The organism is Leifsonia sp. Soil_N53 (assembly GCF_057655165.1).
Genome location: NZ_JBDGMM010000057.1, coordinates 57518 through 101888 on the forward strand (window position 1 = coordinate 57518; position 44371 = coordinate 101888).

43 protein-coding genes and 1 riboswitch (1 of these 44 only partly in view) are annotated in these 44371 nt (G+C 69.4%); of the genes, 24 read left to right on the forward strand and 19 right to left on the reverse strand.

What is annotated here, in order from left to right; translation table 11 throughout:
• Positions 1-665, forward strand: the final stretch of a protein-coding gene (locus AC3A3H_RS08560; RefSeq protein ID WP_487614175.1) for a phosphoenolpyruvate carboxykinase (GTP). The gene continues 1237 nt to the left of window position 1, outside the view; 665 of the gene's 1902 nt are visible here — the last part of the coding sequence; the start codon falls outside the window, past its left edge; the stop codon is at positions 663-665.
• 76 nt (positions 666-741) lie between these two features.
• On the opposite strand, the gene AC3A3H_RS08565 is transcribed toward AC3A3H_RS08560, so the two are convergent.
• Positions 742-2721: an ABC transporter ATP-binding protein gene (locus AC3A3H_RS08565; protein ID WP_487614134.1), complete on the reverse strand. Its 1980-nt coding sequence runs from the start codon at positions 2719-2721 to the stop codon at positions 742-744.
• A 112-nt stretch (positions 2722-2833) separates the two neighbouring features.
• On the opposite strand from AC3A3H_RS08565, the gene AC3A3H_RS08570 reads away from it, so the two are divergent.
• The 3 genes from AC3A3H_RS08570 to AC3A3H_RS08580 are packed head-to-tail and all read left to right on the forward strand — an operon-like array spanning position 2834 to position 5426.
• Entirely contained in the window at positions 2834-3760 is a 927-nt protein-coding gene (locus tag AC3A3H_RS08570; RefSeq protein WP_487614135.1) for an ABC transporter ATP-binding protein, read from the forward strand.
• Positions 3757-4599: an ABC transporter permease gene (locus AC3A3H_RS08575; protein ID WP_487614136.1), complete on the forward strand. Its 843-nt coding sequence runs from the start codon at positions 3757-3759 to the stop codon at positions 4597-4599. The genes AC3A3H_RS08570 and AC3A3H_RS08575 overlap by 4 nt, the downstream gene beginning before the upstream one ends.
• Entirely contained in the window at positions 4596-5426 is an 831-nt protein-coding gene (locus AC3A3H_RS08580; protein ID WP_487614137.1) for an ABC transporter permease, read from the forward strand. Before AC3A3H_RS08575 ends, AC3A3H_RS08580 begins: the two co-directional genes overlap by 4 nt.
• Positions 5427-5509: 83 nt before the next feature.
• On the opposite strand, the gene AC3A3H_RS08585 is transcribed toward AC3A3H_RS08580, so the two are convergent.
• On the reverse strand, positions 5510-6904 hold the full coding sequence (locus AC3A3H_RS08585; RefSeq protein ID WP_487614138.1) for an MFS transporter: 1395 nt from the start codon (positions 6902-6904) through the stop codon (positions 5510-5512).
• A gap of 160 nt (positions 6905-7064) precedes the next feature.
• Here AC3A3H_RS08585 and AC3A3H_RS08590 point away from each other — a divergent pair, with 160 nt between their 5' ends.
• The gene (locus AC3A3H_RS08590) at positions 7065-7493 is read left to right on the forward strand and encodes a DUF2269 family protein (RefSeq protein WP_487614139.1); all 429 of its coding nucleotides are present in this window, start codon (positions 7065-7067) and stop codon (positions 7491-7493) included.
• Between the two features lie 7 nt (positions 7494-7500).
• On the opposite strand, the gene ribH is transcribed toward AC3A3H_RS08590, so the two are convergent.
• The 5 genes from ribH to AC3A3H_RS08615 all read right to left on the reverse strand — a co-directional run bounded on the left by ribH (position 7501) and on the right by AC3A3H_RS08615 (position 12322).
• A complete protein-coding gene (gene ribH / locus AC3A3H_RS08595; RefSeq protein WP_487614140.1) occupies positions 7501-7995 on the reverse strand; it encodes a 6,7-dimethyl-8-ribityllumazine synthase in 495 nt (164 codons plus the stop codon).
• On the reverse strand, positions 7992-9278 hold the full coding sequence (gene ribA / locus AC3A3H_RS08600; RefSeq protein WP_487614141.1) for a GTP cyclohydrolase II: 1287 nt from the start codon (positions 9276-9278) through the stop codon (positions 7992-7994). Before ribA ends, ribH begins: the two co-directional genes overlap by 4 nt.
• Entirely contained in the window at positions 9275-9964 is a 690-nt protein-coding gene (locus AC3A3H_RS08605; protein WP_487614142.1) for a riboflavin synthase, read from the reverse strand. Before AC3A3H_RS08605 ends, ribA begins: the two co-directional genes overlap by 4 nt.
• Positions 9965-9966: 2 nt before the next feature.
• Positions 9967-10974 (reverse strand): bifunctional diaminohydroxyphosphoribosylaminopyrimidine deaminase/5-amino-6-(5-phosphoribosylamino)uracil reductase RibD, encoded by a 1008-nt coding sequence (gene ribD, locus AC3A3H_RS08610; protein WP_487614143.1) that lies wholly within the window; start codon positions 10972-10974, stop codon positions 9967-9969.
• A 124-nt stretch (positions 10975-11098) separates the two neighbouring features.
• A riboswitch (FMN riboswitch) is annotated at positions 11099-11252 on the reverse strand.
• Between the two features lie 62 nt (positions 11253-11314).
• Entirely contained in the window at positions 11315-12322 is a 1008-nt protein-coding gene (locus AC3A3H_RS08615; protein WP_487614144.1) for a sugar-binding transcriptional regulator, read from the reverse strand.
• Positions 12323-12480: 158 nt separating this feature from the next.
• Between AC3A3H_RS08615 and AC3A3H_RS08620 the strand changes: the two genes are divergently transcribed.
• From AC3A3H_RS08620 to AC3A3H_RS08635, 4 genes are all read left to right on the forward strand, one after another.
• Positions 12481-14220, forward strand: coding sequence for a glycerol-3-phosphate dehydrogenase/oxidase (locus AC3A3H_RS08620; RefSeq protein WP_487614145.1), 1740 nt, complete (start codon positions 12481-12483; stop codon positions 14218-14220).
• A gap of 131 nt (positions 14221-14351) precedes the next feature.
• Entirely contained in the window at positions 14352-15131 is a 780-nt protein-coding gene (locus AC3A3H_RS08625) for an MIP/aquaporin family protein (RefSeq protein WP_487614146.1), read from the forward strand.
• A 72-nt stretch (positions 15132-15203) separates the two neighbouring features.
• Entirely contained in the window at positions 15204-16718 is a 1515-nt protein-coding gene (gene glpK, locus AC3A3H_RS08630) for a glycerol kinase GlpK (protein ID WP_487614147.1), read from the forward strand.
• A gap of 125 nt (positions 16719-16843) precedes the next feature.
• Entirely contained in the window at positions 16844-18112 is a 1269-nt protein-coding gene (locus tag AC3A3H_RS08635) for an LCP family protein (RefSeq protein ID WP_487614148.1), read from the forward strand.
• Here AC3A3H_RS08635 and AC3A3H_RS08640 read toward each other — a convergent pair.
• Genes AC3A3H_RS08640 through AC3A3H_RS08660 form a run of 5 tightly spaced genes read right to left on the reverse strand, consistent with a single transcriptional unit; the run spans position 18109 to position 21364 of the window.
• Complete coding sequence (locus AC3A3H_RS08640; RefSeq protein ID WP_487614176.1) at positions 18109-18495, reverse strand: HAD family hydrolase; 387 nt, start codon at positions 18493-18495, stop codon at positions 18109-18111. The genes AC3A3H_RS08635 and AC3A3H_RS08640 overlap by 4 nt on opposite strands.
• Positions 18384-18848 (reverse strand): HAD family hydrolase, encoded by a 465-nt coding sequence (locus AC3A3H_RS08645; RefSeq protein WP_487614149.1) that lies wholly within the window; start codon positions 18846-18848, stop codon positions 18384-18386. Before AC3A3H_RS08645 ends, AC3A3H_RS08640 begins: the two co-directional genes overlap by 112 nt.
• On the reverse strand, positions 18845-19444 hold the full coding sequence (locus AC3A3H_RS08650) for a GNAT family N-acetyltransferase (protein WP_487614150.1): 600 nt from the start codon (positions 19442-19444) through the stop codon (positions 18845-18847). Before AC3A3H_RS08650 ends, AC3A3H_RS08645 begins: the two co-directional genes overlap by 4 nt.
• Before the next feature lie 33 nt (positions 19445-19477).
• On the reverse strand, positions 19478-20488 hold the full coding sequence (gene trpS, locus AC3A3H_RS08655) for a tryptophan--tRNA ligase (RefSeq protein ID WP_487614151.1): 1011 nt from the start codon (positions 20486-20488) through the stop codon (positions 19478-19480).
• Between the two features lie 36 nt (positions 20489-20524).
• Positions 20525-21364: an exodeoxyribonuclease III gene (locus AC3A3H_RS08660; RefSeq protein WP_487614152.1), complete on the reverse strand. Its 840-nt coding sequence runs from the start codon at positions 21362-21364 to the stop codon at positions 20525-20527.
• Between the two features lie 149 nt (positions 21365-21513).
• On the opposite strand from AC3A3H_RS08660, the gene AC3A3H_RS08665 reads away from it, so the two are divergent.
• Complete coding sequence (locus tag AC3A3H_RS08665) at positions 21514-23121, forward strand: RCC1 domain-containing protein (RefSeq protein ID WP_487614153.1); 1608 nt, start codon at positions 21514-21516, stop codon at positions 23119-23121.
• Positions 23122-23158: 37 nt separating this feature from the next.
• On the opposite strand, the gene AC3A3H_RS08670 is transcribed toward AC3A3H_RS08665, so the two are convergent.
• On the reverse strand, positions 23159-24403 hold the full coding sequence (locus tag AC3A3H_RS08670; RefSeq protein ID WP_487614154.1) for a YihY/virulence factor BrkB family protein: 1245 nt from the start codon (positions 24401-24403) through the stop codon (positions 23159-23161).
• Between the two features lie 152 nt (positions 24404-24555).
• Here AC3A3H_RS08670 and AC3A3H_RS08675 point away from each other — a divergent pair, with 152 nt between their 5' ends.
• Together AC3A3H_RS08675 and AC3A3H_RS08680 are read left to right on the forward strand one after the other, a co-directional pair.
• Positions 24556-25881, forward strand: coding sequence for a hypothetical protein (locus tag AC3A3H_RS08675; protein ID WP_487614155.1), 1326 nt, complete (start codon positions 24556-24558; stop codon positions 25879-25881).
• A gap of 131 nt (positions 25882-26012) precedes the next feature.
• Positions 26013-27044 carry a hypothetical protein gene (locus tag AC3A3H_RS08680; protein WP_487614156.1) on the forward strand — a complete coding sequence of 344 codons (1032 nt, stop codon included), beginning with the start codon at positions 26013-26015 and terminating at the stop codon, positions 27042-27044.
• A gap of 61 nt (positions 27045-27105) precedes the next feature.
• Here AC3A3H_RS08680 and AC3A3H_RS08685 read toward each other — a convergent pair whose 3' ends face one another.
• The 5 genes from AC3A3H_RS08685 to AC3A3H_RS08705 all read right to left on the reverse strand — a co-directional run bounded on the left by AC3A3H_RS08685 (position 27106) and on the right by AC3A3H_RS08705 (position 31816).
• Positions 27106-27867, reverse strand: coding sequence for a succinate dehydrogenase iron-sulfur subunit (locus AC3A3H_RS08685; protein WP_487614157.1), 762 nt, complete (start codon positions 27865-27867; stop codon positions 27106-27108).
• Positions 27867-29669, reverse strand: a complete 1803-nt coding sequence (gene sdhA / locus AC3A3H_RS08690; protein WP_487614158.1) for a succinate dehydrogenase flavoprotein subunit — start codon at positions 29667-29669, stop codon at positions 27867-27869. The genes AC3A3H_RS08685 and sdhA overlap by 1 nt, the downstream gene beginning before the upstream one ends.
• A gap of 23 nt (positions 29670-29692) precedes the next feature.
• The gene (locus AC3A3H_RS08695) at positions 29693-30136 is read right to left on the reverse strand and encodes a succinate dehydrogenase hydrophobic membrane anchor subunit (protein WP_487614159.1); all 444 of its coding nucleotides are present in this window, start codon (positions 30134-30136) and stop codon (positions 29693-29695) included.
• A 1-nt stretch (position 30137) separates the two neighbouring features.
• Positions 30138-30554 carry a succinate dehydrogenase, cytochrome b556 subunit gene (sdhC, locus tag AC3A3H_RS08700; protein WP_487614160.1) on the reverse strand — a complete coding sequence of 139 codons (417 nt, stop codon included), beginning with the start codon at positions 30552-30554 and terminating at the stop codon, positions 30138-30140.
• A gap of 140 nt (positions 30555-30694) precedes the next feature.
• On the reverse strand, positions 30695-31816 hold the full coding sequence (locus AC3A3H_RS08705; RefSeq protein ID WP_487614161.1) for a mannose-1-phosphate guanylyltransferase: 1122 nt from the start codon (positions 31814-31816) through the stop codon (positions 30695-30697).
• A 74-nt stretch (positions 31817-31890) separates the two neighbouring features.
• Here AC3A3H_RS08705 and AC3A3H_RS08710 point away from each other — a divergent pair, with 74 nt between their 5' ends.
• From AC3A3H_RS08710 to AC3A3H_RS08760, 11 genes are all read left to right on the forward strand, one after another.
• Positions 31891-33060 (forward strand): glycosyltransferase family 4 protein, encoded by a 1170-nt coding sequence (locus AC3A3H_RS08710; protein ID WP_487614162.1) that lies wholly within the window; start codon positions 31891-31893, stop codon positions 33058-33060.
• A 71-nt stretch (positions 33061-33131) separates the two neighbouring features.
• Positions 33132-34265, forward strand: coding sequence for a magnesium and cobalt transport protein CorA (locus tag AC3A3H_RS08715; protein ID WP_487614163.1), 1134 nt, complete (start codon positions 33132-33134; stop codon positions 34263-34265).
• A gap of 207 nt (positions 34266-34472) precedes the next feature.
• Positions 34473-35555 (forward strand): BMP family lipoprotein, encoded by a 1083-nt coding sequence (locus AC3A3H_RS08720; RefSeq protein WP_487614164.1) that lies wholly within the window; start codon positions 34473-34475, stop codon positions 35553-35555.
• Positions 35556-35785: 230 nt separating this feature from the next.
• Entirely contained in the window at positions 35786-37306 is a 1521-nt protein-coding gene (locus tag AC3A3H_RS08725) for an ABC transporter ATP-binding protein (RefSeq protein ID WP_487614165.1), read from the forward strand.
• The gene (locus tag AC3A3H_RS08730) at positions 37303-38592 is read left to right on the forward strand and encodes an ABC transporter permease (protein WP_487614166.1); all 1290 of its coding nucleotides are present in this window, start codon (positions 37303-37305) and stop codon (positions 38590-38592) included. Before AC3A3H_RS08725 ends, AC3A3H_RS08730 begins: the two co-directional genes overlap by 4 nt.
• Positions 38589-39878, forward strand: coding sequence for an ABC transporter permease (locus tag AC3A3H_RS08735; RefSeq protein ID WP_487614167.1), 1290 nt, complete (start codon positions 38589-38591; stop codon positions 39876-39878). The genes AC3A3H_RS08730 and AC3A3H_RS08735 overlap by 4 nt, the downstream gene beginning before the upstream one ends.
• Positions 39875-40333 carry a cytidine deaminase gene (locus tag AC3A3H_RS08740; RefSeq protein ID WP_487614168.1) on the forward strand — a complete coding sequence of 153 codons (459 nt, stop codon included), beginning with the start codon at positions 39875-39877 and terminating at the stop codon, positions 40331-40333. Before AC3A3H_RS08735 ends, AC3A3H_RS08740 begins: the two co-directional genes overlap by 4 nt.
• A 37-nt stretch (positions 40334-40370) precedes the next feature.
• Complete coding sequence (locus AC3A3H_RS08745; protein ID WP_487614169.1) at positions 40371-41675, forward strand: thymidine phosphorylase; 1305 nt, start codon at positions 40371-40373, stop codon at positions 41673-41675.
• A gap of 14 nt (positions 41676-41689) precedes the next feature.
• Positions 41690-42811 carry an adenosine deaminase gene (locus tag AC3A3H_RS08750; protein ID WP_487614170.1) on the forward strand — a complete coding sequence of 374 codons (1122 nt, stop codon included), beginning with the start codon at positions 41690-41692 and terminating at the stop codon, positions 42809-42811.
• A gap of 24 nt (positions 42812-42835) precedes the next feature.
• Positions 42836-43297, forward strand: a complete 462-nt coding sequence (locus tag AC3A3H_RS08755) for a PTS sugar transporter subunit IIA (protein WP_487614171.1) — start codon at positions 42836-42838, stop codon at positions 43295-43297.
• A 13-nt stretch (positions 43298-43310) separates the two neighbouring features.
• Positions 43311-43583: a PTS sugar transporter subunit IIB gene (locus AC3A3H_RS08760; RefSeq protein ID WP_382463607.1), complete on the forward strand. Its 273-nt coding sequence runs from the start codon at positions 43311-43313 to the stop codon at positions 43581-43583.
• 24 nt (positions 43584-43607) lie between these two features.
• On the opposite strand, the gene AC3A3H_RS08765 is transcribed toward AC3A3H_RS08760, so the two are convergent.
• Complete coding sequence (locus AC3A3H_RS08765; RefSeq protein WP_487614172.1) at positions 43608-43919, reverse strand: ArsR/SmtB family transcription factor; 312 nt, start codon at positions 43917-43919, stop codon at positions 43608-43610.
• 51 nt (positions 43920-43970) lie between these two features.
• Here AC3A3H_RS08765 and AC3A3H_RS08770 point away from each other — a divergent pair.
• A partial coding sequence (locus AC3A3H_RS08770) for an MFS transporter (protein ID WP_487614173.1) occupies positions 43971-44371 on the forward strand: 401 nt, incomplete at its 3' end.

The following is a 44371-nucleotide window of genomic DNA, read 5'->3' on the forward strand; positions in this document are numbered from 1 at the left end:
CGAACTCGCGGTTCACGGTGGCGGCGGCGCAGTGCCCGACCATCGCGGACGACTGGGACGCGTTCGACGGCGTGCCGATCGACGCCATCCTCTTCGGCGGCCGCCGGGCGACCAACGTGCCGCTCGTGGCGCAGGCGCGCGACTGGAAGCACGGCGTGTTCATCGGCGCGACCATCTCGTCCGAGAAGACCGCGGCGGCCGAGGGCACGGTCGGCGAGCTGCGCCGGGACCCGTTCGCGATGCTGCCGTTCTGCGGCTACAACATGGCCGACTACTGGAGCCACTGGCTCGAGGTCGGCGAACAGCTCGGCGCGAACGCCCCGGCGGTGTTCCAGGTGAACTGGTTCCGCAAGGGCGACGACGGACGGTTCCTGTGGCCCGGCTTCGGCGAGAACTCGCGCGTGATCGAGTGGATCGCCCGCCGCGTGGAGGGCACCGCCGGCGCCGCGTCGACGCCGATCGGCCGCCTCCCGCTGATCGAGGAGCTCGACCTCGACGGCCTCGACCTCTCCGCCCAGGACGTCGCAGACCTCTTCGAGGTCGACCCTGCGAGCTGGCTCGCCGAATGCGACCTCACCGAACAGTTCTTCGCCCAGTTCGGCCCCCGAGTCCCCGCCGCCCTCCGCGCCGAACTAGCCTCCCTCCGCTACCAACTCCGCGCGTAGCCCGACAATCTCTTCCGGACTTGTGTACGCCCGCGACCGGCGTGTCGCGTACATAAGTCCGGAAGCGATTGTCGGGCTAGACGAGGAGTTGGTGTTTGGCCAGGTCGCGGTAGAGGGGAGTACTCGCGACTAGGTCGGAGTGGGTTCCCACTCCGACGACGCGGCCGTGGTCTAGGACGACGATCTGGTCGCTGTCTACGACGGTCGAGAGGCGGTGGGCGATCACGAGGAGGGTGCGGTCCTCGGCTACGGCGTCGATGGCCTCCCGCATCAGCTGCTCGTTGCGGCCGTCCAGGCTGGAGGTCGACTCGTCCAGCAGCAGGACCGGCGGCGCCGCGAGCAGGGCGCGGGCGATCGCGAGGCGCTGGCGCTCGCCGCCGGACAGCATGATGCCGTCCTCGCCGACCGGAGCGTCCAGGCCCAGGTCGCTGCGCTCCAGAACCTCGGTCAGGTTGACGGCGTGGAGGACGTCGACGCACTGCTCGTCGCTCGCGTCCGGCGTGGCGAGCCGCAGGTTGTCGCGCAGCGAGCCCGCCAGCACCGGCGCGTCCTGTTCCACGTAGCCGATGTTGGATCGCAGCGCGACGCGGTCGAGCGTGCGGACGTCGATCCCGCCGAAGCGCACCTGGCCGGCCTCCGGGTCGTAGAACCGCTCGATCAGCGCGAGGATGGTCGACTTGCCCGCGCCCGATGGGCCGACCAGCGCCGTGCGCTTGCCGCGCGGCACGGTGAAGCTGACGCCGTGCAGCACGCCGCCGTGCGTCGCGGGCGGCGCGTCGACGCCGAGGCCGGCCGCGGCCTCCGCCTCGGCCACAATGTCCACGCCGCCGAGGGCGCCGAGCGCGATGCCCTCCGCGTCGGCGGGCGCCGCCGCGACGACCGAGGGCTCGTCCCGCTCGGGCGAGGAGGGGTAGGCGAACGCCACGTCCACGAACTCGATCGCCGGCGCGTTCGGCGCGAGACCCTCGTTGGCCGCGCCGACGGTCATCGCGAGCGGCGCGATCTCGCGGTCGTGCTGGTCCTCGGTCGGGAGGTCGAGGATCTCCTGGATCCGGCCGAGCGCGCCGAGCGCCGAGTTCACCGCGGTGATCGCGCCGAACGCCTGGCCGAGCGGCAGGATCATCATGAACAGGAACAGGATGAACGCGACCAGGTTCGCCACGGTGATCGCCCCGCTGGCGACCCGGAAGCCGCCGACGCCGAGCACGACCAGGAACGACACCTGCATCGCGATGCCGGCGACGGGAACCACGAGCGCCGAGATCTTGGCGACCTGGATGCCCATCTTCCACGCCCCGGTCGCGTCGGCGTCCACCGCCGCGATCTCCCGTTCGGTCGCGTTGGACGCGCGGATCGTCCGCACCGAGCTGATCGCGCGTTCGACCGCAGCCGCGAGGTCGCCGACCTTGGTCTGCGCCTTCTGGCTGGCGACGCGGATGCGGCCGGACAGCAGCGTGACCACGACGATGGAGACCGCCACCACCAGCACGGTCAGCCCGAGCAGCACCGGGTCGATGATCAGCATGGCGATGAGCGCGCCGATGAAGGTCAGCGCTCCGCCGACGGCCTCCACGAGCCCCTGGGTGAGCACCGCGCGCAGCAGCGTGGTGTCCGAGCCGACCCGCGACACCAGGTCGCCCGTGCGCCGGGTGTCGAACTCGCTGATCGGAAGCCGCAGCATCCGGCCGACCAGCTTGCGCCGCGACGACAGCACGACGCCCTCGCCCGTGCGCTGCAGCAGGTAGTGCTGGTAGCCCGAGATCAGCGCGGAGACGACGACGAGCGCGACGAGCCCCCAGACGATCCCGTTCAGCGGCTCGCCCTTGCCGACGATCGTGATGACCTGGCTGACGAGCAGCGGCTGGGCGAGGCTCGCCGCGGCGCCGAGCACGCTCAGCACGACGACGAACGAGAGCACGCCGCGGTGCTCCAGCAGGTACGGGAGGAGCTGGCTGAACCGCGCGCGCGGCCCGCTGTCCGGCTCACGCCGCGCGAAGGGCGAACGGCGCCGCGGAGCGGCGGTGGTGTCGGTGCTCGCGGGGGTCTCGGTGCTCATGGGGGTTCCTTCGACAGGAGATTCGGGATGCTGATTCGACCGTACTTCCTGCGTGCTGCCGGTTTGCTGACACCGGCGGAAATGTCCGCAGTCCGGGCTACAGTGCTGAACTATGCCGACGTCCGTCATCACCGCCGCCGACCTGGTCAAGAAGTACAAGGACTTCCCCGCCGTCGACGGCATCAGCTTCGAGGTCGAGGCGGGGGAGTCCTTCGGGCTCCTCGGCCCCAACGGCGCAGGCAAGTCGACGACCATGCGGATGATCGGCGCGGTCTCCACCCGCACGGCGGGCGAGCTGAGCATCCTCGGGCTCGACCCCGACCGGTACGGCCCGGAGATCCGTTCGCAGCTCGGGGTGGTGCCGCAGTCGGACAACCTCGACACCGAGCTGCGGGTGCGCGACAACCTCATCGTCTACGGGCGCTACTTCGGCCTCCCGTCGGCGCGGGTGCGGCAGCGGGCCGACGAGCTGCTGGCGTTCGCGCAGCTGGAGGACAAGGCCAAGGCGAAGGTCGACGACCTCTCCGGCGGCATGAAGCGGCGGCTGACGATCGCGCGTGCGCTGATCAACGACCCGCGCATCCTGCTGCTCGACGAGCCGACCACCGGGCTCGACCCGCAGGCCAGGCACATCCTCTGGGACCGCCTGTTCCGGCTCAAGGAACAGGGCACGACGCTCGTGCTCACGACCCACTACATGGACGAGGCCGAGCAGCTCTGCGACCGGCTCGTGGTGGTCGACAAGGGAACGATCATGGCCGAGGGCACGCCGGCCGCCCTCATCCGCCAGTACTCCACCCGCGAGGTGCTGGAGGTCCGCTTCGGCTCCGACCGCAACGCCGAGGTCGCATCGCGGCTCGACGGCATCGGCGACCGCGTGGAGGTGCTGCCCGACCGCATCCTGGTCTACAGCGACGACGGGGAGGCCGAGCTCGCCCGGCTGACCGAGCGCGGCCTCCACCCGCTCACCAGCCTCGTGCGCCGTTCGAGCCTCGAGGACGTCTTCCTGCGGCTCACCGGACGGAGCCTGATCGAATGAGCACGGCGTCGACGGACGCGGGCGCCCGGGCCGCCCTCGCGGCCTCCGGTCGGCCGCGCCGGTTCGGGGCGTGGTACGTCGCCGAGCACCGCTTCCGGGTGATGCGCTCGTACCTGCAGACCCTGCTGGTCACCGGCTTCGGCAACCCGTTCCTCTACCTCTTCGCGATGGGCGTCGGGCTCGGGAGCCTGGTCAGCGCCAACCTCGGGCCGAGCGCGGTGAACGGCGTCAGCTACCTGGCGTTCGTCGCACCGGCGCTCCTCTGCACGGCCGCGGTCACGGTCGCGAGCGAGGAGTTCACATACCCGATCATGCTCGGGTTCAAGTGGAATCCCACCTTCATCGGGATCAGCGCGTCGCCCATCGCTCCCGGCCAGATCATCGACGGCGTCGTCATCGCGGTGGTGGCGCGGCTGTTCGGCACGAGCGTCGTCTACTACGCCTTCATGCTGCTGTTCGGGGCGGTGCCGAGCCCGTGGGGCTGGGTAGCCATCCTGGTCGCGACGCTCGGCGGCCTGGCGTTCGGCGCTCCGGTCATGGCGTACGTCGCGACGCTCGAGCAGGACACGGGTCAGATCGCGATGTTGATGCGGTTCGTCCTGCTGCCGATGACGTTGTTCTCCGGCACGTTCTTCCCGCTCGCCTCGATGCCGGTCTACCTGCAGTGGATCGGCTGGATCTCGCCGCTCTGGCACTCCACCGAGCTGGCGCGCGTCTTCGCCTATGGCTACGCGGAGCCGCTCTGGCTCACCCTCGTGCATGTCGTCTACCTCGTCGCGCTGTTCGTCGTGTTCTGGATGTGGGCGCGCCGGATCGCCGGGCGGAGGCTGAACAAGTGACCACCACGCGCGATCCCCTCGTCGACGCCGCGTCGCGGTCGCGGCCGCTGCGCGCGCTCTACGCCGGCAACGCCCGGTCGGTGATGCAGCGCGGCTGGTCGGCCACCCGCAGCACGAACTGGCTGGTCATCGTCTCCGGCTTCTTCGAGCCGATCTTCTACCTGCTCTCGCTCGGCATCGGGTTCGGCCGGCTGGTCGGCGACGTCACCACCGCCGGGGGCGAGCAGGTGCCGTACGCCGCCTTCATCGCGCCGGCGCTGCTGGCGACGGCGGCGATGAACGGTGCGGTGTACGACTCCACCTGGAACGTGTTCTTCAAGATGCACTTCGCCAAGCTGTACGAGGGGATGCTGTCGACCTCCCTCGGTCCGCTCGACGTCGCGCTCGGGGAGATCCTGCTCGCGCTGCTGCGCGGGGCCCTCTACGCGGTCGGCTTCATGATCGTGATGCAGGTGCTCGGCCTCAACCTGTCCTGGTGGGCGCTGCTCGCCCTCCCCGCCGTGCTGCTGATCGCGTTCGGCTTCGCCAGCTTCGGGATGGGCGTCACGAGCTACATGAAGACATTCCAGCAGATGGACTGGGTCAACTTCATCCTGCTGCCGATGTTCCTGCTGTCGGCGACGTTCTACCCGATCACGGTCTACCCGGGCTGGATCCAGTCGATCATCATGGCTCTCCCGCTGTGGCACGGCGTGGAGCTGGTCCGCGGGCTCACGACGGGCGCCGTCGACCCGGGGATGCTGTGGCACGTGCTGTACTTCGCCGTGATGATCGCGCTCGGCCTGATCCTCACCACCCGCCGCCTCCGCGCCCTCTTCCTCGACTGACGACGCGCGAGGGGACACGTCGTTGTCACACTTTCGCGGGCGAGAAGTGACGACAACGTGCCCCTCGATGGACCTGGGGAGGGTCAGCTCACGTTGTCGGTGAAGTCGATGTCGCGCGTCTCCTTGGAGAGCAGCAGCGCGATGAGCGTCAGCACGCCCGCCCCGGAGAGGTAGACCCCCACCCAGACCGTGCTGCCGCCGCCGATCGTCCACAGCCACACCGCGATGGTGGGCGCGACCGCGGCGCCCAGCACGCTGGACAGGTTGTACGCGATGGCGGAGCCGGTGTACCGGACGTTCGTCGGGAACAGCTCGGGCAGCTCCGCGCCCATCGGGCCGAAGGTCAGCCCCATGAGCGTGAAGCCCACGATCAGCAGGGCCATCGTTCCGATGGTGCCGCCCGCGAACAGCGGCACGAACAGCAGGCCGAAGAGGATGATCCCGATGGTCACCCAGATCAGCGTCTTGCGGCGGCCGAAGCGCTCGGCAAGGGGGCCGGCGACGAGCGTGAAGACACCGAAGAACACCACGCCGATGATCAGCATGACCAGGAAGTCGTTGCGGGCGTAGCCGAGCCCCGGCACGAACCCGGCGGCCGAGAAGGTCTTGCCGGCCTTCTCGGCGGCGGCCTGGGCGGCCTGCGGCGTCGCGGCGGTCGTCCCGTACGTCAGCGTGAAGGCCGTCATCAGATAGAACAGCACGTAGGTGGCCAGCATGATGAACGTGCCGAGCACGATCTGCCGCCAGCTCGTCCGGAACACCCGCGCGAGCGGGAGCTTCGCCACCTCGCCGGTGTCGACGACCTTCTGGAACGCCGGCGTCTCGACCAGCTTCAGTCGCACGTACAGCCCGACGATGACGAGCACCGCGCTCAGCAGGAACGGGACGCGCCAGCCCCACGCGGCGAACTGCTCGGCGTCGATGCTGAGGCTGAGCACCAGGAACAGCAGGTTCGCGACGATGAAGCCGATCGGCGCGCCGAGCTGGGGGAACGTCCCGTAGATGGCGCGCTTGCCCGCCGGCGCGTTCTCGGTGGCGAGCAGCGCGGCGCCGCTCCACTCGCCGCCCAGTCCGAGGCCCTGGCAGAACCGCATCACGACGAGCAGGAAGGGCGCCCAGAACTCCCAGCCGGGCGCCTGCGCGGTGGGCAGGCAGCCGATCAGGACGGTGGCGATGCCCATGGTCAGCAGCGAGCCGACGAGCGTGCCCTTGCGGCCGATCCGGTCGCCGAAGTGGCCGAACAGGATGGAGCCGACGGGCCGGGCGATGAACGCGACGCCGAACACCGCGAACGACGACAGCAGCGCGGCCGTCGGGTCCTCGCTGGTGAAGAACAGCGAGGGGAAGACGAGCACCGCCGCGGTCGCGTAGACGTAGAAGTCGTAGAACTCGATGGAGGTGCCGATGAGGCTGGCAAGGATGACGCGACCGCGTGTGTTGGCGGTGGCGGGAGGGGTGACGGAGGCCGTCGTGGACATGCGTGCAGTACTTCCGGTGACGTGACGAACAGCCGCGAAGCGTGGGCGTCGGTCGGGCGTCGCGCGGGCGGTGAGGGATGGACGGGCGCTTGTGGCGCCCTTTTCACCCTATGCCGCTCGAGCGGCCCGGCCGAATCGGGGCGCTCGCTAGGCTGATCCCATGGAAACCCTCTTCGCCGTCCTGCATGTCGTGTCCGCCGTCTTCATCGTGGGGCCGATGGCCATCCTGCCGATGACCGCGATGCGTGCCGTGCGTGTGGGCAACGCGGGCCAGGTGGAGGTGCTCGCCAAGTCGACGAACCTCATCTCGCTGCTGTCGCTGCTCGTGGTCTTCTTCGGCTTCGGCGTGATGGGGCTCGCCGACAAGAAGTACGACCTGAGCATCCTGACGCCGTGGATCCTCTGGTCGATCATCCTCTACGTGATCGCCCTCGGGCTGACCCTGTTCCTCGTCGTTCCGACCATGCGCCGTGCGGGGGAGGCGATCCGCGCAGGGGAGGCCTCGAAGTACCCGGCGATCGCAGCGGGCTCCGGCGTGGCCAGCCTGCTGCTCGTCGCCGTGGTCGTGCTGATGGTCTGGAAGCCGTAGCCGGCGCCTAGCCGCGCAGCTCCTGCTGCTCGCGCAGCTCCCGCAGCGCGATCGCGGTCACGAGGGCGGCGTGGGCCGCCTCCTCGCCCTTGTCCTCCTTCGAACCGGGGAGGCCCGCGCGGTCGATGCCCTGCGCCTCGTCGTCGAGCGTGAGCACGCCGAATCCGACCGGCTTGCCGGTGTCGAGGGCGACGCGGGTGAGACCGTCGGTGGCCGCAGACGAGACGTACTCGAAGTGCGGGGTCCCGCCGCGGATGATCACGCCCAGCGCCACCACGGCGTCCGCGCCGGACTCCAGCGCCGCCTTGCTGACGACGGGGAGCTCGAAGCTGCCCGGGACGCGCACGAGCGAGTAGTCCGCGCCTGAGGCCTCCAGGGTCCTGGTCGCGCCCGCGATGAGCCCGTCGGTGATCTGCTCGTGCCAGGTGCCCGCGACGATGACGACCTTCAGGCCGCTCCCGTCGATGGCCTCGGTCGCGTTCGGCGCTCCGGCTCCGCTCATCGTGCTGTCCTCTCCGCCGCGACGGCGGCTTCTTCATCGGATTCGATCTCGTCGATCACGTGACCCATGCGGTCGCGCTTGGTCTCCAGGTAGCCCTCGTTGAACACGCCGACGCCGACGACGAGCGGCACCCGCTCCGCGACGTCGATGCCGTGCTCCTCGAGCTGACGCACCTTCTCCGGGTTGTTGGTCAGCAGGCGCACCGACTCGATGCCGAGGTCCTGCAGGATCGCCGTCGCCGCGCCGTAGTCGCGGGCGTCGATCGGCAGGCCCAGGGCGAGGTTGGCGTCGAGCGTGTCCAGGCCGTCCTCCTGCAGCTTGTAGGCGCGCAGCTTGTTGATGAGGCCGATGCCGCGGCCCTCGTGGCCGCGCAGGTAGACGACCACCCCGCCCTCCCGCTGGATGGTCGCGAGCGCCGCGTCGAGCTGCGGGCCGCACTCGCACTTGAGCGAGCCGAACGCTTCGCCGGTCAGGCACTCCGAGTGCACCCGGACGAGGGTGCCGTCGGCCGCGGGCGTGCCGGAGACGATCGCGACGTGGTCCGCGCCGGTCATCCGGTCGCGGTAGGCGCGCATCCGGAACGTGCCGTTGGTGGTGGGCACCGTCGTCTCGACCTCGAAGATCACGCGCGACGACTCGGGGATCGGCGTCGGGGAGGTGAGCTTCTGGTCGCAGTGGAACTCCTGCAGGTAGGCGATGAGCGCCTCGATCGTGACCACGACGACGCCTTCGCGCTCGCCGAGCTCCAGCAGGCCGGGGAGCCGCATCATCTCGCCGTCGTCCGCGACGATCTCCGAGATCGCGGCGACCGGGGTCAGGCCGGCGAGCTGCAGGAGGTCGACCGACGCCTCGGTGTGGCCGTCGCGCTCGCGCACGCCGCCGTCCACCGCGCGCAGCGGCATGATGTGGCCGGGCCGGTGCAGGCTCGAGGGCGTGGACTCGGCGTCCGCGAGCACCCGCAGCGTGTGCGCGCGGTCGGCGGCGCTGATCCCGGTGGAGAGCCGGTTGGCGGCGTCGACGCTCACCGTGTAGTTGGTGCCGCGCGGGTCCTCGTTGTTGACGACCATCACCGGCAGCTCCAGGCGGTCGGCGATCTCGTTCGTCATCGGCGCGCAGATGAAGCCGGAGGAGTGCTTGACCGTCCAGGCGATCCACTCCTGGCTGGCCAGCTCGGCGGCGATCACGACGTCGCCCTCGTTCTCGCGGCTCTCGTTGTCGACCACGATGACGGGTCGGCCGGCGCGCAGCTCGGTGAGGGCCTCGGGGATGGTGGCGAGTGTCATGACGCACTCCGTTCTGTCAGCGTCGCTGAGTCGGTCTCGGTGTCGGTGTCGGTGTCGGTGGCTTCGAATCGGGTGGCGAGGCCGGGCTCCAGCGCGAGCATGCGCTCGACGTGCCGGGCGAGGATGTCGGTCTCGATGTTCACGCGGTCGCCGGGGCGGCGGTCGCCGAGCGTGGTGGCGGCGAGGGTCTCGGGGATGAGCGAGACCTCGAACCAGCCGTCCGCACGGCCGCCGCCGACATCGCTCACCGTGAGGGAGACGCCGTCGATGGCGATGGAGCCCTTGCGGGCCACGAGCGGCGCGTGCGCGGGGTCGAGGCTGAGCCGGACGACGCGCCAGGCGCTGCCGTCCTCGACAGAGAGCACGGTGGCGGTGCCGTCGATGTGGCCCTGGACGATGTGGCCGCCGAGGCGGTCGCCGACCTGCGCGGCCCGCTCCAGGTTCACCCTCCGGCCCGGGGCGACATCGTCGAGCGTGCTCATCGCGAGCGTCTCCGCCATGACGTCGGCCGTGAACGTCTCGGCGTCCTGGCCGATCACGGTCAGGCAGACGCCGCTGACCGAGATCGAGTCGCCGTGCCGTGCGTCGCTGACGGCGAGCGGGCCGCGGACGGTGAGCCGCAGGGCGTCGGCGGCGCGCTCGACGGCCGTGACCTCGCCCAGCTCTTCGATGATTCCGGTGAACACGCTCAGGCCTCCTGGGGGCTGGTCGGGACGGGCACGGCCCGCAGGTAGAGGTCGACGCCGAGTCGTTCGACGTCGAGGATGCGCAGCTTGCGCCGATCGGCGATGGTCTCGACTCCGATGTCGCCGAGAGCGAGCTTCGCGCCGCCGAGGAGCGACGGCGCGAGGTAGATGGCGTACTCGTCCACGAGCCCCGCGGCGACGAACGCGCTCGCGAGGGTCGGGCCGCCCTCCACGTAGACCCGGCGGAAGCCGCGCTGGTGCAGGTCGGCGACGACCTCGTGCAGGTCGTGGGTGCCCTCGAAGATCACCGGGTTCGGGTGACGGAACACGGCGGCGTCGTTGGGCACGGCGCGCGTGCCGATCACGACCGGAGTCGGCTGGCGCGAGAGGAGCTCGCCGGCGTCTCCGCGCGCGGTCAGGCTCGGGTCGTCGGCCAGGACGGTGCCGGTGCCGACGACGATCGCGTCGGAGGCCTCCCGCTGCTCGTGCACGCGCTGCCGGGCCGCGGCGCCGGTGATCCACCGGCTGGTTCCGTCCGCGGCGGCGGTGCGGCCGTCGAGGGTGCTGGCCCACTTGACCGTGATGTGCGGACGGCCGAGGCGCGCGGCCGTCAGCCAGTCGCCGAGGAAGTTCTCCGCGTCGTCGGCGAGCACGCCGCCGACGACCTCGACGCCGGCCTCCCGGAGGCGCTCGGCGCCGCCCCTGGAGTGCCGGCCCGGATCGCCGACCGCGTAGACCACGCGCGCGACGCCGGCGGCGATCAGCGCCTCCGAGCACGGCCCGGTGAGGCCCCAGTGGTTGCAGGGCTCGAGCGTCACGACCGCCGTCGCACCGCGGGCGCCGCCCTCGGGGAGGCTGCTCAGTGCGTCGACCTCGGCGTGCGCCGTTCCGGCGCCGCGGTGGAAGCCCTCCGCGATGGTGCGTCCTTCGTCATCGACGATCACGCAGCCGACCCGCGGGTTCACGCCGGTGGCCGGGCCGCCTTCGGCGAGCCGCAGCGCGGTGTGCATCGCCGCTTCCCAATCTCCAGTCCGGGTCATCCGGGCGTCGTCCTGTCTCTCGTTGCCGTCGAGACGTGGTGCCGGGGTCGCTGGAGCGGAAAGCTCGCGTGTGCGGCGGTCGTCACCGACCGCCGACGTGCGCCTCCCATCCGGACTGAGCGCCCAGGCTGTCGCCTGCACGCATTACCGTCGGTGCCGGAATTCCACCGGCTCGGCAGGGGGCTGTGGGCCTCCCGCTCGCGGACTGTCACCGCCGGTTCGGACTTTCACCGACCCCGGAGCACGTTCTTCTGCTGTCGAGTCTAGATCAACGCCCCCGCGGCGGGACTATTCCCGCCGCAGTGTGACGTCAGGCTGCGACGTGCTCGACGTCCCCGGTCGGCTCCGACAGATCCGCCAGCGCCCGCGCCGTCCCCTCGTCCACGATCAGGTCGGTGATCAGGCCGGCGGCCAGGGCGCCGCGGAGGCTGTGCGCCTTCGACGGCCCCGAGACGATGCACACGCGCCGCGGCACGCGCTTGATGAGGTCGATGTCCGGCCCGCTGGCCCGTTCGTTCAGCGGGATGCCGTGGTGGCTGCCGTCCTCGCGGAAGAACACGGTCGCGACATCGCCGACGACCCCGGAGGCGTCCAGCGACGCGTAGTCGTCCGCGTCGAGGTAGCCGCCGGCGTAGACGTGCGAGCGCACCTCGGAGAACGGGGAGCCCAGGCCGAACAGCGCGACGTCCATGCGCTCCTGGATGTCGAGGATGCGCCGGGTGCTGCGCTCCCGCCACATCGCCTGCTTGGTCTGCGGGTCGTCGAACAGCGCGGGCACCGGGAACTCCTGGATCGTCCCGGAGTAGGTGTCGCCGAACCGGCGCAGGATCTCCGAGGCGTAGAGCACGCCCGTCGTGTAGGTGTTGCCCGCGCCGTTCAGCTGCACGAATTCCACATTGTGCAGATCCTTCGGGATGAGGTGCCTGCTCAGCGCGCTCATCGTCGACCCCCACGCGACCCCGACGGTGGTGTTGGAGTCGATGAAGCGGTCGAGAATCCGTGCAGCGGAGATGGCGACGCGCTCCAGGCGGTCCACGTCGCTGATGGCGCTCGGCATCGGGACGATGTGCGCTCCGATGCCGTACCGGGAGTGCAGCTCCTGCTGGACGCGGGTGGCGGCCTCGTGCGGCTGGGCGATCTGGATCGTGACGAGTCCGGACGCGCGCGCATAGGAGAGGAGCCGGGAGACGCTGGACCGCGAGGTGTGCATCTCGTGCGCGATGGCTTCCATCGTGAGGTCCTGCATGTAGTAGAGATGCCCCGCCTTGAGGGCGTCGCGGACCTTCTCGGGGAGGTTCTGGGTCTCGGGTGCGGACATTCGGGGACCGCCTTCTGGTTCGGGTGGGTGCAGCCTGTCGTGCTGTCGGGTCGGGATGGCGCTGCACGTATGTGCATCAGCCTTGATCGAAGTTGTGCCGACACCGAAGACTATAGCCGCACCCATTGCAGATCAGTAGAAGCACCCAGGAGTCAGACGTGACGACCAATCCGAATGCCCGCCCCGAGATCCAGCAGCTCCGCGACCGCCCGCACGCGCAGGTCGTCATCGTCGGCGGCGGTATCAACGGACTCGGCACCTTCCGCGACCTCGCCCTGCAGGGCGTCGACGTCGTGCTCGTGGAGCGCAACGACTTCGTGTCCGGCGCCTCCGCGGCCTCCAGTCACATGATCCACGGCGGCATCCGCTACCTGGAGAACGGCGAGTTCCGGCTCGTGAAGGAGTCGGTGACCGAGCGCAACGGCCTGCTGAAGATCGCGCCGCACTACGTCAAGCCGCTGCAGACGACCATCCCGATCTACTCCACCTTCTCCGGCATCCTCGCCGCGCCGCTGCGGTTCCTCACCCACAAGCAGGGCAAGCCGAAGGAGCGCGGCGCCTTCCTGATCAAGACCGGCCTGACGATCTATGACACGTTCTCGCGCGAGGGCGGCAGCGTGCCGCGGCACAGCTTCCACGGCCGGCGCGCGTCGCTCGCGGCCCTCCCGAAGCTCAACCCGGGCCTCAAGTACACTGCCACCTACTTCGACGCCTCGGTGCACGACCCCGAGCGGCTCGCCCTCGACGTCCTCGCCGACGGGCTCGCGGCCGGCCCGAACGCCCGTGCGGCGAACTACCTGGAGGCCGTCGGCGCCCGCGACGGCGGCGTCCTCGTGCGCGACCGGGAGACCGGCGAGGAGTTCGCGATCAGCGCGGACGTCGTCGTCAACGCCTCCGGGCCATGGACGGATCTCACCAATGCGGCCCTCGGCCGGGCCACGGAGTTCATGGGCGGCACCAAGGGCTCGCACATCGTCCTCGACAACCCGGAGCTGCTCGCGGCGTGCGACGGCCGCGAGATCTTCTTCGAGAACAACGACGGCCGCATCGTCCTCATCTACCCGCTGAAGGGCAAGGTCATGGTCGGCACGACCGACCTCGAGGCCGACATGTCCGTCCCCGCGGTGTGCACCGAGGAGGAGATCGACTACTTCATCGAGCTGGTCTCGCACGTTTTCCCAACGATCCCGGTGACCCGCGAACAGATCGTCTACAGCTTCTCGGGGGTGCGCCCGCTGCCGCACCACGACGACACCGCGCCCGGCTTCGTCTCCCGCGACTACCGGATCGTGCCCGGCACGATCGCCGGCCTCGGCGACACCACCGTGCTGAGCCTCGTCGGCGGCAAGTGGACGACCTTCAGGGCGCTCAGCGAGCACCTCGCGAACGAGACCCTGGCGGCGCTGGGCATGACCCGCACGGTCAGCACGCTCGGCCTCCCGATCGGCGGCGGCGCGGGATTCCCGACGACCCCGCAGGCGGAGCGCGACTGGATCGCCCGCTACGGCGCCGACGTGGGAGCCGCCCGGGCGAGCGTGCTGCTGCACCGCTACGGCACCAAGGCGGCGGCGGTCATCGATGCGATCACCGGCTGGGAGGGCGACGACGCACCGCTCGCCGTCGCGCCCGACTACTCCCGCGCCGAGCTCGACCACGTCGTCCGCACCGAGCGCGTCGCGCACCTCTCCGACGTGTTCCTGCGGCGCACGAGCCTCGCGTTCACCGGCTCGATCTCCCTCCCACTGGTGAACGAGGTCGGCGAAATCGTCGCAAACGCCCTCGGATGGTCGCCAAATCGTCGTCTGGAGGAGGAAGATGCGTTCCAAGCGGAACTGGCAGCCGCCCACCGGGTGAACCTGGCGTCGGGGGACGGGAGCGAAGCCGCAGCGCTCCGATAATGCACGAACGTGCATAGAACGGTCCTTGCCCGGGCGGACCAGACCGCAATAGCGTTCAGAGACCCGCCCTGGTGAGAGCCACACCATCGCACGACAGGGTGCGGGTCAACTGAACAAACTGGAAGGTCAACGTGGACAATATCGGTATTGATTTCCTGTCAGAGTTGTGCGGAACGGCAATGCTGGTGCTTCTCGGTACCGGTGTCGTCGCGAACGTCGCCCTCATCAAGAACAAGGGCTTCAACGGCGGGTTCCTGATGGTGAACTTCGGCTGGGGCATCGCGGTCTTCTCGGGTGTCGTCGTCGCCTACAACTCGGGCGCGCACCTGAACCCCGCGGTGACGCTCGGTCTGGTCGCCAACGGCGCCAAGGCGTTCGGAAGCGCAGCTGCACATACGCTCGTGCCGGTCAACTTCGTGACGGTGCTGTTGTACATCGTGGCTCAGCTCATCGGCGCCTTCATCGGCGCCGTGCTGACGTTCCTGGCGTACAAGAAGCACTTCGACGAGGAGCCGGACCCGGGCAACAAGCTCGGCGTGTTCTCCACCGGCCCGGCGATCCGCAGCTACGGCTGGAACCTGGTCACCGAGATCATCGGCACCTTCGTCCTGGTGTTCGTCGTGATCGCCTTCGGCCACCAGCCCGGTCAAGCGGCCGGCCTCGCCGCCCTCGGCGCACTGCCCGTCGCCCTCCTGGTGGTCGGCATCGGCGCCAGCCTCGGTGGTCCGACCGGTTACGCGATCAACCCGGCACGTGACCTCGGGCCGCGCATCGCGCACGCCGTCCTGCCCATCAAGGGCAAGGGATCCAGCGACTGGTCCTACTCGTGGGTCCCGATCGTCGGACCGATCATCGGTGGTCTGATCGCCGGCTGGCTCGCACTGCTGCTGCTCCCGATCCTCACCAAGTAACACCCGGGGGCCGGCCGGGGGAGACCCCGACCGGCCCTCTTCAGTCCCACCCCCAAAACAAAGGAGTTACCTATGGCCGACTACGTCGTCGCTATCGACCAGGGCACGACCAGCACTCGGGCGATCATCTTCGACAAGTCCGGGTCGATCGTGTCGAGCGGACAGCTGGAGCACGAGCAGATCTTCCCGAAGGCGGGTTGGGTCGAGCACAACCCGGTCGAGATCTGGAACAACACCCGCGAGGTGATCGGCCAGGCCCTGTCGAAGGCAGACCTGACCCGTCACGACATCGCGGCGGTGGGCATCACGAACCAGCGCGAGACCGCGGTGGTGTGGGACAAGAACACCGGAGAGCCGGTCTACAACGCGATCGTCTGGCAGGACACCCGCACCCAGCCGATCGTCGACCGCCTCGCGGCCGACGGCGGTGTCGAGCGGTTCAAGCAGATCGTCGGCCTCCCGCTGGCCACCTACTTCTCTGGCACGAAGATCGCCTGGATCCTGGAGAACGTCGAGGGGGCGCGCGAGCGCGCCGAGCGCGGCGACCTGCTGTTCGGCAACACCGACGCCTGGGTGCTCTGGAACCTGACCGGCGGCCCGGACGGCGGTGTGCACGCCACCGACGTGACCAACGCCTCCCGCACCATGTTCATGGACCTGGAGACCCTGACCTGGCGCGACGACATCCTCGAGGTGTTCGGCGTGCCGAAGTCCATGCTCCCGGCGATCAAGTCCTCCTCCGAGGTCTACGGCGCCGTGGAGTCGTCCAGCCTGCTGCGCGAAGTGCCCGTCGCGGGCATCCTCGGCGACCAGCAGGCGGCCACGTTCGGCCAGGCGGCGTTCGATCCGGGCGAGTCCAAGAACACCTACGGCACCGGCAACTTCCTCATCTTCAACACGGGTGAGGAGATCGTCCACTCCAAGAACGGCCTCCTGACGACGCTCGGCTACAAGCTGGGCGACGACAAGCCGCACTACGCCCTGGAGGGCTCGATCGCGGTCACCGGCTCCCTGGTGCAGTGGCTGCGCGACAACCTCGGCATCATCTCCAGCGCCCCCGAGATCGAGGACCTGGCGAAGACCGTGGAGGACAACGGAGGCGCCTACTTCGTGCCGGCGTTCTCCGGCCTGTTCGCGCCGTACTGGCGTTCGGACGCACGCGGCGCCCTCGTCGGGCTCACCCGGTACGTCAACAAGGGCCACATCGCCCGCGCCGTCCTGGAGGCCACCGCCTTCCAGACCCGCGAGGTGCTCGACGCGGTCAACGCCGACTCCGGCGTCGACCTGCAAGAGCTGAAGGTGGACGGCGGCATGATCGCCAATAACACCCTCATGCAGTTCCAGGCCGACATCCTCGGCGTGCCGGTGGTGCGCCCCGTCGTCGCGGAGACCACCGCCCTCGGCGCCGCGTACGCCGCCGGCCTCGCCGTCGGCTTCTGGAGCGACCTCGACGACCTGCGCAAGAACTGGCAGGAGGACAGCCGCTGGGAGCCGAAGATGGAGGCCGCGGAGCGCGACCGCCAGCTCCGCCTGTGGAAGAAGGCCGTCACGAAGACGTTCGACTGGGTCGACGACGACGTGAAGTAGGTCTCGAACCGCACCACCGAGCGCCGTCCGGCTCCCGCCGGGCGGCGCTCGCGCGCGTGTGGATCCTTGCAGGTTCTTCATCCGCGGGAAAGGTTTCCCGCAGTTTGCTCCCCTAGCGTCGAAGGATGAGGCATTCCGCGGTCGGGCGACCGCTCCCGGTACGGCACGGCCGTCTCCCGGTGCGCCGCGCCCGAGGACCCGTCGCGCGCCTGCTCGCCGCCATCGTCGCCGTGGCGGTCGTCTCGGCCGGGGCGGTCGCCGCCTACGCCGTGCAGGACACCGTCCGCTCCCTGAAGCCGGCCATCCACCTGGTCTCCGCCGCGGGCAAGCCGGTGAGCGTGCCCACCGTCGGCGCGGAGTCGGGCGAGGTCAACATCCTGCTCGCCGGCACCGACACCCGCACCGGCCAGGGCGGCCAGTTCTCCACCGCGCAGGAGCTGGCGGGGAGCTCGGGCGCCGGCAACAACGACGTGACGATGATCCTGCACCTGTCGGCGGACCACCAGCACGCGACGGTGATCAGCATCCCGCGCGACCTGATGGTGCCGATCCCGTCCTGCCCGACGTCGGGCGGCGGATCGACGTACGCGCAGTCGAACGCCCAGTTCAACACCACGCTGTCGACCGGCGGCCTGTCGTGCGTCGTCCTGACGGCGGAGGCGCTCACCGGGCTGACCATCCCGTACGCCGCCGAGATCAGCTTCGACGGCGTCTCGGCGATGTCCGACGCCGTCGGCGGCGTCACCGTCTGTCTGGCGACCCCGCTCACGGATCCGTACGTCGGCCTGGACCTGCCGGCGGGCCAGCAGACCCTGGTCGGCGCCCAGGCCCTGGCGTTCGTCCGCAGCCGTCACGGCGTCGGCGACGGCAGCGACCTCGGCCGGATCAGCAACCAGCAGCTCTTCCTCTCGGCGCTGCTGCGCAAGGTCTCGAGTGCGGGAGTCCTGAGCAATCCGCTCACGCTGTTCACGCTGGCGAAGGCCGCGACCTCCAACCTCACCCTCTCGGACACGCTGGCCTCGCCGACGACCCTGGTCTCGATCGCTCTCGCGCTCAAGAGCGTGTCGCTGAGCGACTTCGTCTTCCTCCAGTACCCGTCGATGACGGACCCGGAGAACATCAACCGCGTCGTGCCGGAGCCCACGGGGGTCGACGCGCTGAAGCAGGCGCTGTCGACCGACACCCCGGTGCAGCTCACCGGCACGACCGGGAACGGGACGGAGGCCGCGACCCCGACGCCGTCGCCGGCGCCCACCACGGCGGCGACGCCGGCGCCCGGCGCGACGTCGAGTGCGGCCGGAAGCACTCCGGCCCCGACCTCGTCGGCCGTCAGCCTCCCGTCGAACGTCACGGGCCAGACTGCCGCGCAGCAGACCTGCACGAAGGGCAACTAGGTACGGGGCGCCAGTGCTCGCGGCAGAGCGCCAAGCGAGCTCAGCTCGATGACGCCGACCTCGGCCGCCTCGGCCGCGTCCTCCGCCGTCGGCACGTCCCCGCGCCGGTTCAGCCACACCCCGGTCAGTCCGGCCCGCGCCGCGCCGATCGCGTCGGTCCGCAGGCGGTCGCCGACGTAGGCGGCGTGCGACGGCCGCACCCCGAACACCTCGCACGCGTGCCCGAAGATGCGCGCGTCGGGCTTCGCGACCCCGACCTCGCCGGATGCGATCAGGTGCTCCATCCGCGTGTCGAGGCCCACGGCCTCCACCTTGCGGCGCTGGAACGCCAGGTCGCCGTTGGTGATGAGGCCGAACCGCACGCCGGGGATGGCGGCGTCCAGCGCGTCGAGGCAGGGGAGGGCGTCGTCGTGCAGCGACCAGGCGGCGCGTAGTGCTCGAAGTAGTCCGCGAACCAGGCGCTGGCCTCGGCGTCGTTCAGCTCGACGCCGTGCCGGCCCGCGAAGTCGCGCGCCCGCGCCTGGCGCTGTCCCTCGAAGTCGAGCCGGCCGGCGAGGTAGGAGTGGTAGTGCTCCTCCTCCAGGTCGTGCCAGAGCGCGTTCAGGTCGACGGCGTCGATAGCACCGTAGGGCTCGCCGAGCTGGTCGGCGTAGCGCTGGATGCCCACCGACACCGCGGCCCGGTGCGCGAACAGGGTGTCGTCCAGGTCGAAGAGCACCACGCGGGGAGCGGTCACTCCGCCCCCTGCACGAAGGTGAAGGCCGGCCAATCGGCCACGGGCGAGCGCGGGTCGTCCGCCAGGAGCGCTGCCTGCCAGTCGTCGCGCCGCACGCCCCGGTGTGGTGCGCCGAGCCGGGCGACGCCCTCCCAGCGGAAGCCGGCCCGGCGGGCGACGGCCGCGCTCGCCGCATTGCCGGCGTACGCGTGCCACACCACCCGCTGCAGACCGAGCCCTGTCGCGCCGTCGAACGCGTAGTCGAGCACCAGGCCGACGGCGGTCGCCATCCAGCCGCGGCCGCGTGCGCCGGCGGACAGCCAGAAGCCGATCTCGCCCTCGCCGTCGTGGATGTGGTGCAGCCCGATGACTCCGTGCAGCAGGCCCGTGGTCGCGTCGCGGACGGCCCAGACGCACTCGTGCCCGCCGGCCCAGCCGTCCGGAACGGTACCGGTCACGAACCGCACCGCGTCCGCGTGCCCGTAGGGCGACGGCACGGTGGTCCACGCGGCGACCTCCGGATCGCGGCAGAACTCCGCGATCCGGTCGACGTCCGCCGCCACGGGCGCCGAGAGCACCACAGGGCCGCCGGCCAGCTCCACCGGGGCCGGCGCCATCAGTGCGCCCGTCCCATCAGTGCGCCCGTCGCATCAGAGCGCCCGTCGCAGCAGGCCGATCGCGTTGAAGGCCTTGGCCAGCGTGCGCTCGGCGACCTCGCTTGCGCGCTGCGCGTTGCCCGCGAGGATGCGGTCGAGCTCGGCCGGGTCGGAGAGCAGGTCGAGTGCGCGTTCGCGGATCGGGCCGAACGTCTCCACGACGACCTCCACGAGCCCCTTCTTGAAGTCGCCGTAGCCCTTGCCGTCGTACTCCAGCTCGATGTCCGCGACGGCCCGGCCGGTGAGCGCCGAGTAGATCGTCAGGAGGTTGGAGATGCCCGGCTTGCCCGCACGGTCGAATGACACGACGCCGTCGGTGTCGGTCACCGCGCGCATGATCTTCTTGCGGGTCACGTCCGGCTCGTCGAGCATCCACACGATGCCGGCGCCCGACTCCGCGGACTTCGACATCTTCGACTCCGGGTTCTGGAGGTCATAGATGCGCGCGCCGTCCTTGAGGATCATCGCCTGCGGAACGACGAACGTCTCACCGAACCGGCTGTTGAACCGCTCCGCGAGGTCGCGGGTCAGCTCCACGTGCTGGCGCTGGTCGTCGCCGACCGGCACCACCTCGGCGTCGAACAGCAGGATGTCGGCGGCCATCAGCACCGGGTAGGCGAACAGCCCGACCGAGGTCGCGTCCGTGCCCTGCTTGGCCGACTTGTCCTTGAACTGGGTCATCCGGGAGGCCTCCCCGAACCCGGTGATCGTGTTCAGCAGCCAGGCGAGCTGCGCGTGGGCCGGCACGTGCGACTGCACGTACAGCGTCGAGGCCGACGGGTCGATGCCGGCGGCGATGTACTGCGCGGCCGTGCGGCGGGTCTTCTCGCGGAGCTCGGCCGGGTCCTGCGCGACGGTGATCGCGTGGAGGTCGACGACGGAGAAGAACGCGTCGTGGTTGCTCTGCAGCTCCTTCCACTGCAGGAGGGCGCCGACGTAATTGCCGAGGTGGAGGGAGTCCGCCGACGGCTGCATGCCGGAGTAGAGGCGGGGGAGTGTGCTCATGTCACTGCTTTCGAAGTAGAGGAAACGGTGCGGATGCTAGATGGCGTAGTCGACGACCACAGGACTGTGGTCCGACCATCGCTCGTCGTAGGCGGCCGCACGGTCCACCGCGTAGTTCTTCACCGTCGCCGCCAGAGCGGGGGAGGCGAGCTGGTAGTCGATGCGCCAGCCGGTGTCGTTGTCGAAGGCCTGCCCGCGCCACGACCACCAGGTGTACGGGCCGTCGACCTCGCCCGCCGCCTTGCGGCCGACGTCGACCCAGCCGAGGCCCGCGCCGTCGTTGTAGCGCTCGTCGCCCTCCGCGCCCAGGATGCGGTCGAAGTAGGCGCGCTCCTCCGGGAGGAAGCCCGCCTTCTTGACGTTGCCCTTCCAGTTGCGGATGTCGAGCGTGCGGTGGCCGACGTTGAGGTCGCCCATGACGACCGCGTACTCGCTGTGCTTCACGAGCTTCGGGAGGCGGGCCTCCATCGCGTCGAGGAAGGCGTACTTGGCGTCCTGCTTCTCGGTGCCGGCCTCGCCGGAGTGCACGTAGGCGCTCACGACCGTGATCACGGTCGAGCCGACCTCGTAGTCGGCCTCCAGCCAGCGCCCGGCGCTGTCGAAGTCGGGCGCGCCGAGCTCGACGCGGTGGATCTCCGCGCGCGGATGCCTACTGGCGATCGCGACCCCCGCGCGCCCCTTGGCGGTCGCCGGGTCGTGCACGATGTCCCACTCATCGCCGAGGAGTCCCTGAAGGTCTTCGGAGGAGGCCCGCACCTCTTGCAGCGCGAGGATGTCGACCTCCCGGCTGTCGAGCCAGGCGCCCATGCCCTTGCGGAAGGCGGCTCGGACGCCGTTGACGTTCACCGTCGCGATGCGCAGGGGTTTCGAGGGCATGCGTCAAGCCTAGCGGGGCGCGCCGACAGTGCGACGGAGCAAGGACGTCGAATCTTCAATGGTTTGATTAATATGTAAGAACTGATACGTTACTAGGGCGCCAAAGCACTTGGTGGCGCGACACTCCCCACGAATCGAAGGTGATCCCCATGACCGAACCCCAGAACTCCCGAGCCACCCCCTCTCGTCGCACGATCGTCAAGGGCGCCGCGTGGGCGACGCCCGCTGTGGTGGCGTCGCTCGCTTCCCCTGCTTTCGCCACTTCCCTCCCCGTCTCCACCCTGACGGTCGAGTTCACCCAGCCCTTCTACACCACGACTTCGGGCGGCCGGTTCACCACCCCCTTCGTCGAGGCGAAGGTGTGGGACGCCGGCGGACCCGTGGCGAACGCCGACGTCACGTTCACGATCGCGGCGGTCGACCACACCGAAGGATCGGAGAGCGAAGGCGACGACGCTGAGGATGGCGCCCACGTCATCGCGGCGTTCGGGCGTCTCGACGGCCCCGCCGCGACGACGGTCGATTCGACGGCGACGGGGCTGGCCACTCCCGAGGTCATCCATGCCGGGGAGGTCGCCGGTGTGCTCCGCGTCACGGCGCAGGCTCTGGTGACGCGCGACGGCGTCACGGAGACGGCGACCGCCGAGGCCTTCATCGGGATCTTCGGGTACGCGACCACGATCGTGCCCTTCTCCGCCGGCTACAAGGGCACGTCCGCGCTCGGCACGGGCAGCAACTCCAACAACCCGGTTCCCGCCGCCGTCGCGATGCCGGCGACTGCGGCGAGTGTCACGCTGCTCGGCGCCGGGCTCTACCGTGCGGGATTCGCACTCGACGCGGCCGGGACCGTGTGGAGCTGGGGCTCCGACTACTACCACACCCAGGCGAGGCGCAAGACGCAGCCGACCCCCGTGCCGTTCACGAGCATGCCGAAGGACATCGTGCAGCTCGAAGGCACCTACTACGCGATGTTCGCGCTGACGAGCAGCGGTGAGGTCTGGGGCTGGGGCTACAACCTGGAGGGTCAGTTCGCGGACGGGACGACCAACGGCACGTACCGGGAGACTCCGGTCCGCATCCCGAATCTCGGCCCGGTGAAGAAACTGGCCGGCGGTCATTACAACATGCACGCCCTCCTCGAAGACGGGACCCTCTGGAACTGGGGCTACGGCGCCTACGGCAGCCTCGCGGACGGCATCACCACCGTCCACCGCGCCACCACTCCGACGCGGGTGACGGGATTTCCGGCCGATCGCATCGTGGCCGACGTCGCGGGCCGGAAGAACGGCGCGTCGGCCGTCCTCGACGACGGCACTGTCTGGTCCTGGGGGCACAACGGTGAAGGGCAGATCGGCGACGGCACGGTCACGAGCCGCTATGTCCCGACTCAGGTCACCTCGCTCGCCGGCGCGAAGCGTGTCTACGCCAACTACTGGAATGTCGGCGTCGTCCTCGCCGACGGCACCTGCCGGCTGTGGGGCAACGCCGGCTACTACAACCTCGGCAACTCGTCGACCACGGATCCCCGGTCTCCGATCGATCCCGGCCTGACGAACGTGGACACGCTCTCCTGGGGGCTTGAGACCGGCCACGCGCTCCTGACCGATGGAAGCGTCTACGGCTGGGGCTACAACGGCAACTACGAGACGGGAACGGGCGTGAAAGGGAACATCAAGACGCCGCTCCGCGTCCCGAACATCGGCCCGGTGAAGCAGATCGCCCAGTCGCAGTACTCGACGTACTTCCTGCCCGCCTAGCAGCCCGGGACATTCCCTCGACAGCGGCGTCGGTGCGCTAGTGCCGTGCGCCGACGCCGCTGTCGTCCAGGAGGTCGTTGAGCCGGTGCTCGGCCCGCTCGACCCTGCGCTGGGCGCCGAGCCGGGCGAGGAACCGCGACTGCGCCAGTTCGTCCCTCGCGGTCTCGAGCTCGGCCTTGGCGACCAGCACCCGCGCCTCGTACTCGGCGGCGGCGCGCTCGGCGGCGGCCTGCTCCGGCGTGATCATCCGCGGCGAGATCCCGCGGTCGAACATCCCGACCGCGATCCAGGAGGCCGACAGCAGGATGACGCGCGAGACCAGGTTGAACCAGACCAGCAGACCGACGAACACCGCGAAGGTGGCCAGGAGCGGATTCTTCGAGGCGCCCGTCAGCAGCAGGCCGCCCAGGGCGCTCAGCCCGGCGAGCACGCACGAGCCGAGCAGGACGCCGAAGAACAGGTTGCGCCAGGGGATGGCGACCCTCGCCATCACGCGGAACATCGCGCCCAGGGTGAAGATGTTCAGGATCACCGAGATGACCAGGCCCGAGAAGCGCGTGAGCGCATCCGACCATGCGGTGTCGGAGCTGAGGCCGATCAGCTGGAAGAAGAAGGTCAGCGCCTGCGTGCTGACGATCGAGATCAGCGCGGAGAACACCAGCACCACCCCGAACCCGAGCGCCAGGAAGAGGTCGCGGATCTTCTGCAGCACGTAGTTGGTCGTGTCGCGGCTGAGGCCGAAGACCGCGCGCACCGCCTGGCGCGTGTAGTAGAGCCAGCCGATCGCCGTCCAGAGCAGGCCGATCGCGGCCACGATGCCCGACCAGCCGAAGGCGGTCGCCGACTGGAGCTGTTCCGAGTTGATGACGCCGGTCGTCGTGTCGGTCGAGATGAGCCCGGGGATGGCCCGGTTGATGATGGTGACCAGGGAGTTGTAGATGTCTGGATTGCCGGTGAGCCACACGCCGGCGGCGGAGAAGCCGAGCCAGACCGCCGCGAACACGGCGAAGAGCGACTGGAAGCCCATCCCGGCAGCCCTCAGGTTCCCGTCGGAGTGCGAGAAGTTGATGTAGACGCGGTAGGGGCGGAGCGCCTGCACCCATTTCGCCCACCGCGAGACCCGCGCGACCGGCTTCTCCAGTCGCTCCTTCAGCGGCTCGGTGGCGTCGAGGATGCGCTCCTTCAGCTTCTCCTGCGGCTCGACCGTGCCCTCGGCGCGCTGCAGTGCCGGATCGGGCTGCGCCGTCACCGTGCCCTCCCCGCGTCGCGACTTCCTGGCCACGCGGCAAGGATATCGACTCTGCCGCCCGTGCCCGAGACGTTCGCCCCACCGGCACTGCTGTCGGTCGCGGGAGCTCGGAATCTTCGAACCCTTCCCGCTCTGCTAACATTGGTGTGAAACATGTTAGCTGTTCAATGAAAGGCCCCCCCTCTATGAATGACACACCCGATCCTGGACCCGGCTCGGCGCTGCTCACCCGGCGCACCGTCGCCAAGACGGCCGCGTGGGCGGCCCCCGCGATCGCTCTCGCCGCTGCCTCCCCGGCGTATGCCACATCCACCGCAGGTGCGATGATCGTGCTCGACCCGGACGCGTATGAGGTGTCGCCCAACGGCTCCGTGACGATCACGGGAATGCTCGTCCCCGCAGAAGGTGATTCGGTCCCGACCGGTATCGGGCTCATGTCGCCCGTGAGCGGTGGCTCCGGATTCAACGCGCACTCCCTCGTCGTGACGGGCGACACGTTCAGTCTGAAGGTCACGGCGAAGCCGGGCGCGACCGAGTCGAAGCTGAGCGTCTGGTCCTGGAACTACCCCGAGTACGCGGAGGCGTTCGCGACGCTGAGCCTTGCGGACGTGCAGGCGGGAAGCGGTGACATCGCGTTCGACTACCCGCTCTACGTCCTGGCCCGCGGCGGCGAAGTCGAGCTCTCCGGAGTTGTCATGTCCGCGGACGGAATGCCGGTCCCGGACGACATCGATCTCGTGGCCGATGTCCTCGGCGTCGGCTACACGCTGACGCAGCCGCCGCAGCTGACCGGCGACACGTTCACGATGAAGGTCAAAGACGCGTCGTTGACCGCCGCGGCCGGCGGTGTCTCGGTCTACAGCACGAAATACCCGCTGTACTCCGCGGCGACGACGCAGCTCACGGTGAATTCCCCGGGCTTCGTCGAGGCCGGGTACGGGATGCTTCCGATCGCGAACACCTGGGTCGCAAGCACCGAGGCGACCGCGGGACGGGACAAAGCCGTGCGCTGGTTCCGGCCGGCGGCGGCCACACCCCTCACCGTGTCTTCGGCGATGCTCGGCAGTCGGTGGCTCGACCTGCGAGTCTCGTTGCAGAACAACTCGACATTCACGGACAACTTCAAGACCGCCCCGTTCCAGCAGCCCGAGTGGACGGGAGCCTTCCCCGGCAACTTCCCGGGTCTCGATCTCCGCACCGAGGCCGCAGTGGTCAGCCTGAGTGTCAACGGCGTGGCACAGGAAGCGAGTCGCGGCATCGGCATGGGGCTCGGCAGATCGACCATCACCGGTCCCGGAACACTCACCGGGTCGGCCGATCCCGTGGTCACCTTCTGGCCGAACCGCGATTCGTCGGGCGCCGCGACGGCCAACAACGCCGTCTACGCGTTCCTGCCGGCCGGGCTCCCGAAGGGTTCTGTCGGCAGGGTCGAAATCGTGACGACGGTGACCCGACGGGACAACGGTCGTGCGACGAAGATCGGCTTCGTCATCGACTATCGCTACCCCTGATCGTGCTCATCGGCTGAAGGCGCCCTGACAACTCAGGGCGCCTTCGGTGCGGTGGCGCTCGTCCGGGCGGATTCTCAGGTTAGCGTCTAAGATTCAGGTAAAGTATTTTAGTCCGCTGAAAGGAGAATCACATGAACGACTCGAGCGACGAAAGAACTCCCCTGATCACCCGGCGCACGGTCGCCAAGACGGCCGCGTGGGCGGCCCCCGCGATCGCCTTCGCTGCGGCGTCGCCTGCGCACGCGACGTCACCTTCCCAGGTCGCGATGATCGTGCTCGACGAAGCTTACGAGGTGCCGGAGGGCGGCACCCTCAAGATCACGGGGACGCTGGTCCCCGCGCCGGGGGACTCCGTGCCCGCGGGCATCCAGCTCGATGCGAGTTTCTCCGGCGGGACCGGATTCACCGTGGTCGAGTCGCCGGTCGTCACGGGCAACACCTTCACCCTGACCGTCAAGGCGGGCGCGGGTGCGACAACGGCGACCCTGACGGTCTCGAGTTGGAGTCACGGTGCCTACACACCGGGTACAGCAGCGTTGACCGTGGGCGCGCCCGCCGGCGTGATCCTGGTCGGCAAGCCGTCCTATGACGTCATGGAGGGCGGCGCCGTCTCCGTCCGGGGAACACTGCAGGCCCCGCAGGGCGGAACGCTCCCCGAGGACATCGTGCTGGTGGCGACCTGCTCCAACGGTTTCGAGGTGCTCATCCAGCCCCTCGTGACGGGAAGCACGTACGAGCTGGTCATCAGCGCCGTTTCGGCGGCCGGCAGCACGGGAACCCTCACGGTGTCGAGCTCGAGCCACCCCACGTACACGCCCGGCCGGGCGGCTCTGGCGGTCACCGCCAGCGATGTCCCGATCGGGAAGCCGCAGCTCGAGTTCGATCAGCAACTCTTCACCGCTCCGACGAGCGGGCCGGTCGCGATCACCGGAAAGATCGTTCCGGGCGGCACGCCGCTGCCGGCGGGCTTCAGGCTCACAGCACAGTCCGCGAATGCGGCCTGGCAGATCCTCGGGGAGCCGACGATGACGGGGCCCGACACCTTCTCCGTGATCGTGACGGCGCCGGTGCCGCGTTCCTTGACCTACATCATGCTCTGGAGCTCCTCGCACCCCAGCGACTTCGGGTTCCCGATCTCGTGGGTGAAGAACTTCGAGCAGTAGGCGGAGAACGACGAAGGCGCCCCCGGGAGACCGGGGGCGCCTTCGTCGTGAGAGCGGAAGCTCAGACCTTGCCGCGCATGATGGCCTGCTTGACCTCGGCGATGGCCTGGGTCACCTGGATGCCGCGCGGGCAGGCGTCGGTGCAGTTGAAGGTCGTCCGGCAGCGCCAGACGCCCTCCTTGTCGTTGAGGATGTCGAGTCGCACCTGCGAGTTGTCGTCACGCGAGTCGAAGATGAAGCGGTGCGCGTTGACGATCGCGGCGGGGCCGAAGTACTGGCCGTCGGTCCAGAACACCGGGCAGGACGACGTGCACGCGGCGCAGAGGATGCACTTCGTGGTGTCGTCGAAGCGGGCGCGGTCGGCGACCGACTGGACGCGCTCCTTGCCCTTCTCCGGCTTCGAGTTGGCGACCAGGAACGGCTGCACCTCGCGGTAGCTCGCGAAGAACGGCTCCATGTCGACGATGAGGTCCTTCTCCAGCGGCAGGCCCTTGATCGCCTCGACGTAGATCGGCTTGGAGATGTCCAGGTCCTTGATCAGCGTCTTGCAGGCGAGCCGGTTGCGGCCGTTGATGCGCATCGCGTCCGAACCGCAGATGCCGTGCGCGCACGAGCGGCGGAACGTGAGCGAGCCGTCCTGCTCCCACTTGATCTTGTGGAGGGCGTCCAGGATACGGTCGGTCGGGAAGAGCTCGACATCGAAGTCCTGCCAGCGCGGCTCGGTGTCCACGTCCGGGTCGAACCGGCGGATGATGAGCGTCACGGTGAACGACTGGATCGGGGCCTCGGGGGCCGGGGGAGTCTCGAGCACGGCGCTGGACATCAGTACTTCCTCTCCATCGGCTGGTAGCGGGTCACGACGACCGGCTTCCAATCGAGCGTGATGTGGTCTGCCGCGTCGGCGGAGTGCGGGTCGCCGGTGAGGTAGGCCATCGTGTGCTGCATGTAGTTCTCGTCGTCGCGCTTGGGGTAGTCGTCGCGCATGTGGCCGCCGCGCGACTCCTTGCGGTTGCGGGCCGAGAACACGACGACCTCGGCCAGGTCGAGCAGGAAGCCCAGCTCGACGGCCTCCAGGAGGTCCGTGTTGAAGCGCTTGCCCTTGTCCTGCACCACGATGTTCTTGTAGCGCTCGCGCAGACGGTGGATGGTGCCGGTGACCTTCTCGAGCGACTCGTCGGTGCGGAACACCTGGGCGTTCCGGTCCATCTCGTCCTGCAGCTCCTTGCGGATGGCGGCGATGCGCTCGGTGCCTGTGCCGCTGCGGAGCCCGTCGATCATGTCGCGGACGGCCTTGGCCGGGTCCGCCGGCAGCGGGACGGCCGTCGCGGTCTTGACGTACTCGACCGCGTTGTTGCCCGCGCGCTTGCCGAAGACGTTGATGTCGAGCAGCGAGTTGGTGCCGAGGCGGTTGGAGCCGTGCACCGACACGCACGCGCACTCGCCGGCGGCGTAAAGGCCGGGGACGACGGTGGTGTTGTCGCGCAGCACCTCGGCGTTGTTGTTGGTCGGGATGCCGCCCATCGCGTAGTGCGCGGTCGGCATGACCGGCACGGGCTCCACAACCGGGTCGACGCCGAGGTAGGTGCGGGCGAACTCGGTGATGTCGGGGAGCTTGGTCTCCAGCACCTCCGCGCCCAGGTGGGTGCAGTCGAGGAGGACGTAGTCTTTGTGCGGGCCGGCGCCGCGGCCCTCCGCGACCTCCTGCACCATGCAGCGCGCGACGATGTCGCGCGGTGCGAGGTCCTTGATGGTCGGGGCGTAGCGCTCCATGAACCGCTCGCCCGAGGCGTTGCGGAGGATCGCGCCCTCGCCGCGGGCGCCCTCGGTAAGGAGGATGCCGAGGCCGGCCAGACCGGTCGGGTGGAACTGGAAGAACTCCATGTCCTCCAGCGGGAGCTTCTTGCGCCAGATGATGCCGACGCCGTCACCGGTGAGGGTGTGGGCGTTGGAGGTCGTCTTGTAGATCTTGCCGAAGCCGCCGGTCGCGAAGACGATCGCCTTCGAGTGGAAGACGTGCAGCTCGCCGGTCGCCAGCTCGTACGCGACGACACCGGCGGGCTGGTCGACGCCGTCCACCTCGTTCATGATCACGTCGAGGACGTAGAACTCGTTGAAGAAGTTGATGCCGAGCTTGACGCAGTTCTGGAACAGCGTCTGCAGGATCATGTGGCCGGTGCGGTCCGCCGCGTAGCAGGCCCGGCGGACCGGCGCCTTGCCGTGGTCGCGGGTGTGCCCGCCGAAGCGGCGCTGGTCGATCTTGCCTTCGGGCGTGCGGTTGAACGGCAGGCCCATGTTCTCGAGGTCGATGACCGCGTCGATGGCCTCCTTGGCGAGGATCTCCGCCGCGTCCTGGTCGACCAGGTAGTCGCCGCCCTTGACGGTGTCGAAGGTGTGCCACTCCCAGCTGTCCTCTTCCACGTTGGCGAGCGCTGCGGCCATGCCGCCCTGCGCCGCGCCGGTGTGGGAGCGGGTGGGGTAGAGCTTCGAGATCACCGCGGTCTTCGCGTGCGGGCCGGCTTCGATGGCCGCGCGCATGCCCGCGCCGCCGGCGCCGACGATGACGATGTCGAACTCGTGGTAGTGGACGCCGTCGATGACGGTGGATTCGGTGGTTTCAGTTGTCACAGCTGTTGTTTTCCGTCAATCAGTCACTTGGCCGGGCAGAACGAAGGCAGGTCGGCCGCGTGGGCTCCCGCCGGGCACGGGTCGAAGGTGAAGATCACGAGCGTGCCGAGCACGATCAGCACGACGACCGCCGCGAGAACCGCCCACTTGAGGATGCGGTTGACCGTGACGTTGTGCGCGTAGTCGTTGATCAGGGTGCGCATGCCGTTGCCGCCGTGGATGAGCGCGAGCCACAGCATGAGCAGGTCCCAGACCTGCCAGAACGGGGTGGCGTACTTGCCCGCGACGAACGCGAAGTCGATCTGCTTGACGCCGTCGCCGAGGACGAGGTTGATCAGCAGGTGGCCGAAGATGAGGATCACCAGCACGAGGCCGGAGGCCCGCATGTAGATCCAGCCCCACTTCTCCCAGTTGACGCCCTTGCGGGCCGGACGGGCCGGCGTGCGCGGAGCCTCGATGGTCGTCACGTCAGTTCACCTCCGAGAAGATGTGGATGAGCTGCGTCGGGACGAACCCGGCCATGAGGATCACCCAGAGCGCGATGACGATCCAGAACATGACCTTCTGGTACTTGACGCCCTTGCTCCAGAAGTCGATCAGGATGATCCGGATGCCGTTGAAGGCGTGGAAGATGATCGCCGCGACGAGCGCCATTTCACCGAATCCCATGATCGGGTTCTTGTAGGTGCCGATCACCGCGTTGTACGCCTCCGGGCTGACCCGGATGAGCGAGGTGTCGAGGATGTGGACGAGAAGGAAGAAGAAGATGGCGACGCCGGTGATGCGGTGAAGCACCCACGACCACATGCCCTCACGGCCGCGGTACAGCGTGCCGCCCGGCCTCGACTTCGTCGGTTGCAGGGTCCCTGCCGCTTGCTCTGGCACGAACAACCCTCCCTGGTTGCGATCGCTGAAAGTACGCGCACGAAGCGCGTGGCAAGTCTATGCCGCGGGGCCGCTCAGTGCTGCTTAGGGTGTCCTTGGTTATCTCGACGTCGAGATAAATCCGCGAAGCGGCGCCGGCGTCAGAGCACGTCGGTCGAGCCGGTGACCTTCAGCGCATCCACCACCGACTTCACCCGCTGGGCGTTGTCGGTCGTCGTGACCAGCAGGGCGTCGGGCGTGTCGACGATGACGATGTCCTTCACGCCGATCAGGCTGATGACGCGCTTGGTCTGGCTGACGACGATGCCGCTGGAGGCGTCGGCGAGCACGCGCGCGTTCTCGCCGAGGATCGCCAGGTCGGTCGTGCGGCCTCCCGAGTTCAGCTTGGACAGCGAGGCGAAGTCGCCCACGTCGTCCCAGTCGAAGTAGCCGGGGATGACCGCGAGCCGCCCGGCGGCCGCTGCGGGCTCGGCGACCGAGTAGTCGATCGCGATCTTCTCGAGGTTCGGCCAGATCCGGTCGACGGCGGGGCCGCGGGTGGCCGGGTCGTCCCACGCCGCGGCGAGGTCGAGCAGACCGGCCAGCAGTTCGGGCTTGGAGCGGCCGATCTCCTCCAGCAGCAGGTCGGCGCGGGCGATGAACATGCCGGCGTTCCAGAGGTAGGAGCCGCTGGCGAGGTAGCTCTCGGCCGTCTTCAGGTCGGGCTTCTCGACGAACGACCGCACGGCGAGTGCGCTCGGCGCGCCGGTCACGGTCAGCTCGCCGCCGCAGTGGATGTAGCCGAACCCGACCGCCGGCTCGGTCGGCTTGATCCCGATGGTCGTGATGTAGCCCGCGTCGGCGGCGGCGACTGCCTCCTTCACGGTGGAGGCGAACAGCCGATGGTTGCGGATGACGTGGTCGGCGGCGAACGACCCGACGATCACACCGGGCTCGCGGCGCTGCAGGATGGCGGCGGCCAGCCCGATCGCGGCCGTCGAGTCGCGCGGCTCCGACTCCAGGACCACATTGGCGTCGGCCAGCGCGGGCAGCTGCGCCTCCACGGCGGCCCGGTGGGCGCGGCCGGTGACGACCATGATCCGCTGCTCGCCGGAGATCGGCGCCAGCCGGTCCCAGGTGTTCCGCAGCAGCGTCTGACCCGACCCGGTCAGGTCGTGCAGGAACTTCGGCGCGTCCGCCCGCGACAGCGGCCACAGCCGCGAGCCGATCCCGCCCGCCGGGATGATGCTGTAGAACCGGTCGAGCGCGCCTGGAGAAGTCATGCCGAAAGGATAGCGAGCGGTTCTGGACACCTTCCGTTCACAGCCGGGACATTCCCGGCCGCGACACTGTGGTCATGCGGGTCGCCGTCGTCAGCGAGAGCTTCCTCCCCACAGTGAACGGGGTGACCACCAGCGTCCTCCGGGTGCTCGATCATCTGGCCGCCCAGGGGCACGAGGCCATCGTGATCTGCCCGGAGGCCGGTGCGCCCGCCGAGTACGCGGGGTTCCGCGTCCACCAGGTGCCCTCCATCGCGTACCGCCAGTTCCCGGTCGGGCTGCCGAGCCCGCAGGTGCAGCGCATCCTCGCCCGGTTCGAGCCGGACGTGCTGCACGCGGCCTCCCCCTTCTTCCTGGGTGCGCAGGCCATCGCCGCCGCGAATCGGGTCGGCGTGCCCTCCGTCGCCGTGTACCAGACCGACGTCGCCGGGTTCGCGCGCCGCAACGGGCTCGGGATGACCGCCGCCATCGCGTGGAAGTACGTGCGCTGGGTGCACGAGGGCGCCGATGTCACGCTCGTGCCGTCGTCGGCCAGCGAGTACGACCTCCGGGAGGCCGGCGTGCGGCGGCTGGCCCGCTGGGGTCGCGGGGTCGACCTGGAGCGATATCACCCGAACAACCGCCGGACCGCGGGCGCCGTGGCTCTCCGGGAGCGGCTCTCCCCGGACGGCGAGGTCGTCGTCGGCTATGTCGGCCGCATCGCGCCGGAGAAGCAGGTCGAGCGGCTGCGCGTGCTGCGCGGGCTGCCGGGTGTCGCGGTCGCCGTCGTCGGCGACGGGCCGGCGCGGGAGGCCGTCGAGCGGCAGCTCCACGGCGTGCCGACCACGTGGCTGGGCCGGCTCGGGGGAGCGGACCTCGCCGCGGCCTACGCGGCGTTCGACGTGTTCGTGCACACCGGCTCGGAGGAGACCTTCGGGCAGACCGTGCAGGAGGCGCACGCCTCGGGACTGCCGGTGGTCGCGCCGCGCGCCGGCGGACCGATCGACCTCGTCGAGCACGGCGTCGACGGCCTCCTCTTCCCGCCGGCGGACGACCGCGGGCTGCGAGCCGCCGTCTCGATGCTCACCGACGACGCCCCGCTGCGCCTCCGGATGGGGGAGGCCGGCCGCCGCCGGGTGCTCGGCCGCGGCTGGGATGTGCTCTGCGCCGAGCTCGTCGGCCACTACGAGCAAGTCATCCTGGACGCCTGCACCGACGTCCGCGGCGGCGGGGTTCAGCGCCCGGGCAGGCTGCGCGCGTACAGTTAGGTGGCGCTGTGGCCCGGGAAACCGGGCGAGCACGGCCCTCTCACGTGTCCGCACGCACCAGGAGGTGAACCATGGCGAACCTGAACCGACGCGGCATCCCGATGCCCTTCGTGTCCCGAGCCCGGCGGGTCGACCCTCCCAGTTCGCCTGCGGCCGTCCTGACCGAGCCGGAACGCGCCGCCCGCTCGAGCATGGTGGACAGCGCGATCTACGCCGACGGTGTGCGTGTGGCGTCGCCCCGCTCCCTGGCCGAGACCTACCGCGCGCTCGACGACACCCCGGGCGGCGTGGCGTGGATCGGCCTGTACCGGCCCACCGAGCAGGAGCTGATGTCGCTGGCGGAGGAGTTCAGCCTCCACCCGCTCGCGATCGAGGACGCGATCGTCGCCCACCAGCGGCCCAAGCTGGAACGGTACGACTCGGTGCTGTTCGTGGTGCTGAAGGCGGCCAACTACCTGGACGTGCCGGAAGAGGTCGACTTCGGCGAGCTGCACCTGTTCGTCGGCCCGAACTTCGTCATCACGGTCCGCCACAGCGAGTCGCCCGACCTGTCGACGGTCCGGCACCGGATGGAACGCGAGCGCGAACTGCTCGCGCTCGGACCGCAGGCCATCCTCTACGCCATCATCGACACGGTCGTCGACGCCTACAGCCCGGTCGTCGCCGGTCTCGCCAACGACATCGACGAGATCGAGACGCAGGTGTTCGGCGGGGACGCCCTGGTCTCCCGGCGCATCTACGAGCTGTCGCGGGAGGTCATCGACTTCCAGCGAGCGACCCATCCGCTGTCCTCGGTGATGGTCGCGCTGGAGCGCGGCTCGGCGAAGTACGGCGTGACGGAGGAGCTGGAACGGCGCCTGCGCGACGTGGCCGACCACCTCACCCAGGTGAACGAGCGCGTGGACGGCTTCCGCTACCTCCTGCGCGACATCCTCACGGTGAACTCGACCCTGGTCTCCGAACGCCAGAACGAGGAGATGACCCGGCTCGCGCACTCCACGCACCGCCAGGGAGAAGAGGTCAAGAAGATCTCCTCGTGGGCGGCAATCCTGTTCGCGCCGACGCTGATCGCCGGCATCTACGGGATGAACTTCCACAACATGCCGGAGCTGGCCTGGCCGCTGGGCTACCCGCTCGCGGTGCTCGCGATGGTAGGGCTGAGCACGCTGCTGTACGTGGTGTTCAAGAAGCGCGGGTGGATGTAGGGCAGGGTCTCACCCCTTAAGAGGCACGCCCGGATCCGTGCCGATAGGCGGCTGCTCAAATGAGCAGTCGCCAACCAGGCGCGCGTTTGTAACGCTTGCATGAAGAAGCCGGATTTTCGATCAGAGCCGTTCGTCACATTCGGTAACGTGCATTGCATACAGTGGCCGTCCCGCACCAGAGGCGGCCTGCATCTTGGAGGGACAACCTTGACAATCACAGCTCGTAAGGCCGGCCTCGTCGGTCTTGCGGTGACCGGCGTCGTCGCGCTGCTCGCCGCGTGCTCGGCTGCCCCGTCGTCGACTTCGACGACCGGCGCCGCGAACAGCAAATTCCTGCCCTGCATGGTCTCCGACTCGGGTGGTTTCGACGACCACTCGTTCAACCAGCTCGGCTACGAGGGCCTTCAGCAGGCGGCGGGCACGCTCGGCGTCAAGTACAACAAGGCCGAGTCGAAGAGCGAGAACGACTTCGCTCCGAACATCCAGAGCATGGTCGACGCCAACTGCAACCTCGTCGTGACCGTCGGCTTCCTGCTCGCCGACGCCACCAAGAAGGCTGCCGCGGCGAACCCCGACGTCGACTTCGCCATCATCGACGACAGCTCGATCACCGCGAAGAACGTCAAGCCGATCATCTTCGACACCGCGCAGGCCGCCTTCCTGGCCGGCTACGCCGCGGCGAGCTACTCGAAGACCGGCATCGTCGGCACCTTCGGCGGCATGCAGATCCCGACCGTCACCATCTTCATGGATGGCTACGCGGACGGCGTGAAGTACTACAACGAGCAGAAGGGCAAGTCTGTCAAGGTCGTCGGCTGGGACGTCGACAAGCAGAACGGCTCCTTCACCGGTGGCTTCGACGCCAACGAGACCGCCAAGAACACCGCTCAGGGCGTCATCGACCAGAACGCGGACGTCATCATGCCGGTCGGCGGCCCGATCTACCAGTCGGCCGCGCAGGCCATCCGCGACTCGGGCAAGCCGATCGCGATGATCGGTGTCGACGCAGACGTGTTCCAGTCCGACCCGACCGTGAAGGACCTGCTCCTCACCTCGGTCATGAAGGGCATGAAGCCCGCCACCAACGACGTGGTCACCCAGGCCGCGAAGGGCAAGTTCGACAGCACGCCGTACGTCGGCACGCTGAAGAACGACGGCGTCGGCATCGCTCCGTTCCACGACTTCGAGTCGAAGGTGGACTCGGGCCTGCAGGGCGAGCTCGACAAGATCAAGGCCGGCATCATCGACGGCTCGATCAAGGTCACCTCGCCGTCGTCGCCGAAGCAGTAACCGGCGCGACGCACACTCGACGGGGAGGTCAGCGCACGCTGGCCTCCCCGTCGCACGTTCACCCGCAGTCTCGCCCGCACCTTGTCGCGGATGCTCGTTTGAGCACACACTGACATATGCGCAGAAAGGTAGGGTGAGGATGCGCATCGAGGCCACCCGCGATATTCGCGTGCCATGACCTCACGAGGCGCTGTGCTCACACCGGGCGAGTAGAGAAGGAACCCACCCGAATGAAGCTCGAACTTCGCGGCATCACCAAACGGTTCGGTGCCCTGGTCGCGAACGACCACATCGATCTGACCGTCGAACCCGGCGAGATCCACTGTCTGCTCGGCGAGAACGGTGCAGGCAAGTCCACCCTGATGAACGTCCTCTACGGCCTCTACCAGGCCGACGAGGGCGAGATCCTGCTCGACGACGTCGTCCAGCACTTCGCAGGCCCGGGCGACGCCATGAAGGCCGGCATCGGCATGGTCCACCAGCACTTCATGCTCATCCCCGTCTTCACGGTGGCCGAGAACGTCATGCTCGGCCACGAGCAGACCAAGATCGGCGGCCGCCTCGACCTCAACGCGGCTCGCGCGAAGGTGCGCGAGATCTCGGCCAGGTTCGGCTTCCACGTCGACCCCGACGCCCTGGTTGAGGACCTCCCGGTGGGCGTGCAGCAGCGCGTGGAGATCATCAAGGCGCTCTCGCAGAACGCCAAGGTGCTGGTCTTCGACGAGCCGACCGCCGTGCTCACCCCGCAGGAGACCGACGAGCTGATGGGCATCATGCGCCAGCTCAAGGAGCAGGGCACCGCCATCGTCTTCATCACCCACAAGCTGCGCGAGGTGCGCGAGGTCGCGGACCGGATCACGGTCATCCGCCTCGGCAAGGTGGTCGGCGAGACCGAGCCCACCGCGACGAACGCCGAGATGGCCTCCATGATGGTCGGCCGCGCCGTCTCGCTCACGGTCGAGAAGGAGCCGGCCCAGCCCGGCGATGCGGCGCTCGTGGTCAAGGACCTCTCGGTCATCGACCAGATCGGGCAGCTCGTGGTCAACCGCGTGAGCTTCGAGGTGCGTGCGGGCGAGATCCTCGCGATCGCCGGCGTGCAGGGCAACGGCCAGACCGAGCTGACCGAGGCGATCCTCGGCCTGCAGCCGCGTGTGGAGGGCGAGATCCTCCTCGACGGCACGCCGATCCAGGGCCACAGCCCGCGCCGGGTGCTCGACGCCGGCGTCGGCTTCGTGCCGGAGGACCGCAACGAGGACGGCCTGGTCGGCGAGTTCAGCATCCAGGAGAACCTGATGCTCGACCGCTCGACCGGGGCGCCGTTCGTCAAGGGCGGCAGCATCCAGTTCTCCTACCTGAAGCAGTTCGCCGAGGAGAAGGTGTCCGAGTTCGACGTGCGCACGCAGTCGATCGACCAGAAGGTCGCCCGGCTCTCCGGCGGCAACGCGCAGAAGGTCGTGCTCGCCCGGGAGCTGAGCCGCGACCTCCGGCTGTTCGTCGCCGCGCAGCCGACCCGCGGCCTCGACGTCGGGTCGATCGAGTTCGTGCACAAGCGCATCGTCGCCACCCGCGACGCGGGCGTGCCCGTGATCGTCGTGTCGACCGAGCTCGACGAGGTGGCGGCGCTCGCCGACCGCATCGCCGTGATGTACCGCGGGGGGATCGTAGGAATCGTGCCGGGGAACACGTCGCGCGACGTCCTCGGCCTGATGATGGCCGGCGAGTCGCCGGAGCAGGCAGGAGCAGCAGCATGACCGGGACCCCAACGCCCAGCCAGCCCGTGGCGCCGGCCCAGCCTCCGCAGCCGGGACAGCCGACGGCGAAGCCCGAGAACGACGACCGCTGGAACAAGGCGGTCCGTGACATCATGGGCGGCCCGGTGGTCATCTCCGTCCTGGCCGTGGTGCTCGCGCTGATCGTCGGCGGCATCCTGATCGCGCTGACCGATCCCGGCGTCCAGAAGGCGTCTGGATACTTCTTCGCCCGGCCCGGTGACACGTTCTCCGCCATCTGGACCTCCGTGTCCAGCGCGTACACGTCGATGTTCCAGGGCGCCATCTACAACTTCGGCCGGCCGACCTTCGCCGCCGGCATCCGCCCGCTGACCGAGACGCTGACGTTCGCGACCCCGCTGATCGTCGCCGGCCTCGGTGTCGCCCTGGCGTTCCGCGTCGGCCTGTTCAACATCGGCGGTCAGGGGCAGCTGCTCATCGGCGCAGCTGCCGCCGCCTGGGTCGGCTTCTCGTTCGACCTGCCGCCGGTCATCCACCTGATCGTCGCCATCCTCGCCGGCATCGCTGGCGCCGCGGTCTGGGCGGGCATCGTCGGCCTCCTGAAGGCGCGGACGGGCGCGCACGAGGTGATCGTTACGATCATGCTCAACTACATCGCCTTCTACCTCATCTCCTACATGCTGCGCACGAAGGGGCTGCTGCAGGCGCCGGGCTCGAACAACCCGAAGGCGCCCCCGATCCACGGAAACGCGGTGCTCCCGCCGCTGCTCGGCGTGCAGTACAACCTGACCTGGGCGTTCGTCATCGTCATCGGCGCGACGGTGTTCGTCTGGTGGCTGATCAACCGGTCGAGCCTCGGCTTCCGCTTCCGCGCGGTCGGCGAGAACCCCAACGCCGCACGTGTCGCGGGCATCAACGTCAAGAACATCTACGTCTACGCGATGCTCCTCGCCGGCGCCCTCGTCGGCGTCGCGGGTGCGAGCCAGGCGCTCGGCGTGTTCCCGGCCGGGATCAGCTCGGGAGTGGATGCGGGCATCGGCTTCGACGCGATCACCGTCGCGCTGCTCGGCCGGTCGCGGCCGTGGGGCGTGTTCGTCGCCGGCCTGCTGTTCGGCGCGCTGAAGGCCGGCGGCTACACGATCCAGGCCGGCGGCATCCCGATCGACATCGTGCTCATCATGCAGTCCCTGATCGTGCTCTTCGTCGCCGCGCCGCCGCTGGTGCGGGCGATCTTCCGCCTGCCGACGCCGGGGAGCGCGCCCCGGAGACAGCGTCCCATCGTCACGAAGGAGGTGGCGGCCAAGTGAGCACCGCAGCCCCCGTCATTCCCGACTCCTCCCCGATCGTCCTGGAGAAGGCCGAGGTCCGGTCCTGGAAGGCGCCGATCGCTCTCGCGGTCTTCGTCGTCATCAGCATCGTGCTGTTCTTCGGCTTCCCCCGGCACGGCGACAGCACCTTCCGGTTCTCGGAGAGCACCGACGCCATCAAGCTGCCGAACCTCACGGTCGACACCTTCACGACGACGACCGTCGTCACGATCCTGCTCGTCCTGATCACCGCGTACAGCGCCTGGCTGTCCTGGAAGGTGCGCAAGACGCCGATCTGGCTCGTGATCGTGTACGCGCTGCTGTTCATGTTCGCGTTCCTCGCGTGGGCGGGCTCCGGCCAGCTCCCGGTGCCGGTCACAGGCCTGCTGCTCGGCACGATCAGCCTGTCCGTCCCGCTCGTTTTCGGCGCCCTCGGCGGCGTCATCTCCGAGCGCGGCGGCGTCGTCAACGTCGCCATCGAGGGCCAGCTCCTCGCCGGCGCCTTCGTCTCGGCCATGACCGCGACCCTCACCGGGAGCTGGCTGGTCGGCCTCCTCGCCGCGATGGTCGCCGGCGTGCTCGTCTCGTTCGTGCTGGCCGCGTTCTCGATCAAGTACCTGGTCGACCAGGTGATCGTCGGTGTCGTGCTGAACGTGCTGGTCACCGGCGTCACGAGCTTCCTCTACTCGGCGGTGCTCGCGAACGACCCGCAGGTGCTCAACCACCCGCCGCGGCTGCCGGACTGGCCCATCCCGTTCCTCAGCGAGATCCCCATCATCGGCAAGGTGCTGTTCGACCAGACGATCATCGAGTACCTGATGTACGTCGCGATCTTCCTGGTCTGGTTCGGGCTGTTCAAGACCCGCTGGGGCCTGCGCCTCCGCTCGGTCGGCGAGCACCCGGAGGCGGCGGACACCGTCGGCATCAACGTCAACGGGACGCGGTTCTGGAACGTCTCGCTGGCGGGTGCGGTCGCCGGGCTCGGCGGCGCGTACTTCACGCTCGGCTCGGTCGGCGCGTTCTCCAAGGAGATGACAGCGGGCCAGGGCTTCATCGCTCTGGCGGCCGTGATCTTCGGACGCTGGGACCCGATCCGCGCCACGCTCGCGGCGCTGCTCTTCGGCTTCGCCACGAACCTGCAGAACGTGCTCGGCATCATCGGCTCGCCGGTCCCGAGCGAGTTCATGCTGATGCTGCCGTACGTGGTGACGATCTTCGCGGTCGCCGGGCTGGTCGGGGTGTCCCGAGCCCCGGCGGCGGACGGCAAGCCGTACATCAAGTCATGACCGGGCAGGCGATCGACTGGGCGGCCCTCCGCGTCGCGGCCACGGAGGCCATGACGCACGCGTACGCGCCGTACTCGCAGTTCCCGGTGGGTGCGGCCGCGCTCGTCGACGACGGCCGGATCGTCAGCGGCTGCAACGTCGAGAACGCGAGCTACGGCGTCACCCTGTGCGCCGAGTGCGGCCTGGTGTCGTCGCTCGCGATGACCGGCGGTGGCCGGCTGGTCGCGTTCACCTGCGTGAACGGCGACGGCGAAACGCTGATGCCGTGCGGCCGCTGCCGCCAACTGCTGTATGAGCACTCGGCTGAGGGGATGCTGTTGGAGACGGTCTCCGGCATCCGCACCATCGACGAGGTGCTGCCCGACGCGTTCGGGCCGCGCCAGCTCGCGGCGTACGCCGAGGAGCACGGCGTCGGAGGCTCCGCCGCCGAAGCCGACGGCACCGACGCCGACTGACATCCGCACGACGAACGATCAAGAGGGCTATTCCATCGTGAGCACCGCAGCAGCGGTCGAGGCGTTCGACGCCGTCGACCTGATCAGGACCAAGCGCGACCGTGGCGAGCTGACCACCGCGGAGATCGACTGGCTGGTGGACGCGTACACGCGCGGCTACGTCGCCGACGAGCAGATGTCGGCCATGACGATGGCGATCTTCCTGAACGGGATGACGCGTCGCGAGATCCGGGACCTCACCCTGGCCATGATCGCGTCGGGCGAGCGGATGGACTTCTCCGGCCTCGGCAAACCGACCGCCGACAAGCACTCCACCGGCGGCGTGGGGGACAAGATCACCCTGCCGCTGATGCCGCTCGTCGCGTCGTTCGGCGTCGCCGTGCCGCAGCTCTCCGGCCGCGGCCTCGGCCACACCGGCGGGACCCTGGACAAGCTGGAGAGCATCCCGGGCTGGCGTGCGAACCTCAGCAACGAGGAGATGCTCGCCCAGCTCCGCGGACCGGGTGGCGTGATCTGCGCCGCGGGCTCGGGGCTCGCGCCCGCCGACGGCAAGCTCTACGCGCTGCGCGACATCACGGGGACGGTGGAGGCCATCCCGCTGATCGCGTCCTCCATCATGTCCAAGAAGATCGCGGAGGGCACCGGCGCGCTGGTGCTGGACGTCAAGTTCGGCTCCGGCGCCTTCCTCAAGGACATCGACAAGTCGCGCGAGCTCGCCCGCACGATGGTGGAGCTGGGCAGGGACGCGGGCGTCGCGACCTCCGCCCTCCTCACCGACATGAACGTGCCGCTCGGCCTCGCCATCGGCAACGCCAACGAGGTGCGCGAGTCGGTCGAGGTGCTCGCCGGCGGCGGACCCGCCGACATCGTGGAGCTGACCATCGCCCTCGCCAGGGAGATGCTGACCCTCGCCGGGCAGCCGGACGCCGACGTGGAGGCCGCGCTCGCGGACGGGCGCGCCATGGACAAGTGGCGCGAGACCATCCGCGCGCAGGGCGGCGACCCGGACGCGGCGCTCCCTGTCGCTCGCGAGACGCACACCGTCGTCGCCGAGTCGGACGGTGTCCTGGTCGAGCAGCAGGCGCTGCCGTTCGGCATCGCCGCCTGGCGGCTCGGTGCGGGGCGCGCCCGCAAGCAGGACCCGGTGCAGCACGCCGCCGGCATCGACCTCCACGCCAAGCCAGGAGACGAGGTGCGCGCGGGCCAGCCGCTGTTCACGCTGTCGGCCGACGAGCCCGCCCGCTTCGAGCGCGCGCTGGAGGCGCTGGAGGGCGCGTACCGCCTCGCGCCGCTGGGCACGCCGTTCACCCGGGGCCCCCTCGTCGCCGAGCGCATCGGCTAGATAGATTGGAAGACATGAGCTTGAACGAGAACGGCACCTACACGCTCCCCGACGGGACCGACATCCGGGCGCTGCCCAAGGTCTCCCTGCACGATCACCTGGACGGCGGGCTGCGGCCCGCGACGGTGCTGGAGCTCGCGGACGGCATCGGCCTCCAGCTCCCGGCCGACGACCCGGTGGCGCTCGGCGCCTGGTTCGCCCAGAAGTCCAACTCGGGCTCGCTGGTCGAATACCTCAAGACCTTCGACCTCACCACAGCGGTGATGCAGACCCGCGAGGGCCTCAGTCGCGTCGCGCGCGAGTTCGTGCAGGACCTCGGCGCGGACGGCGTCGTGTACGGCGAGATCCGCTGGGCGCCGGAGCAGCACCTCACCCGGGGGCTCACGCTCGACGAGACCGTCGAGGCGGTGCAGGAGGGCCTGGAGCAGGGCATCGAGGATGTGCGCGCGGGCGGCGGCCGCATCCGCGTGGGCCAGCTCGTCAGCGCCATGCGGCACACCGACCGCAGTCTGGAGATCGCCGAGCTGGCCGTGCGCCACCGCGACCGCGGCGCCGTGGGCTTCGACATCGCCGGGCCCGAGGCCGGCTTCCCGGCGGGCAACCACAAGGCCGCGTTCGACTACCTGGCGTCCGAGTTCTTCCCGACCACCGTGCACGCGGGGGAGGCCGACGGCCTGGAGAGCATCCGCGGCGCCCTCCTCGACGGGCGGGCGCTACGCCTGGGCCACGGCGTGCGCCTGGCGGAGGACATCACGATCGAGCGGCAGGACGACGAGAACACCTACGTGACGCTCGGCACCCTGTCGCAGTGGGTCAAGGACCGCGAGATCGCGCTGGAGACCAGCCCGACCTCCAACCTGCAGACCGGCGCGATCGCCGCGTGGGGCGACGACATCCTCGACCACCCGTTCGACCTGCTGTACCAGCTCGGCTTCCGCGTCACGGTCAACACCGACAACCGGCTGATGAGCGGCACGACGCTGACCCGCGAGCTGAGCATCCTCGCGGACGCGTTCTCGTACGACCTCACGGACCTCGAGATCTTCCAGCTCAACGCCGCGGCAGGCGCGTTCCTCCCGATCGAGCAGCGTGAAGAACTGGCCGAGATCATCACAGCGGGTTTCGAGGGTTCCTGACCCGCTAACGCGTACGCTGGATCCATGCCGCTGCCACTGTTGCCCGACTCCGCCGTGACCGTCGGAGCTCACGCCTCCGACTGGCGCGACGCGGTCGAGCTCGCGGGGGCGGCCCTGGCGCGCTCCGGCGCGACCGAGCCGGGGTACAGCGCGCGGATGGTCCAGGTGATCGAGGAGTTCGGCGCCTACATCGTGATCGCGCCGGGCCTCGCACTGGCGCACGCCCGGCCGGGGCCCGACGTCAACCACGACGGGCTGTCGGTCGTCACGCTCGACGACCCGGTGGTGTTCGGGCACCCGCACAACGACCCGGTGTCCGTCGTGATCGGGCTCGCCGTGTCGACGCCCGAGGCGCACGTCACGAGCGTCGCCGAGCTCGCCAACGTCTTCAACGATCCCGACTCGATCCCGGCGCTCGCGGCGGCGACCGACGTCGCGGAGGTGCAGCGCATCTTGACGCTCACCGAGGAGGAGGCGGCCAGGTGAAGGGCACGGTTCTGTGAAGATCGTCGCGATCTGCGGTGCCGGCATCGGCACCTCCGGCATCCTGAAGGTGAACGCCGAGCGCGTCCTCGACCGTCTCGGCCTCGACGCGGACGTGACCGCGGCGGACGTCGCGAGCGTGGCCTCCGCGTCGAGCGACGCCCAGATCATCCTCACGTCACCCGAGCTGGTCGACCGCATCGGGCCGACCAACGCCGACGTCATCGTCGTGCAGAACTACTTCGACCTGGACGAGCTGGAGCAGAAGCTCGACGAGGCGCTGGGCTGAGCGACCGGGCGGCGCCGCCCGGGGTCAGCCGGCCGCGTCGCTGAGCAGGGCTGCGATCAGCCCGGGGAAGCGCTGATCGAGCTCCGCGCGCCGGAGCTGGATGTCGTGCGTGCGGCCGTTCACGATCGTGTTCGTGAGGCCGGCCTCACGCAGCGTCTTGAAGTGGTGGGCCATCGTCGACTTCTGCACGTCGGCGCCCCACTCGGTGAGCGTCTTGGGATGGGGCTCGCCGTCGGCGAGCACCCGCACCATCTGCAGCCGCACCGGGTCGGCGACGGCGCGGAGCAGGTCCACCAGCTCGACCTCGTCCATCGGCGGGGAGGGGTATTCGGTCATCGCGCACCCAATTGTTTGACAAACATCGAACAATCGCCGTACGCTAATCGTATGACGATCATCGAACAATCGTACCGCAGAACCACGCCGGCGCTCGTGGTCCTCGCCCTCGGCCTCTTCGTCGTGGGGACGAACGCCTTCGTCATCGCCGGCCTCCTGCCGCAGATCGCCGCCTCGCTGAACACCTCGTCCGCGGCCGTCAGCGTCTCGATCACCACCTACTCGCTCGTCGTCGCGGTCGCCGCGCCCGCCGTCTCGATCCTGCTCCCGCGGGTGCCCCGGTCGCTGCTGATGGCGACGGGACTCGCGGTCTTCGCCGTCGGGACCGCGGTCGCCGCCCTGGCCCCGGACCTCGGCTGGTTCATCGCGGGCCGGACCTTCTCGGGGATCGGCGGCGCGGCGCTCGTGCCGACCGCCACCGCCGCCGCGGCGGCCCTCGCGGCGCCGGAGAA

Excerpts from the sequence above, each read along its gene's own strand:
- AC3A3H_RS08660 (WP_487614152.1), bottom strand. The coding sequence starts at position 21,364 with ATGCCCTCGAAACCCCTGCGCATCGCGACGGTGAACGTCAACGGCGTC.
- AC3A3H_RS08750 (WP_487614170.1), top strand. The coding sequence starts at position 41,690 with ATGAGCTTGAACGAGAACGGCACCTACACGCTCCCCGACGGGACCGAC.
- ribH (WP_487614140.1), bottom strand. The coding sequence starts at position 7,995 with ATGAGCGGAGCCGGAGCGCCGAACGCGACCGAGGCCATCGACGGGAGC.
- AC3A3H_RS08570 (WP_487614135.1), top strand. The coding sequence starts at position 2,834 with ATGCCGACGTCCGTCATCACCGCCGCCGACCTGGTCAAGAAGTACAAG.
- AC3A3H_RS08650 (WP_487614150.1), bottom strand. The coding sequence starts at position 19,444 with ATGGCGCCGGCCCCGGTGGAGCTGGCCGGCGGCCCTGTGGTGCTCTCG.
- AC3A3H_RS08705 (WP_487614161.1), bottom strand. The coding sequence starts at position 31,816 with ATGACTTCTCCAGGCGCGCTCGACCGGTTCTACAGCATCATCCCGGCG.
- AC3A3H_RS08710 (WP_487614162.1), top strand. The coding sequence starts at position 31,891 with ATGCGGGTCGCCGTCGTCAGCGAGAGCTTCCTCCCCACAGTGAACGGG.
- AC3A3H_RS08675 (WP_487614155.1), top strand. The coding sequence starts at position 24,556 with ATGAATGACACACCCGATCCTGGACCCGGCTCGGCGCTGCTCACCCGG.
- AC3A3H_RS08575 (WP_487614136.1), top strand. The coding sequence starts at position 3,757 with ATGAGCACGGCGTCGACGGACGCGGGCGCCCGGGCCGCCCTCGCGGCC.
- AC3A3H_RS08680 (WP_487614156.1), top strand. The coding sequence starts at position 26,013 with ATGAACGACTCGAGCGACGAAAGAACTCCCCTGATCACCCGGCGCACG.
- trpS (WP_487614151.1), bottom strand. The coding sequence starts at position 20,488 with ATGAGCACACTCCCCCGCCTCTACTCCGGCATGCAGCCGTCGGCGGAC.
- AC3A3H_RS08725 (WP_487614165.1), top strand. The coding sequence starts at position 35,786 with ATGAAGCTCGAACTTCGCGGCATCACCAAACGGTTCGGTGCCCTGGTC.
- AC3A3H_RS08765 (WP_487614172.1), bottom strand. The coding sequence starts at position 43,919 with ATGACCGAATACCCCTCCCCGCCGATGGACGAGGTCGAGCTGGTGGAC.
- ribD (WP_487614143.1), bottom strand. The coding sequence starts at position 10,974 with ATGCACACCGCGCTGCGGCTCGCCGAAGGCGGCCCGGCCACCGGCGTG.
- AC3A3H_RS08565 (WP_487614134.1), bottom strand. The coding sequence starts at position 2,721 with ATGAGCACCGAGACCCCCGCGAGCACCGACACCACCGCCGCTCCGCGG.
- AC3A3H_RS08685 (WP_487614157.1), bottom strand. The coding sequence starts at position 27,867 with ATGTCCAGCGCCGTGCTCGAGACTCCCCCGGCCCCCGAGGCCCCGATC.
- AC3A3H_RS08635 (WP_487614148.1), top strand. The coding sequence starts at position 16,844 with ATGAGGCATTCCGCGGTCGGGCGACCGCTCCCGGTACGGCACGGCCGT.
- AC3A3H_RS08755 (WP_487614171.1), top strand. The coding sequence starts at position 42,836 with ATGCCGCTGCCACTGTTGCCCGACTCCGCCGTGACCGTCGGAGCTCAC.
- AC3A3H_RS08585 (WP_487614138.1), bottom strand. The coding sequence starts at position 6,904 with ATGTCCACGACGGCCTCCGTCACCCCTCCCGCCACCGCCAACACACGC.
- AC3A3H_RS08730 (WP_487614166.1), top strand. The coding sequence starts at position 37,303 with ATGACCGGGACCCCAACGCCCAGCCAGCCCGTGGCGCCGGCCCAGCCT.
- ribA (WP_487614141.1), bottom strand. The coding sequence starts at position 9,278 with ATGACACTCGCCACCATCCCCGAGGCCCTCACCGAGCTGCGCGCCGGC.
- glpK (WP_487614147.1), top strand. The coding sequence starts at position 15,204 with ATGGCCGACTACGTCGTCGCTATCGACCAGGGCACGACCAGCACTCGG.
- AC3A3H_RS08665 (WP_487614153.1), top strand. The coding sequence starts at position 21,514 with ATGACCGAACCCCAGAACTCCCGAGCCACCCCCTCTCGTCGCACGATC.
- AC3A3H_RS08590 (WP_487614139.1), top strand. The coding sequence starts at position 7,065 with ATGGAAACCCTCTTCGCCGTCCTGCATGTCGTGTCCGCCGTCTTCATC.
- AC3A3H_RS08740 (WP_487614168.1), top strand. The coding sequence starts at position 39,875 with ATGACCGGGCAGGCGATCGACTGGGCGGCCCTCCGCGTCGCGGCCACG.
- AC3A3H_RS08715 (WP_487614163.1), top strand. The coding sequence starts at position 33,132 with ATGGCGAACCTGAACCGACGCGGCATCCCGATGCCCTTCGTGTCCCGA.
- AC3A3H_RS08615 (WP_487614144.1), bottom strand. The coding sequence starts at position 12,322 with ATGTCCGCACCCGAGACCCAGAACCTCCCCGAGAAGGTCCGCGACGCC.